Below are 44,963 nucleotides of genomic sequence, written 5' to 3'. Positions count from 1 at the left end.
GGCCAAAACTCCTGTGGCCCAAGGTGGGCGGTGGTCAGCGAGAGAATTCTGGAGCGGGTAGACGGAATCGAACCGACATATTCAGCTTGGAAGGCTGCTGTACTACCATTGTACTATACCCGCGCGGAGACTGCGTCGGGTCACCCCTCCGCAACCGGCCTCCTCGAGGTCCGTTCCCGTCGGTCTCCATCAGCGCGTGGTGGGGGAAGCAGGACTCGAACCTGCGAAGCTTACGCAGCGGATTTACAGTCCGCCCCCTTTGCCGCTCGGGACATTCCCCCGCGCGCGATGTGAAGACCGATCCGGAACGCCCGAAAGCGGTCAAAAGACCGTTTTCGAACAAAAGCCTTCGAAGTCCGGCAAACCCTGGTTTAGAGGAAGCGCCTGACCCGGAATGCCCTTGGGCCCCAAATCGGAGGGCGTCTTATAGTGTCGTCGACCAGAGAACGCAACGACCGGAAAACCGGTAAAAAGCAAGGCTTCCGGGGCCCTCCCGAAGGCCCGAAAAACCGGGGTTGGACCCCCAATCCGCCGGCCCGCGCGGCGGGTGATTCCGGGCCGCGCGAGCGCAAGCCCAAGGTCGACGCCGACAACTGGCTGTGGGGCCGCCACCCGGTGCTCGCGGCCTTGGCCAACCCCGCCCGCAAGGGCATGGGCCGGCTGCTCGCCACCGAGGACCGCGCCGCCGAGATCGAGCGCGAGCGGCTGGCCCCGCACGGGCACAAGGTCGAGATCGTCGACGGTCCGGCGCTGGCCCGCATGCTGCCCGCCGGCGCCGTGCACCAGGGCCTGGCCTTCAAGGTCCAGCCCCTGGAAGGCGTGGCGCTCGAGGACATCGCCGATCCCGCCTCGGGCGTCATCGTCATGCTCGACCAGCTGACCGATCCGCAGAACGTCGGGGCCATCTTCCGCTCGGCCCTGGCCTTCGGGGCGCGCGGCATCGTGGTGCAGGACCGCCACTCCCCGGCGCTGGCGGGCGCGCTGGCCAAGGCCTCCGCCGGAGCGACCGAGCGGCTGCCGTGCGCGCGGGTCACCAATCTGAGCCGGGCGCTCGAGACCCTGGCCGACCTCGGCTGGCGCGCCGTCGGTCTGGACGGGGCGGCGGAACAGACGCTGGAGCAGGCGCTCGACGGCCGCCCGACCGTGCTGGTCATGGGGTCGGAGGGCGACGGTCTCCGCCGCCTCGTGGCCGAGCACTGCGACGTCATGGCCCGGATCCCCATGCCCGGCGGGTTCGAGAGCCTGAACGTCTCCAACGCCGCCGCCGTCGCCCTTTACGAGGCGGGGCGCGCGCAAGGCCGAACCTGAAAGACGCCACGCGGCTTGCCGAACGGCCCTCCCCTGCCCTAGAGCGCGACCATGGAATTTCTGAGCTCTCCCGAACTCACCTCCCAGCTGGCCGCCCTCGGCCAGGTGCTGATGATCGACCTGGTGCTGGCCGGCGACAACGCCGTCGCCGTCGGCCTCGCCGCCGCCGCCCTGCCGACCGAACTGCGCCGCAAGGCCATCCTGATCGGTCTGGCCGCCGCCGTGGTGCTGCGCATCGGCTTCGCCCTGATCACCGTCCAGCTGCTGGCCATCATCGGCCTGCTTCTCGCCGGCGGCATCCTGCTGCTGTGGGTGTGCTGGAAGATGTGGCGTGAACTGCGCGAACAGGCCACCCACGACCAAGCCGAGGCCGAGCACGAGCTGGAGCTGGCCCTCGCCATCGAACACGGCAAGGGCCCGTCGCCCGAGGAACTGGGGCTGAAGCGCAAGAGCTTCGGCGCCGCCCTGCTGCAGATCATGATCGCCGACGTCACCATGTCGCTGGACAATGTGCTGGCCGTGGCCGGCGCGGCCCACGACCACCCGATGATCATGGTCTTCGGCCTGGTGCTGTCGATCGCCCTGATGGGGATCGCCGCCACCTTCATCGCCCGCCTGCTCAACAAGCACCGCTGGATCGGCTACGTCGGCCTGGTCATCGTGCTGTACGTCGCCCTGCACATGATCTGGGACGGCGCGCGCTCGGTGGTGGTGCGGACCGGAAACACCGAGACCTTCAACGCCTCGGCCCCGGCCTTCCTCGAGATCTCGGCGGAAGAGGTCGAGGAATTCCAGCGCGGCACGCCGGACGAACAGAAGGCGGAACCGCCCGCGGTCCCGCCGGGCGGCGCCGCGACGGCCCCGGCGCCGGTCCCCTGAGCGGGCGGAGCGCTACCCCTCGGCCCCGCCGAACCGCTCCGACCATTCCGCCACCTGGGCGTCCTCGATCTTGGTGAACAGCACGCCGGCCGCCGCCACGGCCTGACCGCGCGGCAGCGTGTCGAGCAGCGCCTCGCCCGTCGACGGCCACGACAGGTCCGTCGCCCCCACCGCCGCCGCGATCTTCGCCGCCGAGAACGGCATCACCGGCGCCGCCAGCCGCGCGAACAGGGCGACCAGGTTCAGCCCGGTGCGCACCCCGACCGCCGCCCGGTCCACGTCGGTCTTGAAGGCGGTCCACGGCGCCGCCTCCTGCAGATATTCGTTGCCCAGCACCCAGACCGCGCGCAGGGCCTGGCAGGCCTTGCGGAACTCCATCGCCTCGAAGGCCGCCGTCGCCTCGGCGATCCCGGCGGCCAGGTCGGCCTCCAGCTTCGCCTCCAGCGGCGCCGGCTCGCCCGCATCCGGCACGACGCCGTCGAACTTCGACTCCGCGAACTTGACGATGCGGTTGACGAAATTGCCCAGCACGTCGGCCAGGTCCTTGTTGGTCGAGGCCTGGAAGTCCTCCCAGGTGAAGGCCGAGTCCGAATGCTCCGGCCCATAGGCCGTCAGCCGCCAGCGCCAGTAGTCGGCCGGCAGCAGCTCCAGCGCCTGGTCCATGAACACGCCGCGCTTCTGGCTGGTCGAGAACTTCCCGCCGTACCAGTTCAGCCAGTTGAAGGCCTTGAGGGTGTCGACCGTCTTCCACGGCTCGCCGGAGCCCAGGATCGTCGCGGGGAAGCTGACGGTGTGGAAGGCGACGTTGTCCTTGCCCATGAACTGGACATAGCGGACGTCGTCGGCGCCCTCGTCGGTGCGCCACCAGTCGCGCCAGGTCCGCCCCGTCGCGTCGGCCCACTCTTCCGTCGCGCCGATGTATTCGATCGGGGCGTCGAACCAGACGTAGAAGACCTTGCCCTCCATGCCGGGCCGCGGCCCGCCGTCGGGCCCCACCACCGGCACGCCCCATTTCAGGTCGCGGGTGATGCCGCGGTCGATCAGCCCCTCGTCGAGATGCTTCAGCGCGATCGACTTCGCCAGCGTCTGCCAGTCGGTCTTCGACTCGATCCAGCTGCGGATGCGGTCGGCCAGCCTGGTCTGCAGCAGATAGAGGTGGCGGGTATCGCGCGCCTCGAGGTTCCTCGACCCCGACACCGCCGAATAGGGATCGATCAGGTCGGTCGGGTCGAGCAGCCGCCCGCAGTTGTCGCACTGGTCCCCGCGCGCGCCGACGTAGCCGCAGTGCGGACACGTCCCCTCCACGTAGCGGTCGGGCAGGAAGCGCGCGTCGTCGACCGAATAGATCATCCGGTCGACCCGCTCCTCGATCAGGCCGTTCTTCTCGAGGACGTCGGCGAAATGCTGGGTCAGGCGGTGGTTGGGCGCGTTCGACGAACGGCCGAACCAGTCGTAACTCAGGCCGAACCGCTCGCCGGCCGCCTTCTGGATCTCGTGCTGTTCGTCGCAGTAGGCGCGCACGTCCTGACCGGCGGCGGCGGCGGCCAGTTCGGCGGGTGTGCCGTGCTCGTCGGTGGCGCAGATATAGAGCACCTCATGCCCCTGCGCCCGCCTGAACCGCGCATAGACGTCGGCCGGCAGCATCGAGCCCGCGAGGTTCCCCAGATGCTTGATGCCGTTGATGTACGGCAGGGCCGAGGTGATCAGGATGCGGGCCATGGGAATCCGGAAAGCTTGGGGAGGCCACGGATATAGAGTCCGATTGGGGACACGTCACCTTGTGACGCCTATACTGGCGTGCATGGCGATCATTCCCACCGTCAAATGCAGCGCCATCGCCCACTCGGTGGAATTCTACACCGGGGTGCTCGATTTCGAGGTGCGGCGGGAATGGTCGGAACTGACCGATCCGGGGTTCGCCTGGCTGACGCGGGGCGGCGACGTGCTGCACCTCTCCAGCCACAGGGGCGACGGCGTCTTCGGTCAGGCGATCGTCATCGATGTCCCGGAGGTCGACACCCTGTTCGCGACGTTCCGCGCCCGGGGGCTCGATCCGTCGCGCCGCGCGGAATCGCCGGTGCATCAAGGGCCGCTGGACCAGACCTGGGGCACGCGGGAGTTCTACGTCGACGATCCCGACGGCAATACGCTGCGCTTCACGCGGCGCCCGGCGAACACGCCGCCACCCTGACTTCGCGCCTCGGTCAGGATTGGAGGGCTCGCCCGGCGTCCAGGATCGTGCACACTGGTCAAGAGGAGGGACCATGCGCCATCACATCCTGTCCGCCGCCCTGACCGCGTTCGGCGTTCTCGCGGCGAGTTCCGCCGCCGCCCAGTCGGCCGGGCCATCCCTGTCTGAAGAGTGCGCGCCGTTCCGCTACCATCCGGTCGCGGTGTGGATCGACGCCGAGGTGGTCCGCCAGGGCGACACCGTGCCGATCAAGGCCGGGTCCATCCTCGGACGAGCCTCCGGAGACCTCACGCCGGACCCCATGCCGACGGGATGCCTGTCGGACTGGCGGATCACGCCCGCCGGAGCCGCCTCGGTTTCGGCCGACGGCTCCAGCCTGACGGTCGCACCCGACGCGCCCGCCGGAGCGACCCTGACCCTCGAAGCGCAGACCCCCGGCCAACCCGCCCGCTACGAAACCCGCATCGTCGGTCGGGACGAGGTCGTGCTGACCGGCCGGTACAGCCAGGCGGAGGTCGACTGCGGCGAGGCCGAAGAGCCCGCCCGGCCGATCAGGGAATTGGTCTTCGGGCCGACCGGCCGCTTCTCGGTGACCTGGCAGCCGTTCGAGACCTACACCGACTACTGGGGCGACTTCACCTGGGACGCGGCGGCGGGACATCTGGCGCTGGAGATCACCGGCGGCAATCGCCATCCCGGCGCGAACGCCCGGCTTGAGGGCGCGGTCGAGGTCCAGGCCGGCGGGAGCCGGCTGGTGCTCCAGGGTTTCAACCTGGGCGACGTCCTGAACGGCGGCGCGCCGTGCCGCTACGTGTTCGGAAAGTTCTGACGCGTCAGCCCGGCAGCCGCCGCGCCACCCGCACGAACCGTCCGGTCAGCAGCACCGAGGACACCAGGCTGGCGATGATCACCGCCCAGACGAGGCCGTCGACGCCGATCTCGTGCGCCAGCCACCAGCCCAGCGGCATCATCACCAGGGTGTAGGCTCCGAAATGCAGGATCGTCGGCCACCAGACGTCGCCCGCCGCGCGGTTGGCCGAGGCCGAGACCACCTGGATGCCGTCGGCGACGAAGAACAGGGTCGCCAGCACCAGCGCCGGTATCACCACCGCCAGCAGGGCCGGGTCGCGGTTGTAGGCGCTGGCCACCAGCGGGGCCGTCGGCCACAGCACCAGCGCGACGAGCAGCGTCAAGGCGCTGACCACCGCGATGCCGACCAGCCCGGCGCGCAGCACCCCGCGTCCGTCCCCGGCGCCGTAGGCCCGCCCGACCAGCACCGCCGTCGCCGCCGACAACCCCATCGGGACCATGAAGACGATGGCCGAGACGTTGAGCACGATGGTCCAGGCCGCCGTCTCGATCGCTCCCAGCTGGCCGGCGATGAAGGTCATGGCCGCGAAGGCGCCGACCTCGATGAAATAGCTCGACCCGGCCCCGTAGCCGATCTTGCGCTGCTCGCGCTCGGCGGCGCGGTCGCGCGTCGGGCGGTCGAACACGCCCAGCCCCCGCGCCTCGGGCAGGCGCACGATGTAGACGATCAGGAACACCGCCAGCGAGGTCCGCGCGAAGAAGGTCGCCCAGGCCGAGGCCACGGCCCCGTCCAGACCGATCCCCAGCAGGTCGGGCACCAGCAGCAGGTTCAGCGCCAGGTTGATGCCGTTGGCCACCCACATGGCCCACATGCCGGCGCGCGGCCGGTGCATGGCCTCGAGGAAGAACTGGGCCGCGACGCTGACCAGATAGCCGGGCATCGACAGGGCGAAGACCACCAGAACCGGCGACGCCCCCTCGCCCAGCCCGTCGGCCAGCCCCATGTGGCGCAGCGCCCACGGCCCGATCAGGATCATCGCGATCATCGAGGCGATCCCGAGCTGCAGCGAATAGCTCACGCCGCGACGCAGCACCGCCCCGACCTCGGCCCGCCGCCCCTCGCCGAGGAAGCGGGCGGTCATCACCTGCACCCCCATCATCAGCCCGACCGCCGTGGTCACCACGATCGCCGTCGGCGCCAGCGCCAGCGAACTGTAGGCCAGCTCCAGGCCCGAGTAGTTGCCGACCACGATCACGTCGGTCAGCCCCATGGTCATGATGCCGATGCGCGCCAGCACCACCGGCCACGCGAGGTGCAGCAGGTCTTTCAGGGTGGCGCGGGTCTGGGGGCTGAGAGCGAACATGGGCCGCGCGACAGGCCACGGGGATTGGCCGCGGTCAAGCGCGGTTTGGAACGGGTGGCATAAGCCCAGCTTCTCATTGCTTTCGTCATCCTCCGGCGAGCGTAGCGAGACCGGGGGACCCAGCGGCGCCGAAGGCGATCTGTTCAGGCAGGATGTTGTGAACAGCAGCGGTCCCGGCAGGGTCGCGCTCGCGCGCGCCGCTGGGTCCCCCGGTCTGCGCCGCAAGGGCGGCTTGCCGGAGGATGACGAAAGCAAAGGGTATGGAACGCGGCTCGCAACCACCCTAAACCCACTCCATGCCCAAGCTGACGTCCGCCATCGATCCCAACAGCCCGGCCTTCAAGGCGCTGGACACCCACAACCGCGCCCTGCGCGACGAGCTGCGCGCCCGCGTCGCCCAGGCCGCGCTCGGCGGGCCCGAGAAATCCCGCGAACGCCACGTCGCCCGCGGCAAGCTCCTCCCCCGGGACCGCGTCGAACGCCTGCTCGACCCCGGCTCGCCCTTCCTCGAGATCGGCCAGCTGGCGGCCGGCGACATGTATAAGGGGGAGGCGCCCGGCGCGGGCATGATCTGCGGCGTCGGCCGGGTCTCGGGCCGCGAGGTGATGATCGTCGCCAACGACCCGACGGTGAAGGGCGGCGCCTATTTCCCGATGACGGTGAAGAAGCACCTGCGGGCCCAGGAAATCGCCGAACAGAACAACCTGCCCTGCGTCTACCTGGTCGATTCCGGCGGCGCCAACCTGCCCCACCAGGCCGAGGTCTTCCCCGACCGCGACCATTTCGGCCGCATCTTCTTCAACCAGGCGCGCATGTCGGCCAAGTCGATCCCCCAGATCGCCTGCGTCATGGGTTCCTGCACCGCCGGCGGCGCCTACGTCCCGGCCATGTCGGACGAGACCGTGATCGTCCGCGAACAGGGCACCATCTTCCTCGCCGGCCCCCCGCTGGTGAAGGCCGCCACCGGCGAGGTCATCTCGGCCGAGGAGCTGGGCGGGGCCGAGACCCACGGCCGCAAGTCCGGCGTGGTCGACTACGTCGCCGAGAACGACGAGCACGCGCTGGAGATCGTCCGCACCATCGTCGACAGCCTGAACACGGTGAAGCGCGTCGATCTCGACGTGCGTGAGCCCAAGGCCCCGGCCTTCGACGCCGAGGAGCTGTACGGCCTCATCCCCGACGACGTCCGCGCCCCCTATGACGTGCGCGAGGTCATCGCCCGCCTCGTCGACGGCTCGGAGTTCGACGAGTTCAAGGCGCTGTACGGCACGACCCTGGTCTGCGGCTTCGCCCGCCTCTGGGGCTATCCGGTCGCCATCCTCGCCAACAACGGCGTGTTGTTCTCGGAGAGCGCGCTCAAGGGCGCCCACTTCATCGAACTGGCCTGCAAGCGGAAGATCCCGCTGGTCTTCCTGCAGAACATCTCGGGCTTCATGGTCGGCGGCAAGTACGAGGCCGAGGGCATCGCCAAGAACGGCGCCAAACTGGTCACCGCCGTCGCCTCGGCCGAGGTCCCCAAATTCACCGTCCTGATCGGCGGCAGCTTCGGCGCCGGCAACTACGGCATGTGCGGCCGCGCCTTCAGCCCCCGCTTCCTGTTCACCTGGCCCAACAGCCGGATCAGCGTCATGGGCGGAGAACAGGCCGCCGCCGTCCTCGCCACCGTCCACCGCGACGCCGACACCTGGACGCCCGAGGAGGCCGAAGCCTTCAAGGCCCCCGTGCGCCAGAAATACGAGGACGAGGGCAATCCGTACCACGCCACCGCCCGCCTCTGGGACGACGGCGTCATCGACCCGGTGCAGACGCGGGACGTACTGGGGCTGGCGATCAGCGCGTCGCTGAATGCGCCGATCCCCGAGACGACCTTCGGCGTGTTCCGGATGTGATACGCTTCCTTCTCCCCTCGGGGGAGAAGGTGCCCCGGAGGGGCGGATGAGGGGGACGCCGGCCTCATGCACCAGACCGGAGACAGGACCCGCCGCGCCCGTCGCCTCCGCGCTGAAACCACCGGCGCTGAAGACCAGCTCTGGACGCTTCTGCGGAGCCGCCGCTTCGAAGGCCTCAAGTTCCGACGGCAGGCGCCCGTCGCCGGAAAGATCGTCGATTTCCTCTACCCGGAGCTTAGGCTGGTCATCGAACTGGACGGCGGCGTCCACGATCTCAGGATCGTCGAGGACGCAGAGCGGGAACGGCTGATCACGGAAGCAGGGTTTTTCGTACTGCGGTCGGACAACGAAGCCTTCCTGCGCAATCCGAACATCCTTCTCGACGCGATCCGCCTTCGGGTTTCAGAGATGCGGCGCCGGCCCCCTCATCCGAGCGGCTCCGCCGCCCACCTTCTCCCCCGAGGGGAGAAGGACTAGCCCGCCGCCCGCAGCACCTTCTCCATCGCCTTCCCCTTGCTCACCTCGTCCACCAGCTTGTCGAGATACCGCAGCTCCCGCATGAACGGGTCCTCGATCTCCTCGACCCGATAGCCGCAGATCATCCCCGTGATCAGCGTCCGGTTCGGGTTCATCGCCGGCGCCCCGGCGAAGAAGGTCTCGAAGTCGGTCTTCGCCGCCAGCAGCGCCTCCAGCTGCGCCTGCGAATAGCCGGTCAGCCAGCGGATCACTTCGTCCACCTCGGCCCGCCCCCGACCCTTCTTCTCCGCCTTGGCGACGTAGTGGACGTGGACGCTGGCCACGCTCGTCCGGCGGATGCGGTCGGTCGCGCTGGTCGCCATGGCGTCGGCTCCATGTTCCGTTCGGGCTCGAACGCGTTATATCGCTGCAGCACCCGGAGACCACCATGACCGACCGCAAGCCGACCGAAGCCGACCTCAACGCCCTCGACGTCACCGACGCCGAGGCGGCCGGCATCAACGCCATCGCCCACCCCCTGCTGGCCGATCCGGCGCCGGACGCCAATGACGACCTGGTGCAGATCGATTCCACCACCGACGGCGTGGTCTTCGTCACCATCAACCGGCCGGCCAAGAAGAACGCCTTCGACGCCGCCACCGTCGCCGCCCTCTACGAGGCCTTCGAAACCCTGCAGGGCGCCGACCGGGTTCGCGTGGTCTTCATCCGCGGCGCCGGCGGCACCTTCAGCGCCGGGGCCGATCTCGGCTGGATGCGCGACGCCGCCGACTGGTCCGAGGGCGACAACCGGTCCGACGCCATGGGTCTGGCGAAGATGCTCAAGGCCCTGCACGACATCCCGGCCCTGACGGTGGCCGTCGTCGAGGGCGCGGCCATGGGCGGCGGGGCCGGAATCGTCGCCGCCTGCGACATGGCGGTCGCCGTCGAGGGCACCCGCTTCGCCTTCTCCGAGGTCAAGCTGGGCCTGATCCCGGCGACCATCGCCCCCTATGTGGTCGAGGCCGTCGGCGCTCGCCGCGGCCGCCAGTTGTTCCTGACCGCCAACATTTTCGACGCCGACTACGCCGCCCACGCGGGCCTGATCGACATGGTCCTGCCCGAGGGCTCAGTCGAGGAGTTCATCTCCATGCTGACCGACAGCCTGACCGCCAACGCCCCCGGCGCCATGGGCGACGCCAAGCGTCTGGTCAACGACGTCGCCGGCCAGAAGATCGACCACGGCCTGATGGAGGACACCGCCCGCCGCATCGCCCACGCCCGCGTCTCCGAAGAAGGCCAGGAAGGCGTCCGCGCCTACCTCGACAAGCGCAAGCCGCGCTGGGCGGAGTAGGCGGCGCCGAAAAGTCCCGCTAGGAACGGACCATGTTCAAATCCGTCCTGGTCGCCAATCGCGGCGAGATCGCCTGCCGCGTGTTCCGCACCGCCCGCCGCATGGGCCTGCGCACCATCGCCGTCTATTCCGAGGCCGACGCGCAGGCCCCGCACGTCCGCGAAGCCGACGAGGCGGTGCTGATCGGCCCCGCCCCGGCCCGCGAGTCCTACCTCGACGCCGCCAAGGTGCTCGCCGCTGCGAAGCAGACCGGCGCCGAGGCCATTCACCCGGGCTACGGCTTCCTCAGCGAGAACGCCGACTTCGCCGAGGCGGTCGCCGCCGCCGGCATCGTCTGGATCGGCCCCAAGCCCGCCTCCATCCGGGCCATGGGCCTCAAGGACGCCGCCAAGAAGCTGATGATCGAGGCCGGCGTGCCGGTCACGCCCGGCTATCAGGGCGAGGACCAGTCCGACGAAACCCTGACCGCCGAGGCCGCCCGCATCGGCTACCCTGTCCTGATCAAGGCTGTCGCCGGCGGCGGCGGCAAGGGCATGAAGCGCGTCGACCGGCCGGAGGACTTCGCCGACGGCCTCGCCAGCGCCCGCCGCGAGGGCCAGTCCTCCTTCGGCGACCCCCGCGTCCTGATCGAGAGCTACATCACCCGCCCCCGCCACATCGAGGTGCAGGTGTTCGGCGACCAGCACGGAACCGTCGTCCACCTCCACGAACGCGACTGCTCCCTGCAGCGCCGCCACCAGAAGGTCATCGAGGAGGCCCCCGCTCCCGGCATGGACGCCGCCACGCGCAAGGCCGTCACCGACGCCGCCGTCCGCGCCGCCCGCGCCGTGAACTACGAGGGCGCCGGCACCATCGAATTCATCGCCGACGCCTCCGACGGCCTCAAGGCCGACCGCATCTGGTTCATGGAGATGAACACCCGGCTGCAGGTCGAACACCCGGTCACCGAGGCCGTCACCGGCGTCGACCTGGTCGAATGGCAGTTCCGCGTCGCGGCCGGCGAACCGATCCCGCTCAAACAGGCCGACATCCCCCTCAACGGCTGGGCCATGGAGGCCCGCCTCTACGCCGAGGACCCGGCCAACGGCTTCCTGCCGAGCATCGGCAAGCTCGATCATTTCCGGATGCCCGAAGACGCCCGCATCGACACCGGCGTCGAACAGGGCGGCGAGGTCAGCCAGTTCTACGACCCGATGATCGCCAAGCTGATCGTTCACGAAGACACGCGGGAGGCCGCCGCTGAAGCCCTTGCCGACGCCTGCGCCTCCGTCGAGGTCTGGCCGGTGAGGACCAACGCCGGCTTCCTCGTCCGCTGCCTGGAGCACCCGCGGTTCGTTGAAGGCGATGTCGATACGGGGTTCATCGCCGCGGAAGAAACCGAACTCGCGGATCGGCCTGACGAGGAACGCGATATCGCGGCTGTCACGCTCTTCGCCCAGCATCACTACGAACCCGGCCACCTGATCGGCAACGATTTCGGCCCTTGGGACGCCACCACCGGGGCTTCGGGATTCAGGCTGAACGGCGAGCCCCGGTCCCGTTGGGTGGTCTCCGTTGACGGGCGAAGCGTGGAGAAGAATGCGATCTCCGCTCAGACGAACAATTCCACATGGCTGGTTGGCGAAGGTGAATCCATCCGGGCCGCCCAGTACCTCTACGGCGAATGGGGCCACGGATCCGTCTTCGTCGGCGAACGCGAATTCGGGCAGAACCGGATCGGAGAAGACCTGGTGCTCTTCGATGCAGGCACGGCGGTCCTCGTTACCCGACCCCGCTACGGCGCCTCCGCCTCCGGCCCCGCCTCCGACGGCTCCCTCCGCGCGCCCATGCCCGGCAAGATCGTCGCCACGCCGGCCAAGCCGGGCGACACCGTCACGAAAGGTCAGCCCATCGTCGTGCTGGAAGCGATGAAGATGGAGCACGCCCTCGTCGCGCCGTTCGACGGCATGGTGGGTGAAATCACGGTCGCGGTGGGCGACCAGGTCATCGACGGCGCTGTGCTGGCGACCGTCAAACCGGAGGGGAAAGAATGAAGCGCATCCTGATCGCCGGCCTCGCGCTGGCCCTGACCGCCGGCGGGGCTCTGGCCCGAACGCCGCAGAGCCCGCCGCTCGACCAAGCCTACAGGGACGATGTGACCTGCGCCGTCGCCTACATCGCCGTCGCGGCGCAGGGCGAGGACGCCAACGCGGCCGCGCTCGGCTTCTACTATTTCATCGGCCGTCTGGAGGGGCGGCGTCCCGATGTCGACTGGCGCACCCATGTCGTGACCGCCGCCAACAACTCCGGCCGTGATGTCCTGATCGATCACGGCGAGCGCTGCGGGCAGGCTCTCATCGACGAGGGGCGTTCCATGGGTCCGATCGACGAGGTGGTCCAACGGTGGAGCGGCGGCGAAGCGCCGGCGTCGGAGCCGACCTCGGGCTGGTGAACGGCGGCTTCATGACCACCCTCCACATGATCAAGCTCTGCGTCGGCGTCGCCAAGGTCGAGACGCTGGAGCGCCGCGCCGCCAAGGGCGAGTGGCTGACCGTCCATACGCGAATGACGCCCAAGCGCGCCGCCGAGCTCGAGGACGGGGGGTCCCTCTACTGGGTGATGAAGGGGTCGGTGGTCTGCCGCCTGCCGATCCTCGACATCTCCACCAAGGGCGAGGGCAAGGCCAGCATGTGCCACATCAAGCTGTCGCCCGAGGTCATCCGCACCGCTCCCCAGGCCCGCCGCCCCTTCCAGGGCTGGCGCTATCTGGAGCCGAAGGACGCGCCCATGGACCTGTCCTCGCTCGACGCCGGCGAGGTTCCGGAGGATCTGGCCAAGCGGCTGCGGGAGATGGGGGCGTGGTGACGACCCGCCCCTCGCCACCCGCCTCCGACTCCGCCTAACCTCCCGCCATGCCCCCCGCCCGCTCCGATCGGCTGGAAGACGCCCTGCACCGCATCTTCGAGGGCGGCAAGAACACCCGCGCCAGCTGGTTCGCCCTGACCGGCGGCGAGACCCTGTTCGCCGAAGGCGATGTCGCCGACACCCTCTACCTGCTGCGCTCGGGCCGCCTCGGCGTGTTCCGCCGCGATGGCGACGAGGACCGGCCGCCGCAGTTCGTCGGCGTGATCCGCCCCGGCGAGCCCGCCGGCGAGATGGCGATGCTGGCCGGCACCGAGCACACGGCCGACCTCGTCGCCCTGCGCGACTCCGAGGTGCTGGCCCTGCCCCGCGACGCCTTCTTCGAGGCCGCCCGCACCGAGCCCGACCTGATGGTCGAGCTGTCCCGCCTGATGATCCAGCGCGCCCGCGATCGTCGCTCGGGCGGCGGCGAGCCCAGCGTGTTCGGCTTCCTCTCGGCCCGGTCGCGCCCCATCCGCGCCTTCGTCGAGCGCATCGCCGCCGCCATCGAGGCCGACGGCTTCACCTGCCAGGTCATCGACCAGTCCGCCCTGACCTCGGCCTCCGAATGGTTCAGCCGGGTCGAGGACGCCCACGATTTCGTCCTCTACGTCGCCGAGATGGACGAGCCGGCCTGGGCCGCCCTGTGCGCCCGCCAGGTCGACCGCGTCTTCGTCGTCGGGGCCGGCCTGATGGCCCCGCCCAACCGGCCCCTGCCCCACGCCGGCGTGCTGGACGCCCAGCGCCGCACAGACCTGATCCTGCTGCGCGACCCGCGTATGGCCCGTCCCGCCAACACCGCCGTCTGGCTCGACGCCGTCAACCCCGGACGCTGGTTCCAGGCCGTCGAGGGCGACCAGGCCGACGCCGAGTGGATGGGCCGGGTCATCACCGGCTCGGCCGTGGGCGTGGTCATGTCGGGCGGCGGCGCCCGGGCCTATTCCCACATCGGCGCGCTGAAGGCCCTGCGCGAGGCGGGCGTGCCGATCGACTTCGTCGGCGGTTCGTCGATGGGCGCCGTGATCGCCGCCGGCCCGGCCCTGGACTGGTCGCAGGAAGAACTGGAGGCGCGGATCCGCAAGGCCTTCGTCCAGAGCGACCCCCTGTCCGACCTCGCCTTCCCCATGCTGGCCATGACCCGCGCGAAGAAGGTCGACCGCCTGCTCGAGGAGGCCTACGGCGACGTCGACCTGGCCGACCTGCACCGCCCCTTCTTCGCCGTCTCGACCAACCTGACCAGCGGCCGCATCGAGGTGCACCGACGCGGCCTGATGCGTCGGGCCATGCGCGCCTCGATCTCCATCCCCGGCATCCTGCCGCCGGTGGTCATCGACGGCCAGGTGCTGGTCGACGGCGCGGTGCTGAAGAACCTGCCGGCCGAGGTGATGCGCCAGATGAACACCGGCCCGATCATCGGTGTCGACATGTCCCAGACCCGGGGGGTCGATGCCGAGACGATCGAGCATCCGCCGTCGATCTGGCGGCTGATCGCCACCGGCGCGTGGCGCCGGGGCCCGCCGATCGTCTCGATCCTGATGCGCTCGGCCACCCTGACCACGGACGCCGACCTCGAGAGCTCGCGCGCCGCCACCGACCTGCTGATCCAGCCGACCCCCGACGGCATCGATATCCGCGACTGGAAGGGGTTCGATCCCGGGGTGGAGGCCGGCTATCGCGCCACGCGCGCCGCCCTGGACGGGCTCGACAGGCCCGTCACCCACCTGCGCCGCCCCGCGCCGCTCAGCGCTTCCGCGCCACCAGAAACAGACGCGGAAACGGCATCAGCGTCACCCCGTCCGGCCGTCGGGGAAACGCCCCGGAAAGCCGCGCGCCGAGCGCGTCGAGAAAAGCCGTCCGCATGACCGCGTCCGGCAGGGCGGCGAGGAACGGCCGCAACGCCGTGCCCTTCATCCACTCCAGCACCGCGCCCGGCCCGGTCAGCGCCTGCAGATAGGTGGTCGACCAGACATCGATGTCGCCGCCGGCCTCGGCCAGCACGGAATAATACGCCTCCGGCTCCAGCAGCGGCGCCACCGTCGCCACGCCCGCCAGGGCCGCCGCCCATGGCCCCTCGCCGGCGACCTGGCGCATCAGCCGATGGTGCCGGGTTTCATGAGCCATCGGCATCTGCACGGCGAGGACGCCGCCCGCCGACAGATGGGCCGTCAGCCGACGCAGCAGGGTCTGATGGTCGGGCAGCCAGTGCAGCGAGGCGTTGGCCCAGATCAGATCCACGGGCCGATCCGGACTCCAGCCGGCGATGTCGCCCGTCCGCCAGTCGATATCCGCGTCCCGCGCCCGCGCTTCGGCCAGCATGGCCTCGCTGGAATCCAGCCCGTGCACCCGCGCGTCCGGATAGCGGCTTTTCAGCCAGGCCGCGTGCTGCCCCGCGCCGCAGCCGAGGTCCCAGATCTCGGCCGGCGTCACGCCCTCGGGCAGACGCGCCATCAAGTCCAACGCGGCGCGGTCGCGCTGACCTTCGAAGCGGAGATACTGATCGGGGTCCCAGGCCGGCGGCGTGTCGGTCATGCCGTGACGCGCTCCAACTCCGGGAGGATGGTACCGCCTCTCAGGCTTGAACTGAGGACCTCCGGTTCCACAAACCGGCGCTCTAACCAACTGAGCTAAGGCGGCGCAGGCCCGCACTAAGGGGCGACGCGAGGGCGGTGTCTAGCCGTGTCTCGCCCGCTGATCAAGCGGGTAGGGATTAGGGAGCAGGGATTAGGGATTAGGTCCTCACCCGACCTGTTTTCTTTTCTGCGATCCTTGGGTCACGACCGGGGATCACGGTGGTGGGGGCAGGCCCAATCCCTATTCCCCAATCCCTAATCCCTACTCCGCCGCGCGCCTGCGATCAGCTCCACCCCTGGCTCTCGATATACTGCTCCAGCGCCGCGATCCGGCTGGCGTCCGACGGATGGGTCGAGGCGAACTCGGGGGTCGAGCCCTGCCGCTGTCCGGCCATCAGACGCCACAGGGCGAGGGCCTCGGACGGCCGGAAGCCGGCGCGCTGCATGTAGTCGACGCCGAGGCGGTCGGCCTCCAGCTCGTGCCGCCGCGAGAACGGCAGCAGCACGCCCAGCTGGGCGCCGAGCCCCCCGATCGCGCCCGCCGCCTGGGCGTAGTCGCCGGCGGCGCTCTGGACGCCGCTCAGGACCAGGCTGGTCGCGGCCGTGGAGGAATAACGCTCGGCGGCGTGGCGGGCCACGACGTGCCCGACCTCATGGCCCAGCACGGCGGCCAGTTGATCGTCGTTGCGGACCAGGGACAGCAGGCCGGTGGTCACCCCGATCTTGCCCGAGGGCAGGACGAAGGCGTTCGGCCTCTCGCTGACGAAGACCGCGTAATCCCAGCTTCGATCGGTCAGGCCGGCCGCCTCGACGATACGCCCCCCCACGCGGCGGACCCGGGCGTTGGCGGTCGCGTCGCTGGACGTCGGCTGGGTGCGCAGCGCCTGCGCCCAGGCCGCGTCGGACTGCTGTGTCAGGGCGGCGTCGTCGACGATGAGGAACTGGCTTCGGCCAAGGGTCTCGTTATAGGCGCAGGCCGCCGTCGACAGGGCGGCGGTCGCGGCGAGGGCGAGGATGAGGGGGCGGTTCATGGGGCGGGCTCCGTGTTCAGCTTCGCCGGACAACGCCTGAGAACGCTGTAATGCTCCGCCGCTTCCGTCAAAAATGGGGAAGTCCCGCAGCAGGCCCCGGGGCTTGACCCTCGATCTGCGCCCGCCCGACCGATCCGGAGCCCGGCCCAAACGAAAACGCCCCGGCCGATGGGCCGGGGCGTTCGTCGTATGGGTCCCGAGGGACTGTCTTACTGCGGCGCCTGGAACCGGGTGGTGAAGGTCACCCGGGCGCCGGTCGCCGCGCCGTCGACGGTGCGGGGCGAAAGCCGCGCGCGACGGGTGCCGGCCATGGCCGCCTGTCCGAAGCCCATGCCGGAAGGTTCTTCCGACACGATCCGGCAGTCCGACATGGAGCCGCTCGGAGCGACGAGGCAGTTCAGCTCCACCCTCGCGCTTTCCACGCCGCGGGACAGGGCCCGTTCCGGGAACTCGCCTTGCGGCTGACGCGCCCAGCTCGGGTTGGTGATCACCGACGGCTTCGGCGGCGGAGGCGGCAGCGGGATCGTCACCGGTCCGTCGATGCGGCCCGGCGGGATCGTCGAGGCGATCCGGTCTTCCTTCGGCGTCGGCGGCACCGGAAGCGGCGGCACCGGCAGAGTCACCGGAAGAGGAGCCGGGACCCGCACCTGCAGCTTGGGCGGCGGCGCCGTTTCGGGCGGCGGCGGCGGCGGCGGCGGGGGCGGAGGCGGCGGCGGGATCGGTTCGATCAGCTCGACGTCGACCGCGTCGTCCGAATAGCTGATCTCACGCAGCTTGAACTGGGCGTTGACGAAATAGAAGGCCAGCAACCCGAACAACAGGCACACCACCACGACGCTGGCGATGAACACATGCGGAGGGACGCCAAAGAGGCCCTTCGCTTTCGGCGGGTCGTAGCGACTGCGATGATATTCGACGTCTGTCATGTTCTCACCGCTCCTACTTCGTCGTCTGCTCTTCGCCGACCAGGGCGACGCTGTAGAAACCACTGTCCTGAAGCGAATTCATGACCTGCATGAAATCACCGTACCGGGTCGTCTGATCCGAGCGGATGAAGATCCGCTCGTCTGAGGGCGTCTTGTTGCCGATCAGACCGAGCAGTTCCCCACCGACGGCGTCGGGGCCGCCCAGGATCTCGTTGTCGCCGATGTAGACCCGGGAGTCCGCCTGGATCGACACAAAGAAGGGCTTGGGCGGGTTCTCTTGCGGCTCGGCGACCGCGACCGGCAGTTTCACCACCACCGACACGGTGGCCAGCGGAGCCGCCACCATGAAGATGATGAGCAGGACAAGCATGATGTCCACGAACGGCGTGACGTTAATCTCGCTGTTCTGCTCGATGGCGTACTTGCCGCCGCCGCCACCGGAGAGTTTGGCGGCCATCCGGGTTACGCCCCCTTATCGAGGTTACGCGACACGGCGTTCATCAGCTCGGCGTTGAAGCCGTCCGAACGGGTGCCGTAGGCCGCGATGCGGGTGTTGAAGTAGTTGTAGAAGATAACCGCCGGGATGGCCGCGAACAGGCCGATACCCGTGGCCAGCAGCGCTTCCGAGATACCCGGGGCGACCGAGGCCAGGTTGGTCGTGTTGGTGTTCGCGATGCCGATGAACGAGTTCATGACGCCGTAAACGGTGCCGAACAGACCGATGAACGGAGCGGTCGAGCCGACGGAGGCCATGAACTGCTGGCCGCCCGAGAGGCGCTTGGCCATGCCCGACTGAACGGCCGAAACGGCGGCCTGGGCGCGGTTGATCGCGGAGTCGCGGTGATCGCCGGTGACCGAAAGGCCGGCCTGACGCGACAGCTCGACTTCGTCGGTCGCGGCGGCGGCCATGTCGGCCAGCGGGTTGCCTTCGAACTCTTCCGAAGTGGCCACGCGACGCATGTCGGCGATCGTGCGGGTCTGACGGAAGGATTCCAGGAAGCGGTCGGTGGTGCGGTTCAGGGCGCCGAACTCGAACAGCTTGATGAGCAGGATCACCCAGGTGAACACCGAGGCGAGCAGCAGGCCGATCATGACGACCTTAACGACGATGTCCGCGTCCATGAACATCTTGGCCGGGGTGAGCTTGCCGTGGCTTTCGGCCGGTTCGGCGTCAGCGGCGGCCGGGGCGGCTTCAGCGGCCGGAGCCGCGTCCGCGGGGGCCACGACCGCGTCGGTGGCGGTCGGAGCTTCGGCGGTCGCCGGAGCGGCCGGGGCGGGGGCATCCTGCGCGAGGACCGGCGTACCGGCCATCAGCACGGCGGCGCCGGCCATGGCCAGGAGGATGTTGGTCTTCTTGATATCGAGCATAGTTCGCCAGTTCCTGCTTTTTTGGTCTGACTCGTGGAACCCTGAGGAACGGCCGCAGACGACGACCGTCCCCCCATGAAAATCTCGTCTGCAGCGCGGGGTTTTATCGAACCCCGGTCTGCGGAACGCCTCCTGACGCTTCCGGTTGCCTGTCGGCCTCCGGGGCGATGTCGACGGCGGTGGGACCCGTTTGAATCCCGCTTCCGCCGACCGCTCGCCAAGGAAAGCGGTCCCGCTCCCTTTGGCGAACGCTTATCAGAGCGTCAAGTGCGCAGCCGCGCTTTTCCCCTTGCGAGGGAGGAAGCGCGTCCAACACCGAGGATTGGGGCTGAAAGCGACAATTTCATGATGGGTGGACGCCGATTTCCGGCGAGGCCGAAAAGCGATGGTGCCTGGGGGCGGATTCGAACCACCGACACGCGGATTTTCAATCCGCTGCTCTACCAACTGAGCTACCCAGGCGAGGCGTCCATTCGCGAGAGCGGCGTCTATAGGCGAGCCGTTTTCAGGTGTCCAGCGGTCTTGTCAGCCTTCGGCGTCCTCGTCGGGCGGGGTCTCGTCCGACGCCCCGGGGATCGCATAGGAGCCGGCGAACCAGCGCTGCAGATCCACGTCGGCGCAGCGTTTGGAGCAGAACGGCTTGTATTTCTCGTCCGCCGGCGCGCGCCGGCAAATGGGACAGGTCGCCATCGATTCAGCCTTCGTCGATTTCCACGCCGCCCGGCAGCGCCGGATCGGCCTTCACCCTCGCCCGCGGGCCGAGCCGCGCCGCCAGCGACTCCGCCATGGCGGCGATCGCCGGCGGACAGCGCAGCGTCAGATAGGGCGCCGCCATGTCGGCCGCCAGCGCCAACGCCAGCCGCCGCACCGCCTCGATCGCCCGCGTCTCCACCGTCGGCCGGCCGTCCGGCCCGTTCAGCCGCTCCTCGAGCGGCGTGGTCCGCCACGGCAGGGACAGCATCAGCACCCCGAAGCGGTTGACCGGCCCATAGGCGATCTCCGGGTCGTCCCCGAACGCCGCCTTCGCCGCCGCCAGCATCGCCGCGCCGTCGTGACCGGTCCCGACCAGGTCGATGACCGCCAGCCCGCCCCAGCCCTTCAGCCGGATCATCCGCGCCGCCTGCATCAGCCCGTCTCGATTCGCCCGTCCCTTGTCGCGCCGCCCGTCGCGCCCCGGCGCGGCGGCGTGGTCGATGTCCACCGCCACCAGCGCCCGCGTCCGCTCCACCGACAGGCGGACGCCCAGATGCGCGAATAGCGCCCCCGGCGCCAGCGCCTCCTCCTCCGCCTCGAGGCTCGCGCGCATCGCCGCCGCCCCGGTCTGGACCCCGGCCCCGGGCGCCAGCCGCGCCAGCGTCTCCGCCACAGCGGGCGCCGCGCGCAGCAGGCGTGGCTCGCCCTCCCCCGCCCCGATCAGGCGCAGGGCCGGGCCCTTCTGTTCGCGCGGCTCGGCCGAGACCTCGACCTCGACCTTCTGGCCGACCGCGACCCGGTCGCTCTTGCGCAACGGCAGGAAACCGAACGGCTCCGGTGCGCCGAGGTCGACGAACGCCCCTTTCAGCCCCGGATCGACGGCGGCGACCCGGCCGATCGAGCCGGCCCCGAGCCGGTGCTGCGGCAGGTCGCTCTCTCTCTGTATTAGGAGGCGCTCGAAACGGCCGTTCCGGACGACCATGCCCCGGACCTCGCCGGGCGTGTCGTCCAGAAAGACTTCGAGCTCGCTCACCCGGCCCGCCAGCCGGCTCCGGCCAGCAGGTTGACCGTCTCGTGCAGCGGCAGGCCGACGATGGCGGGATAGCTGCCCACGATTCGGGTCACGAAGGCCCCTGCCCGGCCCTGGATGCCGTAGCCCCCGGCCTTGCCGCGCCATTCGCCCGAGCGGACATAGGCGGCGATCTCTGCGTCGGACAGCGCCTTGAACGACACCCGCGCCTCGACCACCCGGTGCCGGATCGTCCCCCCGGCCGCGACGGCGACGCCGGTGAAGACCCGGTGGTTGCGTCCGGAGATCAGCTTCAGGAAGCGCACCGCCTCCGCCTCGTCGGCCGCCTTCTCCAGCAGCCGGCGGCCCACCGCCACCACCGTGTCGGCCGCCAGAACCACGGCGTCCGGCGCGCGGGCGGCGACCACCTCGGCCTTTCCGCGCGCGAGGCGGGCGGCGAGGCGCGGCGGCGTCTCGTCCTTCAGCGGCGTTTCGTCGATGTCGGCGGGTTCGATGCGGTCGGGCGTGATGCCGACCAGCGCCAGCAATTCCACGCGGCGCGGACTGGCCGACGCCAGCACCAGTTCGGGACGCGACAACGCGCGTCCCCTTACTTGAAGCGGTAGGTGATGCGGCCCTTGGTCAGGTCGTAGGGCGTCATCTCGACCAGGACCTTGTCGCCGGCCAGCACGCGGATGCGGTTCTTGCGCATCTTGCCCGCGGTGTGGGCGATGATCTCGTGGTCATTCTCGAGCGTCACGCGAAACGTGGCGTTCGGCAGCAGTTCGCTGACGGTGCCGGGAAACTCGAGCAGTTCTTCCTTAGCCATGCGGCCTCTCGCGCCCAATGAATATGCGTCCGGGCGCGCGCCGGGCGGGAGCGCGCGTCGTCAAGGTGCGGCGTAATGCCTGAAAAAGGCGTGATAGTCGAGACGCCGCCTGCGACGCCCCGGGATTAGGGATTGGGGATTGGGTTTCGGCGACGGACGCACGGCTCGTTCACCGAACCGGCCGTCCCGACCCCTGCTCCCTACTCCTAACCGCGCCGGTACAGCGCGGTCACCAGGGTGAACAGCCGCCGCGCCGTTTCGTGGTCGACGGCGATCTTGCCGTCGAGGCGGGCCCTGAGCAGTTCGGCGCCTTCGTTGTGCAGGCCGCGCCGGCCCATGTCGACCGCCTCGATCTGGCCCGGCGAGGTGCCGCGCAGCGCTTCGTAATAGCTGTCGCAGATGCCGATATAGTCCTTCACCACCTTGTTCAGCGGGTTCAACGACAGACCGTGCGCCTTGCTGAAATCCGGTCCGGCGATGTCGAACACCAGCCGCCCGTCCAGCAGCGACAGCTTCAGCCTGTAGGGCCCGCCGTTCGCCCCGGCCGGCTCGAAGCTGTTCTTCTCGACCAGATCGAAGATGGCCACCCGGCGCTCGTGTTCTATCTCGGCCGTCGCGGCGGGCAGGGTCGCCGGGTCCAGTTCGACCGATGAAAGCCGGTGCTCGCTCACGCGGGCTCCGACCCTTCGGCCAGATGGGTCGGAGCGACCTTGGCCGGCCAGCGCTCGGACAGGTCGGTCAGCACCGCGTCGAGGCATTCGACGTCGATGCGCAGGTCCCCGCCGCCCGCGAACATCATGATGACGCGCCCCCCCGGCGCCTCGCCCGGCTCGAAATCCATGGCCAGCAGCTCCAGCGCGTGCTCCGGCCCGCGCGGCAGGCGCCGGCTCTTGACCGAAAGCACGTCGCCGAACTGCATCGCCGACATCACCCGCGTGCCGCCGCACTCCCAGCAGAACCGGCTCAGCGCCAGCGTCACCCGCCGGGCCTGCGGCTCCCAGGCGATGTCGACGGGCCGCAGGATGGCGTCCTGCAGCGCGGCGGAGATTATGTGCAGGTCGTCGGCGTCCTCGGCCAGCAGGCGCAGCGGCTCGACGGCCGATCCGGTCGGCGGGGTGTCGTCGGCGGTGGGCGCCTCAGTGTTCATGGTCCTCGCCCTTGATCCGGCGGATTTGCGCGCCGCAGGCTCCGAGCTTCTCCTCCAGCCGCTCGAACCCGCGGTCCAGATGATACACGCGTCCGACGGTGGTTTCGCCCTCCGCGACGAGTCCGGCGATCACCAGGCTGACCGAGGCCCGCAGATCGGTGGCCATGACCTGGGCTCCGTGCAGCACCTCGACGCCCCGGACCACCGCCTCGCCGGCGTGGACCGAGATGTCGGCCCCAAGCCGCGCCAGCTCGGGCGCGTGCATGAAACGGTTCTCGAAGATGTTCTCGTGAATGACGCTGTCGCCCTCGGCCGTGGTCATCAGCGCCATGAACTGGGCCTGCAGGTCGGTGGCGAAGCCCGGATAGACTTCGGTGGCGACATTGACGGCCTTCAGCCGCTGCGCCGGATCACGCTTGACGATCACCCCGTCGGCGGTCGGCGTCACCTCGACCCCGGCCTCGACCATCTTCTCCGTCAGCGCCTGCATCAGTTCGGGCCGCGCCCGGGTCAGGCGCACCTCTCCCCCCGCCATCGCCGCCGCCACGGCGTAGGAGCCCATCTCGATCCGGTCGGCGATCACCGGCCATTCGGTCCCGCCCAGCGAGGCCACGCCGGTGATGACCAGTTCGTCGGTGTCGATGCCCTCGACCTTCGCGCCCATGGCCACGAGGCAGCGGGCCAGGTCGCCGATCTCCGGCTCGCGCGCGGCCTTCTTCAGCACCGTCACGCCGTCGGCCAGCACCGCCGCCAGCAAGGCGTGCTCGGTGGCGCCGACCGAGACGAACGGGAACTCGATCTCGGCCCCCTTCAGGCCCTTCGGCGCGCGGGCGATGACATAGCCCTCGTCCAGCTCGATCTCGACGCCCATGGCGGTCAGGGCCTGCAGGTGCAGATCGACCGGCCGCGCCCCGATGGTGCAGCCGCCCGGCAGCGACACCTTGGCCTCGCCGGTCCGGGCCAGCAGGGGGCCCAGCACATTGAATGAGGCCCGCATCTGCCGGACCAGATCATACGGGGCGAACGTCGATTCGATCCGGGCGGCGTGGAACAGCGTCTCCTGCTCCTCTCCGTGGCCGTTTTCCGTCACCTCCACCCCGAGCTCGCGCAGCAGGCGGCCGAGGAACTTCGTGTCGGCCAGGCGCGGCATGTTGGTCAGGCGAAGCGGCTGATCGGTCAGGATCGAGGCGGCCATCAGCTTGAGGGCGGAATTCTTGGCGCCGCTGACCGGAATGGTTCCGTTCAGGCGAGCGCCGCCTTGGATGGCGATGCTGTCCATGTCGTCTCTACAGGCCGGCCCAAAACGATCTGCCTGGGGCGCCGGGGGTCGGCTATCTAGCCCGGACGACCGGGGTTGCGAAAGGCCGTCCGATGCGTACGGCCGATGACTTTCAGTTGCTCGGTTTTGCGGGTTTGATCGCGCGCGCCGCCGCCTTGCGCCGCTTCAGATTGGCCCTGAGCGCCGTGGCCAGCCGCTGGGCCCGCGCCGTGGCGGGGGTCTTCGGCGGCGCCAGCGGATCCGGCAGGCTGGGCGGCAGGTCCGGAAGCGGGGTCGGGATTTTCGATTCATCCATGGGATGATGAGACCTGTTGCGGAACTTTTCCGCAAGCGAGAGCAATCGGGGCTTCCCCCATTGTCCCCGGTTGGCTATAGGGCCGCTTCCTCAGTTTCCGCCGCCGTAGCTCAGTGGTAGAGCGCATCCTTGGTAAGGCTGAGGTCGTGGGTTCGATTCCCCCCGGCGGCACCACCTGTTTCCCCGGCCTCGAAGGCCGGGGACACCCCTCCCCTCTCGCAGGCTGAAGGCGTCGGATGATCGATTCGACCAGCCGGGAAATCCGCGTTCCCGACGCGCGATCTTGACCACACGCTAAACGGGGATCACAGTCAAAAAACAACCATGAAAGGATCGTTCCTATGAAACGTGCGTTGTTTGCCGCCACCTTCGCGGCGCTGGCCATGACAGCCACTGCTGTCGCTTCCGCCACGGTGCAGAATTGCCCCTCACAAGTGGACCGGACCTACTATTCCGACGCGACGCTCAGCGAGGACGTCGGGTCAATCTACATCGACTGCGACCGCCAGATTTACCGGACCGGCCAGATCACGCCCTACTTCACCGAGAATTACCTTCCCTGTAACTGCGGCCCAATTGAGTGGTGACGGCGTAGGATCGCGCTCGATCGGTGCGGAATGCAAAAGGCCCGATCCGCGGATCGGGCCTTTTTTCTATTCCGCCGGCTGCAGCGGACGGCTGGAGGGCCAGCGATCCGCCGGCGCTTCTCCACGAGAGAGGCGACGATCGTAGTCGAGCGCGGCCCCGCCGGGGAAGACGTAGCCGCCGTCGTCGAAATACGGGTCATAGCCATAGCCCCGGTCATAGCCGTAGCCGTAGGGGCCGTAACCGTACGGATAGCCGTTCTCGACCTGGCGGACGCTGATATCCAGCCGGCCGCTCTCGCCGAGCGGCAGCGACATCGCGGCCCCGTAGTCGCGATACCCCCCCGTGCCGAATCCGACGCTGACCTCGCCGTGCGGCTGGCGATCGTCGCGCCACATCGGCGAATCGCCGCCGTCGGACGATGGAGCGGGCGCGCGGGCCGCCAGCCACTGCGCGATCTGCTGATCGGTGCTCAGGCCGTGCGGGTCTGTGATCTGTCCTTCGCCATTGACCGGCGGCGCGACGGGCGCGGCGGTCGCGTCCAGGGCCACGGGGGTGGCCGGCGCGGTGGCGACCACGCCGTCGGGATCGCCCACGGGCTCCGGCGCCGGGGCGCCCGTCAGGGCCGCCGTCACAAGCAGCGCGGTGATCAGCATGGGTTCGACTCCTGCGGCATGACCACCCTAGCTCCAAATGCGGCCAAGGTCAGGCCGCGCCGTCGCCGCGATTCAGCGGGTCCGGAAGCCGCTCGCCCTCGGGGACGAAGGCGAGAGCCACGGAGTTGATGCAGTAGCGCAGGCCCGTCGGCGGCGGGCCGTCCGGAAAGACGTGGCCCTGATGGCTGTCGCAGCGGGCGCAGCGGGTCTCGGTCCGGGTCATGCCGTGCGACCGGTCGGTGACCGTCCTCACATGGGTCGCATCGACCGGCTCCGTGAAGCTGGGCCAGCCCGTGCCGCTCTCGAACTTGGTTCCGGTCCGGAACAGCGGCAGGCCGCATTCCCGGCAGCAGAACACGCCCGCGCGCTTCTCGCCCAGCAGCGTGCCGCAGAACGGCGCCTCCGTGCCGTGGGCCAGCAGGACCCGCTTCTCCTCCGGCGACAGATCGGCCTCGAGCCTCTCGCGCTCGGCCTCGGCCGGCGGGGTCAGGTCGAAGCCCGAAGGCGAGCGCAGGGTCGGGGCGATGTCGGTCATGGCTCCGAAATAGGAAGGGCCGGACGAGGGTTCCACCCCGCCCGGCCCTGAATCCCGCGCTCAAGTCGCGCGAAGCGCGGTAACGCCTACTGGAAAAGCGAACCCACCCAGGCGCGAACCGCGGCCTCGTCGACCTGGTTGCCCGTGTAGGTCAGGCCCGGCTCCGGAATGAACGGCTGGTTGTTGCCGCGCTGGCGCGAGGTCCAGGCCTTGTGGCCGTAGCTCAGGTCCGCATAGGTCGACGGCAGGCGCTCCACGGTCTGCTCGATGAAGATCGAGTCCGCCGCCGTGGTCGAGCCGGCGATGCGCACGTTCGGCAGTCGGCTGATCAGGTCGAGGGTGTCGAGGCAGCCGCCCGAGCAGCCGGCGTCCACCAGCACGACGACCGGCCCCTGTACGGGATTGACCGCATTGGGATCGACGGCCGTGGCCGCCTGCGGCTGGGTGAAGCTCGGCTGGCCGGCTGCGATGGCGGCGTCGAACGCGGCCAGCACGGCCTCCGTCTGGGCGATGACCTCCGGCGCTTCATAGACGAAGCGGGCGTCCTGCTTCATCCGGCCGATGACCTCGGCGTACCACTGGCGGTTTCCCGGGGTGGCGCGATAGGTGAAGTCGCCGCCGGTCGGCTGGCGGCTCTGGGTGAATTCCGAGGTCCAGATGCGGTTCAGCACGCCGTAGCCGCGCGCCGTCGAACCCAGGTTCGAGGCGCCTCTGCCGCCGCGCAGGTCGAGCACGAAGCCCTGCGGGCCCTGGATCGCGGCCAACTGGCCTTCCAGCTGCGCGTTGAAGGCGTCCCAGCCGGCGTCGTCGGCGAACGAGTGGACGTTGATCCACGGCCGGCCGTTGACCATCTCGATCGACAGCGGCACGGGGCCCGGCGTGTACAGGGTGGCGCGGTACGCGGCCTCGAGGCTGGCCGGATCGACCGGAACGGGACGCAATTCATAGTCGCGCTCGCGACGGTTTCCGACCTTGAACTTGCAGGTCGAGGGCGTGCCGCCGGCGTAGGGGTTGTTCCGGTTCCACAGCAGATACGGCGCGGAGGTGACACGCCCCGCCTCGGTGGTCAGGTCGCCTTCCCACAGGTCCAGCTTGGCGCGCGAATATTCGTCGATCGGGGTCAGGTTGCACTCGGTGACGACGGCTCCGACCGGCGGCAGGCGGCGCACGCCCGGCTGGACGTAGGTGACCACGTACTGGCCGTCGCGCCAGCCGGTGGCGAGGCCGGGCCAGCTGTTCGCCGTGAAGCGGTCGGCCGCGGTCTCGTAGCTCGGGCGGATGACGATGTTCGAATCGCGGAAGCCGGCGGCGTAATAGCCCAGCAGATAGGCGTGGCTGGAGCCGCTATTCGACTGGCCGGCCTTGGACAGGGCGTCCTGCAGGCCGGCGTCGAGCCAGGCGCGGAAGGTGTCGCTGGCTTGTCCGGGCACCACCGGGGCCGGGTGGTTGGCGGCCAGCTCGTCATGCGCGGCCTGCAGGTCCTGACGAGCCAGGGCGCGCCAGTCCTGCGCGAAAGCGGAGCCGGCGCTGAGCGCCACGGTCAGGGCCGCGGTCGCGGCGACGGGGAGGATACGAGACATCAAAGTCGGGCTCCGGAGCCGTGAGAACAGGGAACGGGCAGCGTTAAACCCCATACGGGCAGGGCTTGCCAACCCCGTACCCCCATCCATTGAACGCCCCCGTCGGTTTACTCGCTTGTGATCGCGGCCTAATCGGGGCGGCGCCCTCACCGGCGATCACGTTCGCTTCAGAGCCCACACACGCATGTTCTCAAAGATCCTGATCGCCAACCGGGGCGAGATCGCCGTCCGCATCATCAAGACCTGCCGCCGCCTGGGCATCCGGACGGTGCAGGTCTATTCCGAGGCCGACGCCGGCTCGCTGGCGGTCGAGATGGCCGACGAGGCGGTGCTGATCGGCCCCGCGCCCGCCAACCAATCCTATCTGCTCGCCGACAAGATCGTGGACGCCGTGCGCCAGACCGGCGCGGAGGCTGTTCACCCCGGCTTCGGCTTCCTCAGCGAGAACGCCGGCTTCGCCCGCCGCCTGCGCGACGAGGGCATCGTCTTCATCGGCCCCCACCCGGAGGCCATCGACGCCATGGGCGACAAGATCAGCTCCAAGAAGCTGGCCGCCGAGGCCGGCGTCTCCACCGTCCCCGGCCACATGGGCCTGATCGAGACCCCCGACGAGGCCGTCCGCATCGCCAACGAGATCGGCTATCCGGTGATGATCAAGGCTTCGGCCGGCGGCGGCGGCAAGGGCATCCGCGTCGCCCACTCCGACGCCGACATGGCCGAGGGCTTCGCCGCCGTTAAGGCCGAGGCGCTGGGCGCCTTCGGCGACGACCGGGTGTTCCTCGAGAAATTCATCGTCGACCCGCGCCACATCGAGATCCAGGTGCTCGGTGACAAACACGGCCACGTCGTCCACCTGTTCGAGCGCGAATGCTCGATCCAGCGCCGCAACCAGAAGGTCATCGAGGAGGCCCCCTCCCCGCTGCTGGACGAAGCCACCCGCGCCGCCATGGGCGCCCAGGCCGTCGCCCTCGCCAAGGCGGTGAACTACGACAGCGCCGGCACGGTCGAGTTCGTCGCCGGTCAGGATAAATCCTTCTACTTCCTCGAGATGAACACCCGTCTTCAGGTCGAGCATCCGGTCACCGAACTGATCACCGGCGTCGATCTGGTCGAGCAGATGATCCGCTCGGCCTGGGGCGAAAAGCTCGCCTTCGAACAGAAGGACCTGGCCATCGACGGCTGGGCCATCGAGAGCCGCATCTACGCCGAGGACCCCTACCGCGGCTTCCTCCCCTCCATCGGCCGCCTCGTCCGCTACGACCAGCCGGAGGAAGGTCCCCATCCCGACGGCTACACCGTGCGCAACGACTCCGGCGTCCGCGAGGGCGACGAGATCAGCATGTTCTACGATCCCATGATCGCCAAGCTGTGCGCCTGGGGCCCGACCCGCGACGCCGCCATCGACGGCATGGCCCGCGCGCTGGAGGACACCCACCTGCAGGGCGTCGGCCACAATGTGCCCTTCCTCGCCGCCGTCATGGACCAGCCGCGCTTCCGCTCGGGCCACATCTCGACCAGCTACATCAAGGACGAGTTCCCAGACGGCTTCCACGGCCTCGCCCCCGACCGGCGCCAGACCGACATCCTCATCGCCGCCGCCGCCGCGATGAACGAGATCCTGACCGAGCTGTCCGGCGATCCCTCCGGCCGCACCGACTGGATCGTCCTGATCGGCCAGGACGCCCACGGCGTCACCCTGTCCTACGACGACGACGAGGCCTTGACCCTCGACCTCGCCGGCGAGGACCGCGCCCTGCAGCTCGCCGACATCGACTGGCGCCCCGGCCTGGCCCAGTTCCGCGCCACCCTCGACGGCGAGCCCTTCACCGCCGAGGTCGCCCGCGTCGCCGACGGCTTCGTCATCCGCCACCGCGCCGCCCGCGCCCGCGTCCGCGTCCTCACCCCCGCCGTCGCCGCCCTCTACGCCCGCCTGCCGGAAAAGCAGGCCGCTGACACCTCGAAACTGATCCAGTCCCCTATGCCCGGCCTCGTCGTCGCCATCCCGGTCGCCGCTGGCCAGGAGGTCAAGACCGGCGAAACCGTCGCCATCATCGAGGCCATGAAGATGCAGAACATCCTCAAGGCCGAGCGCGACGGGGTGGTGAAGGCGGTCAGCGCCAAGGCCGGCGACCCGGTGGCGGCGGACGATGTGCTGGTGGAGTTCGAGTAGCAGGCTGGTCGGAGGCGAGGGCCGATCCTGTCCCGCGGACCGGCCCCCGCCGCCGCGTCACCAGGCGAAGCCGAAGCTGCCGCCGCCCATGGCGTCGCCGCCCGAGGTCGCCGAGACGCCGATGTTGAAGGCGGTCCGGGGCGAGATGGTGCGGCTGTAGCCCACCGACAGGGCCCCCTCGCCGCCATAGCCGCCGACGCCGACGACCAGCCTGTTCTGGGCGCCCGTACCCTGACCGGCGGTGTTGCCGGCCATGACCGCGAAGGCCGCGCTCATCGCGCCCAGCCGCCGCATGTCGTCGTCGACGCGGCCGAAGCGGTCGTCGAGGGCTAGGTCGAGGGCGCTGATGCGCGTGTCCGTGTAGCTGTTGGCCGCCGACAGGGCCGCCGCGCCGGTCGCGTCGGCATAAGCGTTGGCCGACGACAGGGTGGAGGCGCTGGCGGCCGCCAGCTGTCCGACGTTGGCCGCATCGGTCGCCCCGACGCCGTCGGCGACGTTGACGATCCGGCGTTCGGCGCCGACCGCGCCGATGGAGACCGTATTGTCCTGGTCGGCGACGGAGGCGTTTCCGAGGGCGACGCTATTGGCGCCCGACGCCACGCTGGCGACCCCGACCGCCGTGGTCCCTTCTCCGTTGGCGACGCTGAAGGTTCCGTAGGCCGACGAGCCTTCACCGGTGGCGTGGCTCTGCACGCCGTAGGCTACGGCGCCCGGGCCGCTTGCGTCGCTGGCGTAGCCGGTCGCGGTGCTGGAGACGCCGGACGCGATGCTGTTGAACCCGATGGCCGTCGAACTGGCGCCCGAGGCGACGCTGGCGACGCCATTGGCGGTGGAGCCGAAGCCGGTCGCCTGGCTGAAATAGCCGGTCGCCGTGCTGGAGACGCCGGAGGCGACGCTGCCGACCCCGCTGGCGGTCGAGTTGTCGCCGGTGGCGGCGCTGCCGACGCCGGTGGCCGTGGCGGCGAAGCCGGTGGCCTGGCTGTAGGCGCCGAGGGCGGTGGTCGAGACGCCCGACGCCGTGCTGCCGACGCCGAAGGCGCCGCTGGAGTCGCCGAACGCTGAGCTGCCCAGCCCGAACGCGCTGGAGGCGGACCCCGAAGCGACGCTGCCCGCGCCCATCGCCGTCGAGTCGCTCCCGGTCGCCTGGGCGCCGTTCCCGATCGCCGTGCTGAGCGTCCCGGTCGCGTCGCTGAACCCGCCTATCGAGATGGACCCCAGTCCCGACGCCTCGGACCCGACGCCGAGGGCGACGCTGGAGTCGCCGGATGCGCTGGTGTTCTGGCCCACGGCGACCGCCCCGCCCCCGGACGCGGAGCTGTCGGCGCCCACGGCGGTCGCGCCGACGCCGCCGGCGAAGCTGATGGCGCCCAGCGCCGTCGAGGAGTTTCCGGCGGCGTTGCTGAGGTAGCCGTCGGCCGTGGCGTTGATGCCGAAGCCGTTGCTGTTGAGGCCGGTGGCGGTCGATTGGAAGCCGCTGGCGTTGCTGTTGGCGCCGGTCGCCGTCGATCCGTCGCCGGTCGCCAGCGCGCCCGAACCCGCGGCCGTGCTGTTCTCGCCCGAGGCCGTCGCGGTGGGTCCGCAAGCCAGCGAATTGACCCCCGTAGCCGTCGCCCCCGCCCCGCCGGGCGGGATCGTCTCGCAGACCACCTGGGCCCGCGCGGACGACGCGCCGACGGTCATCGACAGCATCAACGTTCCCGCGCCCAGGGCGCTCGACACCAGCAGAGATTTCAACAAGGCCATCAGTCTATCCTCGAACAGGCGGGGTGCTCCCGCGATTGGAGGGCAGGCTTTTCGGGATCAGAGCGCCGTGCGGTGAGGTGCATCGGCGGACTCCACGGCGCCGTCCCAAAATGCAACGGGTTGCACGTCATTCCGGAATGGGTCACTTTCGGGCATGAGCGACGCCGCCTTCTCGTCGAAGCTGCAACTGGCCCTGAAGGCGATGTCCGTCAGCAGGGGTCGGCTCGCCGCCGAGATCGGCGTCGACAAGTCGCTGGCCGGGCGTTGGTGTTCGGGCGCGGTCAGGCCCGGCTCTCACAACCTGGAGCGCCTGACGCGGTTCGTGGCCGCCCACCGGCCCGGCTTCACCCTGCTGGACTGGGATCGCGACCTCGAAGACCTGGCCGCCCTGTTCGGCGTGGCCTGGCCGCCCCAGCCCGAGGTCGCGCCGGAAACCTACGGCATTCCCCTGCCCGGGCTCGAGACCGCGCGGCTGATCACGGCGCACCGCGGCGATGTCTATGAGGGCTTCTGGCGCTCGACCCGGCCCGCGGTGGTCGCGCCCGGGCGCTTCTGCCACGACCATGGCCGGTTCCGGCGCGGGCCCAGCGGCCTGCTGGAGTTCGTGCTCGGTAATCCAGACCTCCGCTTCGTCGGCTGGGCCATGCCGTTCGAGGGGCAGTTGTTCGTGATCACCTCCGATCCGACCGGGATCATGCCGAGCTTCGTGATCGTGAACGGCGTGCCGATGCCGAAGGCGACCCTGCTGGACGGCATCATCCTGACCGCCTTCAACGCCCTGCGGGTGCCGGCGGCCTATCCCATCATCCTGGAGCGGATCGGCGATCTGTCGGACGATCCGGAGGCGGACGACGCGAAGCTCGCCCGGCTGATGGCGGACAATGAGCAATTCGCTCCGGAGGGCTCGGTGCCCGCCCACATCGTCGAACACCTTCTGCGCGACATCGGCCCCCTTGCGGCGGCCCAGGGCGGAGACCTGCTCCTGACGGCGTCACGTACATCCCGGCTTTCGTCGCACGCCGCCGGGGATGCCTAGGACGGTCGGGCCGATCCTGTCTCGCGGATCAGCCGTCCCGTCGCCGTGTCACCAGGCGAAGCCGAAGCTGCCGCCGCCCATGGCCGCGCCGTCCGAGGTCGCGGAGACGCCGATGTTGAAGGCGGTCTGGGGCGTGATCGTGCGGCTGTAGCCGACCGACAGGGCCCCCTCGCCGCTGTAGCCGCCGACGCCGACGACCAGTCGGTTGGACGCGCCCGTGCCCTGGCCGGCGGTGTTGCCGGCCATGACCGCGAACGCCGCGCTCATCGCGCCCATGCGCCGCATCTCGTCATCCATACGGCCGAAGCGGTCGTCGAGGGCCAGGCCGAAGGCGCTCAGCCGCGTGTCGGTATAGCCGTTGGCGGCGGACAGGGCCGCCGCGCTGCTGGCGTCCGTATAGGCGTTGGCCGACGACAGGGTCGTGGCGCTGCTGGCGTCGGTATAGGCGTTGGCCGACGACAGGGTGCCGGCGCTCACGGCCGTCAACTGCCCGACGTTGACCGCATCGGTCGCCCCGACGCCGTCGGCGACGTTGACGATCCGGCGTTCGCCGCCGGCCGACCCGATGGAGACCGTATTGTCCTGGTCGGCGAAGGAGGCGGCGCCCAGGGCGACGCTGTTGGCGCCTGAAGCCACGCTGGCCACCCCGATCGCCGTGGCTCCCTCTCCCGTCGCGGAGCTGAGGGTCCCGTAGGCCGCCGACGCTTCGCCGGTGGCCTGGCTCTGCGCGCCGTACGCCGCCGAAACCAGCCCGCTCGCCTCGCTGGCGTAGCCGGTCGCGGTGCTCAAGGCGCCGGACGCGACGCCGCCGGACCCGATGGCCGTCGAACCGTCGCCCGACGCGGTGGCGTCGACGCCGGTGGCGGTGGCGGCGAAACCGGTCGCCTGGCTGAAATAACCGGTCGCCGTGCTGTTCGGACCCGAGGCCGTCGCGGCCGGTCCGCAGGCCAGCGAGTTGGGGCCGGTCGCGCTGGCGCCTCCGCCGCCGGCGGGGATGGTTTCGCAGACCGCCTGGGCCCGCGCGGGCGACGCCCCGGCGACCGCGCCCAGCAACAGCGCCGCGACGCCGACGGCGCCCGACATCGTCAGGATTCTCTTCATGGCTATTGCCCCCTTTTCGCAACCTGCTGGCGATTCCGTGATCAGGTCCAGCCTTGGGGACGGAACGCCATTCAGCTGGGCGATCCTGATCGGCGCCGGCGGCGGCGCGCCTCGCGGCGTCGCACAGGGGGGGCGGACCCGCGGGGCGGGGCGGGCCGGACCAGGAATCAGGCGCCTGAAGAGGGGTTCCGCGCCGCCGCAAGCCGCTTCAGGTCTTCGGCGTCGATGGCCGCCAGCGACGCCCCCTTGCTCTCGCGCATCACCAGCGCCGCCCCCAGGCTGACCGCCCCGGCCACAAAGATGTACCAGGCGATCGGAACCCATGAGTCGTACTGCCTCAGCAGCGCCGTCCCGATCAGCGGCGCCCACGACCCCGCCACGATGGCGGTGACCTGATAGCCGAGCGAGACGCCGGAGTAGCGCATCCGGGTCGGGAACATCTCGGTCATGATGGCCGGCTGGGCGGCGTACATCAGGCCGTGCACCGCGAGGCCGAGCATGATGGCGCCGAGGATCATCGCCGTGCCGCCGGTGTCGAACATCGGGAAGGCCACGAATGGCCAGACCAGCGTCAGGGCCGCTCCGGCCAGGTAGACCGGCCGGCGCCCGACCCGGTCGGCCATCCATCCGACCACGGGAATGACGGCGACGTGCAGCACGTGGGCGAGAAACAGCAGGGCGAGAATGCGGGTGGTGTCCACCGCCCGGTGGTGCAGGTAGGTGATCGAGAAGGTCACGACCATGTAGTAGAGGATGTTCTCGCCGAACCTCAGGGCCATGGCGGTGAACACCCCGCGCGGGTGGCGGCGGAACACCTCGGTCAGGCCGTAGCCGGCCTCGGCCCGCTTCTCGGTCTCCTCGCGCGCCTTCTCGAAGATCGGCGAGTCGGTCACCTGGGTGCGGATGTAGTAGCCGATGGCGATGATCACGACGGACAGCCAGAAGCCGATCCGCCAGCCCCAGGCGACGAAGGCCTCGTCCGACAGGACTCCCGACAGCGCCAGCAGCACCACCGTGGCCAGCAGGTTGCCGACGGGCACCGCCGCCTGCGGGAAGCTGCCCCAGAAGCCGCGGCTCTTGTTCGGGCTGTGCTCGGTGACTAGCAGGATGGCCCCGCCCCACTCGCCGCCCAGGGCGAAGCCCTGAATGAAGCGCAGGGTCACCAGCAGGGCCGGGGCCCAGTAGCCGATCGAGGCGAAGCTGGGCAGGCAGCCCATCAGGAAGGTCGCCGCCCCGATCAGCAGCAGGCTGAACTGCAGCAGCGACTTGCGCCCGATCCGGTCGCCGATGTGGCCGAAGACGATCCCGCCCAGCGGCCGGGCGATGAAGCCGACGGCGTAGGTGGCGAAGGCGGCGATGATGCCGTCCAGCTCGTTGCCGGTGTCGGGGAAGAACAGCTGGCCGAACACCAGGGTCGCGGCGGTGCCGTACAGGAAGAACTCGTACCACTCGACCACCGTGCCGGCCATCGAGGCCCCGACCACCTTGCGCAGGTATGGCAGGTCGGCGGTCTGTTCGTGCTTCATCGGGGGCCCCTCTGTCCGAGCGGAACCTTGGCTCAAGCGGGGCGGAGGCTCAAGGGCGGCGCAGCGCCCGGCCCAGGCCCAGCCCGGCTGCGGCCAGCCCCAGCAGGGCGCCGCCGGCGACCGGCCAGCGGTGCGTCGACGCCCACAGCAACGGCGACCGGGTCCGCGCGCCGGCGTCGAAGCGGCCGTGGGCGCCATGATCCCCGGGCACGGGCTCGAACAGGTTGTCGGGGCGCTCCGGACTGATCGGCGACTGGTCCTGCTGGCCGTCGACGGCGGTGCGGGCAAGGTGGCGGTCGAGCCAGCCGGAGGCCAGCTTGTCGCCGACGATGGCCTCGAAGGCCGGGGCGCCCACGATCACTTCCTTGCGCCGCGTGCGGGCCGCGAAATGGATCGCGCGGGCCGCGACCTCAGGCTGGTATACCGGGCCGACGGGCTTGGGCTCGCCGAGTTGGCGGGCGCGAATCCAGTCGAACTGGGGCGTGTTGACGGCAGGCAGCTGGACCATGACCAGACGCACACGGCTCCGGGCATGCAGCAGTTCGGCGCGGACGGAGTCCTGGAACCCCTGCAGCGCGTGCTTGGCCGCGCAATAGGGCGCCTGCAGGGGAATGCCGCGATAGGCCAGGGCCGAGCCGACCAGCACGATCGCGCCCCGGTCGCGCGGCAGCATTCGCTTCAGCGCCGCCCGGGTCCCGTGGACCTGGCCCATGTAGGTGACGTCGGTGACCCGCCGGTACTCCTCGGGCGTGATCTCCAGGAAGGGCGAGAACAGGCCGGCGAAGGCGTTGTTGACCCAGACGTCGATGGGGCCGAGTTCGGCCTCCACACGCGCGGCGGCGGCCTCGACCTGGGCCTCGTCGGCGACGTCCGTAGGAAGGACGAGGGCGCGGCCGCCCAGGACCTCGACCTCGCGCCGGGCGGCCTCCAGCCCTTCCACGCCGCGCGCCAGCAGGCCGATCGCGGCCCCTTCCCGCGCGAACTCGCGCACGGTGGCGCGGCCGACGCCGGCCGAGGCGCCGGTGACCACCACCACCCGGGGTCTGGCCCGGCCTGTTTTCCGCATCGGGAACCCTCTTCGCGTTCCAGCATCAAACGGACGTCAGGGCCGGCGGTTGCCGTTGGGAACCAAGCGGGGCCTTGCGGTCTATCAGCGCTATCCCAAGGAGGATCCCGAGATGTCAGAGATCAACCCTCACAGCACGGCCAGGGTGGCCGGCCATCCCCTCCATCCGATGATCATCCCGTTCCCGATCGTCTTTCTCGTCACGGCCTTCGTGACGGACCTGGTCTTCCTCAACACCGGACGTCCGGGTTGGGCGACGGCCTCGATCTGGCTGCTCGGGGCGGGCGTGACGATGGCCCTGGTGGCGGCCGTATTCGGTTTCACCGACTTCTTCGGCGACCGCCAGATCCGCGCCCTGCGCACCGCCTGGTGGCACATGGGCGGCAATCTGCTCGCCGTCGTCATCGCCGCCGTGAATTGGTGGCTTCGCTTCAGCGGCGGGGCGCAGGAGGGCGTGGCCGGGACGGGCGTCATCCTGTCCGGTGTGGTGGTCGCGCTGCTGCTGTTCAACGGCTGGATGGGCTGGGAACTGGTTTATCGGCATCATGTCGGCATCGCCAACCGGTGAGCGACCGCCGGTCGGGGGGGCCGTCCGGTCGCTGATCCGCCTGCGCCCCCGCGCCGGGACCACCTACGTCAGCAGTGACCGCACGGTGCTGGCCACCCGGGACGACGGCGTCCTTGTTCCCGAACTGGACCGCGGCCTGTTCGTCGACGAGACCCGGCTGCTGTCGCGCTGGCGCTGGCTGATCGAGGGCGCCCCGCCGCAGTCGGTCTCGGCCTCCAATGTCGCCCAGCACTCGTGGCTCGGCTATTTCATCGCCCCCGCCCCCGGCGGCCATGCCGAACGGGAGCGCGACCCGATCTCGGGCGCGGCCCAGGAGGCGGTCGAGCTGCGCCTGTCCCGCTATGTCGGCGGCGGCATGCACGAGGACGTCGACCTGACCAATTTCGCGCGCTGGCCGATCCGCCTGACCCTCGCGCTCGAGCTTGAATCCGACTTCGCCGACCAGGCCGAGACCGGCGGTGATCGCCGTCAGAAGGGCCGCAAGACCTCGGTCTGGAGCGAGGGCGAGGGCGCTTGGGACCTCACCACCACCTACGAAGCGACGCACCGTTACGACCATCAGGGCGAGACCGGGACCGCCCGCATCCGCCGTGGCCTGACGGTCCGCTTCGCCCACGCGACCACCCCGCCCCGGCGCCGGCGCAACCGGATCTCGTTCGACGTATCGCTCGCCCCCGGCGAGGCCTGGCACTGTTGCGTGGACCTGATCCCCGAGATCGAGTCCCGGCGGCTGGCGCCCCGCTACGGCTGCCGCTCGTTCGAGGCCCCGGACAATCCCTACGAGCGGCGCACGGCGATCTTCCTCGACGAGGCCACGAGGTTCTCGAGCCGCGAGAGCGGCACCCTGGCCCCGGTGGTGATCGGCGCTCTCGAACAGGGCAAGCACGACCTCGCCGCCCTGCGCCTGTTCGACCTCGACGTCGGCGAGCGGGCCTGGACCCCGGCCGCCGGCCTGCCCCTCTATGTCGCCCTGTTCGGCCGCGACACCCTGACCGCCGCCTGGGAGGCCGCGCCCGTCTCCACCGACCTGATGCGCGGGACCCTGCCGGTGCTGGCCGACTGGCAGGGCAAGGAGGTCAACGACTGGCGCGACGAGCAGCCCGGCCGCATGCTGCACGAGGCCCACGACGGCCCCCTCGCGGCGCTGAATTTCAACCCGCAGGGCCGCAGCTACGGGTCGCTGACCACCTCCGGCTTCTATCCGTTCGTGGTCGCCCAGCTGTGGCACTGGACCGCCGACAAGGCGCTGGTCCAGCCCTTCATCGACCCGGCGGTGAAGGCCATCCAGTGGCTCCGGGCGTGCAGCGACCGCGACCACGACGGTTTCTTCGACTACCGCACCCGCTCGGCCATGGGCACCGAGAACCAGGGCTGGAAGGATTCCGGCGACGCCCTTGTGCACGCCGACGGCTCGTCGGCCCGGACGCCGATCGCCACCTGCGAGGAACAGGGCATCGCCTTCGCCGCCATGCTCAACATGGCCGAGGTGCTGCTGTGGTTCGGCCGCCGCGACGAGGCCAAACACCTCTACGACGACGCCGTCGAGCTCAAGAAGCGCTTCAACGCCGCCTTCTGGATGGAGGACGAGGGCACGTTCGCCATGGCGCTGGACCGGGACCGGCGGCAGGTCCGCTCGGTCGGCTCCAACGCCCTGCATTGCGTGGCCACCGGCATCGCCGACAAGGCGCTGGTCCCCCGCACGCTGGACCGCCTGATGGCCCCCGACATGTTCAGCGGCTGGGGCGTGCGGACGCTGTCCTCGGAGCATCCGTCCTACAACCCGTATTCCTACCACCGCGGCACGGTCTGGCCGGTCGAGCACGGGCCGTTCGCGGTCGGCGCCTATCGCTACGGCTGCCACGAGCGGGTCGAGCAGATCTGCCGCGCCCAGTTCGAGACGGCCGCCCTGTTCGACCACTTCCGCCTGCCGGAGTGCATCGCCGGCCATCCGCGCGACGGGGACCACCCCTTCCCGGCGGTCTATCCGGCCGCCAACTCGCCCCAGGCCTGGTCGGCCACCACGGTCTACACCCTGCTCCAGGCCATGCTGGGGCTGCAGCCGTTCGCGCCGACGCGGATGCTGTTCATCGATCCCTTCCTGCCGCCCTGGCTGCCGGAGGTCACCCTGACCGGCCTGCGCGTCGCCGACGCCACGGTCAGCCTGCGCTTCTTCCGCAAGCCGAACGGCCACAGCGACTATGAGGTGCTGGACAAACAGGGCTCGCTGCACGTGATCCGCCAGCCCAGTCCGTGGTCGCTGACGGCGAACTTCGGCGAGCGGGCGAAGGACCTCCTGGCGGGCGCGCTCCACTGACGCGGACGCGCCTCACCCCGCCCGCACCCTCGGTCCCCGCTCCCCGTCCGGCGCGTCGATCAGCAGGTCGGTGATCGCCCACACCAGCGCGTCCGCCCGGTCCAGCGAGCCCGCCGCCTCCATCTCGCCGCCGAAGGCCATCAGCTCCTCCTCCAGCGCGTCGAAGGCCCCCGCGTGGTGGATGCGGCCCTGTTCGTAGAGGGCGGCGACGGGCTCGGCGCGGACGTATTTGCCCCGCGTGGCGTGGACCTCGCGCACCTTCAGCCGGCAGCCGGCGGTCTTCAGCACCGCCTTGACCATGTCGCCGCCCTGGTTGACCTCGGCCACCAGCGCCGTGGCCTTGACCTCTCCGGCCAGCGCCACCGCCCGCCGCGCCCAGGCGTCCGGCCCGAGCCCCGCGATCGAGCGGTCGGCCAGGACCACGACGCAGCCCACCCCGTCGGCGCGCCGGAAGCGGGCCGCCGCGATCAGCCCGCAGGCGGCCCCGCCGGCGGTGGCGGTGGGGTCGATGGCGACGACGATGCGGTCATAGGGGGACGTGGCCGGGTCCGGACGTCCTTGTCCTCCCGGGGGAGAAGGCAGCGGTGGGCTGGAAAACGCCATCCGCGCCCGCGCCATCATCGCCGCCGTCAACAGCGCCCCGTCCAGTTCGACGATCTTGCCCTCCAGCTCCTGCGCCGCCCGCCGGGTCCCGCCGTACAGCGCCTGCAGCCCGTCGAGGAACCCCGGCGACAGGTGCGCCGCATTCGCCGCCGTCGGGGCGTGGGTCAGCGCGCAGGTCGCCTCGTCGCGCAGCCGCACCAGCGCCCGGGTCGGCCTCGGCGTCGTGGTCACCACCAGCCGCGGCCCCTGCCCGTCCGCCCCCGCCAGCCTCAGCCCCATCCGCAGCAGGGCCAGCGTCTCCGCCGCCCCTCGCGGTCCCGAGCCGCGCCAGGCGCAGAACTCGTCGGCCCAGGCGGCGCTGAACTGCGGCCCGCGCAGGCTGTCCGGATCCTCGGCCGAAAAGGCGTAGGCGACGCAGCCGTTGTCGAACATCAGCCGCCGCCGCGAAGCCTGGAATTTCGGCCGCGTGGCCCGCGTCCAGCGCGGCAGCGATCGAACGCCGCTGACGCCCTCGATCATCACCTCGCGCACATCGTGCAGGGTCGGCCCGATCAGGGCCAGCCGCCCGCCGGCCCCCAGCGCCTCCGCCTGGTCGGCCAGCCAGCTGGCCCCCGCCAGCGTCTTCCCCGCCCCGCGCCCGCCCAGGAACAGCCAGGTCGACCACGGCCCGCCGTCGGGCAACGCCCCGGGCGCGATCTGGGAATCGCGCAGGATCAGGGGCGGAGCGGGCGGGTCGTCGTCCGGCGGCCGCGCCTCGGCGCCGGGCGGGCCGATGCGTTCTGGCGGCAGGCCGCAGGCCCGGCGCACGGCGTTGCGGGCGCGCAGATAGCCCAGGCACGCCTCGCGCTCGCCCGCCGCCGCCGCCTGCTCCGCCAGGCTCCAGAGCTCGTCCAGGGTGGCTTGCGGGTCGTCCCGGCTCAGGGTGAAAGCGTGCGTCCCGCGGCTGACGCGGATGCGGTCGTCGGGCAGGCTCTCGAGGCGGACGGGCTTCGGCCCGCTGGGGCGGTAGACGGCGCCGGGGACATCCTTCTTCTGACGGCGGTTGTTGTAGGCGTAGGAGGTCAGGGAGCTGGCGGTGCAGCCCACGTCCGCGGCGACCGAGGCGGCCGGCTCGCCCGCCAGGTAGCGGTCGAGGGCGACGCCCCATTTGCGCGGGGTCATGCTGCCGGCCCTGCTCTGCGGAAAGACGCGGTCCAGCGGCCAGCCGTCCGGCGGAACGCAGCGATGGTCGGGGGCGCCGCTCTGGCGTTTCAGCAGTCCCCGGGCCGAGGCCTGGCGGCAGATGGTGCTGCCATGCACGCCCCATTTCACGGACAGCTGGCGGCGGGTCATGCCGCGCCGCTCGTCGGCGAACAGCGCCCGCCATTCGGTTTCGCTGAGGATGCGCTTCTTCTTCATCTCCCCATTATCCGCCCGCCCCTTCCTATGGCGGGTTCAGGACGCTGAGCGGGACACGAAGTGTCGGGATTTCAGTCGCATGGCGAAAATTATCATGGAGGTTCGCGGCGGACTGTCAGCGCAGCGTCAGGCCCCGCCGCGGGCCGCTGCATGGGGCTGCGGACCTTGGATCAGGCCAGACATCCGGCCCGGGGGCCCAAGGCTTTGGCGGCTACGGGGTCTTCATTGGCTTGGCGGGGCCGGATTTGCGGTCGGGGGCATTGCTGAACTCGCTGGTAGCCGGGGTTGATCCCAACGTCGGCTCCCGACCCGTTGCGGACATTGCCGGGTGCGGAAACATTCGCGAATGAGGATTGTTGAATATCCACGTCGGACGCGCACCGATGCTAAAAGGTCGACGCCACATCGATGACCGAAGTCAAAAACCTCTGCAAGGAGAGTCTGCAATGGCGTCCATCCGATACATTGTGACCGACGTTGATGTCTCGCTCGAATTCTATCGAGATAGACTCGGATTTAAAGTTGACATGCATAATCCGGGTAAGTTCGCGTCACTCATTCGTGATGACCTTACGCTTTACTTAAGTGCTCCGGGTGCGGGAAGTGGAGGCGCCGCTGGTGGTCATCCGGAGCCGGGCGGATGGAATCGGTTCATGCTGGTTACGGATGACATCAACGCTCTCATTGGCCGACTGACCGAGGCTGGAGCTGAATTCAAAGGGGAAATCAGCGAGGCTGGAGCCGGTCGCGCCAGGCTTCTGGAGGATCCCTCGGGAAACCTCATCGAACTGTTTGAATTCAAGAAAAAATGATCTTTGCCGGCGGCGGGGCGGCGGGAACATCCGCCTCCCATCCGTTGCGGACCCTCAGCCGGCCGTCGGTAGTTCAGCGATGAACGCGTCGGAGAAGGCGTGGGGCTCATATTTCGGATGCATTCGCGTCAGGGGGTCACCATGCGCACAGTCAACGTCTTACTGATCGCCCTACTCATGGCTGCCTTGTGGTCAGCCAGCAACCCTGTGAAGGCGCAGGCGATGCGCTCCGGGTCCGAACTGCTGGCTGCGTCTGAGACGAGCTTTTCAGCCATCCCGTTCGGAGCATCGGAGCCAGCCCCCGGCTTGACCCGCACCGCACGCGAAAGCTGCGAAGTCTGGGGGGAGTGCAGCTACTACGATGCTGAGCGTGTCGAGCATTACTTCTGGGACGGCGAACTAGTCGTCAAAAGCGTTCACGTGGCCGACGTCGGTGTTCGGCACATCGATGCACTCGGCATTGGAACCGCGCGTTCGCTGGACGAAGTTGTAGAGCGGGTGAGGACTTTTTTGCCTGAAACCGAGATTGACTGCGAGGGCTTCGCTGACGGCGCCGTCACTTGCGGCGCGACCCTTGGCGAAGGCTGGATTTCGATCAGCTTCGATAACACACGCCGTCTGACGGAAGTTAGAATCGACGCGCGCCACTTCACCTAGACCGAGGCGGCGTTTCGGAATGTCCGCTCACGACCCTTAGGCGACAGTCCGGTCCCGACCCATTGCGGACATCCTCGAACGGGGCATAGTCGGTAGAAACTCGGGACGGCTCACGCGCGTCTCAGATTTCAGGTTGTTCCAGCGTCCGCAAAGTTGGGTTTCGCTCTCCCTCTTAGTGTTGGCAGGATTTGCGCGAGTTGGCTCCCCATATCGCGAAGACTAACCATAAGGATCAGACATGATCATTACCGTGGCTTTTGACGTTAAAAATCACGTCGAAGTGCTGGAGAGCTGGCCGATAATCAAAGGAGACGTGACGTTTTTCCTAGAACGTTCGGAGAATGTTCTAAAGAAAGTCTGTATCGCCTTCAGCAACGTCAGCCTTGAATTTGCGCCAACATTTAGTCCGTCAGAGCCTGACGGAAAGCTTGCAAACATCGAGGTGGGCGGGAGTGGATACTCAGGTTCCGCTAGAAGACTTTTGATGAACTGGCAGACGATTATAAGTGGCTTGCAAGTTATCGAGGTGGATTACGATAGTTATGAACTGAGGTTTAATCCGGAGAGTTTTGCTGAGGAAAGCAAAATTCCCATCAAATCATTCCAACCACATTCCGACAAGTCACTTAACCGAGTGACCGACTTCGAGCAAATTGGCCGGGCATTTTGCGCGGGTATTGTATCTGAAGACAGAATAGAATCCACTTCGCATTACCGTGAAGGACGGCTTGCTTTTGCAGCGGGGCGCTACGTTGATTCATACAACAACATGTTTCTATTCCTTGAATCTCGATTCTGCGATGGAAAGACAAACGCAAATCATCAGGCTGACCTACTATTAAAGCACTCCGCATTTGTGGAGAGCTTAGAAAAAGCGCTCGTCGAACTTCCTGAGATAAATGGTCAAACTTGGTCGGAGAAGTTTGACCTGTTTCAGTCGAGCCCTACTATTAGGGATAAAATCAAGAAGCTGATCCATCTGAGGGGCAATCTTCGACACCACTCCCTAAAAAGTCCACTTCGATGGGACCCCAACGAGCAAGATGAATACCGGGAAGCCGCTATATTCATCGGGGCTATCGTTGGAGATATTGTCATAGCTGAGTCTTTAGCGGAAATTTATAGTCCGGATGCGCTCAAAGAATTTCGATCTATCTCGATAAGCACAGGATTCGAGACTAAGTTGACACTTTCAACGCATCGGCTCGAAAAAGCACCGACCCTTGAACTCGCGATGAGTTATCCAACAACGGTCATATCGAGCAATCTGTGTTTAAACGCCGTTCGAAGTGGTATCGAAGCGTGCGAAAAAGAAGGACAACTAGCTGATACCGTCAGGTTTGGCGCGATCCAAGCGTCCAATAATCTGGAGTTATTCTCGCTGGATTTCGACATTTGGGCCTACACGAGTGCCAGAGCGATTGAGATGGAAGAGGAGATCGGAAATATCCGTTGCAGCTTCGAACACTTGGGCGCCGGTTTTATGCAGAGGCATTCGTTCACTATCCCGGTTCGATCCAAGAGGCTTACGATCAAGCGGGCCTGGCAAGTTTTCAAGGCAAGCGTAGACCATATCGAACGAAAAGACCCGACCACGCGCGTCATGAGCCTGAAGCTCTATCTGAGAGACAGCGAGAAAGTCATCCTGTCCTATCGCGTGGGCGCATCGGTGAAACACTAACTCTGCTCGGACTGCGCTGATCGGACAGTCGCTACCCGCGCTGAGCAGCCACGCCAGTTCCTAGCCCGAGCAGGAAAGCCGCTCCGCGATCTGGGCGATCCGGCTGACGATACCACGCCGAAAGCGGGCTCTCTGAATTGCTGCTTCCCACCCATGGCTGACGTTCGCCGGGTCCGCTTGGGGGGCGGAAGGCCCGGCTGAAGTCGAGGGGCTCCGGTCAGCGCCCCCCGAGCAGCTGTGACCAGCGCCAGGTCCCCGTTCCGAACACCACCCGCTGGCCGCCGGCGAAGCGGATCAGCACCAGCCCGCGCATCGGCTGGCGTCGGCAGGCCTCGGGCGCGAAGGCCACTTCCAGGGCGATGGCCTGGCGGACTCCCGCGAGGCCCTTGCCCGCCTGACCGGGCGTCTGGATCCAGTCGCCGTTCCAGACCAGCAGGGCGCGGCCGGAGCCGGACGTGCGGTGCGCCTCGGCCACGGCGGCGCGGACCTCGGGATCGGCGCGCAGGGCGTCCTGCAGTCGGCCGATCATGTCGCAGCCGGCCCCGGCGCCGTCCGGCCCCGCGCCGACGCCGGCGCCCTGGCCCGTCCCCTGCCCGGCGCCGACGCCCTGACCCGAGCCGGACCCGGCCGTGGCCGCTCCGGCCAGCTGGGCGTCGC

42 protein-coding genes, 5 tRNA genes and 2 pseudogenes are annotated in these 44,963 nt (G+C 69.2%); 20 read left to right on the top strand and 29 right to left on the bottom strand.

All coding sequences use genetic code 11. The features are described 5' to 3' along the window. Positions 1 to 49: 49 nt before the first annotated feature. Together ACSQ1L_RS13580 and ACSQ1L_RS13575 are read right to left on the bottom strand one after the other, a co-directional pair. Positions 50 to 123 (bottom strand) — tRNA-Gly (locus ACSQ1L_RS13580). A gap of 74 nt (positions 124 to 197) precedes the next feature. Continuing rightward, positions 198 to 281, bottom strand: a tRNA-Tyr gene (locus ACSQ1L_RS13575). Positions 282 to 429: 148 nt separating this feature from the next. Here ACSQ1L_RS13575 and rlmB point away from each other — a divergent pair. Both rlmB and ACSQ1L_RS13565 read left to right on the top strand, forming a co-directional pair. Beyond that, positions 430 to 1,308, top strand: coding sequence for a 23S rRNA (guanosine(2251)-2'-O)-methyltransferase RlmB (gene rlmB / locus ACSQ1L_RS13570; RefSeq protein ID WP_435995483.1), 879 nt, complete (start codon positions 430 to 432; stop codon positions 1,306 to 1,308). Between the two features lie 51 nt (positions 1,309 to 1,359). After that, positions 1,360 to 2,187 carry a TerC family protein gene (locus ACSQ1L_RS13565; protein WP_435995481.1) on the top strand — a complete coding sequence of 276 codons (828 nt, stop codon included), beginning with the start codon at positions 1,360 to 1,362 and terminating at the stop codon, positions 2,185 to 2,187. Positions 2,188 to 2,199: 12 nt separating this feature from the next. Here the strand turns inward: ACSQ1L_RS13565 and metG are convergent, their stop codons facing one another. Then, entirely contained in the window at positions 2,200 to 3,906 is a 1,707-nt protein-coding gene (gene metG, locus ACSQ1L_RS13560) for a methionine--tRNA ligase (RefSeq protein ID WP_435995480.1), read from the bottom strand. An 82-nt stretch (positions 3,907 to 3,988) separates the two neighbouring features. On the opposite strand from metG, the gene ACSQ1L_RS13555 reads away from it, so the two are divergent. Next, positions 3,989 to 4,378 carry a glyoxalase superfamily protein gene (locus tag ACSQ1L_RS13555; protein ID WP_435995478.1) on the top strand — a complete coding sequence of 130 codons (390 nt, stop codon included), beginning with the start codon at positions 3,989 to 3,991 and terminating at the stop codon, positions 4,376 to 4,378. 73 nt (positions 4,379 to 4,451) lie between these two features. Continuing rightward, positions 4,452 to 5,207, top strand: coding sequence for a hypothetical protein (locus ACSQ1L_RS13550; protein WP_435995476.1), 756 nt, complete (start codon positions 4,452 to 4,454; stop codon positions 5,205 to 5,207). A 4-nt stretch (positions 5,208 to 5,211) separates the two neighbouring features. Here the strand turns inward: ACSQ1L_RS13550 and ACSQ1L_RS13545 are convergent, their stop codons facing one another. Continuing rightward, positions 5,212 to 6,552: an MATE family efflux transporter gene (locus ACSQ1L_RS13545; RefSeq protein WP_435995474.1), complete on the bottom strand. Its 1,341-nt coding sequence runs from the start codon at positions 6,550 to 6,552 to the stop codon at positions 5,212 to 5,214. Between the two features lie 296 nt (positions 6,553 to 6,848). On the opposite strand from ACSQ1L_RS13545, the gene ACSQ1L_RS13540 reads away from it, so the two are divergent. Further along, positions 6,849 to 8,441, top strand: coding sequence for a carboxyl transferase domain-containing protein (locus ACSQ1L_RS13540; protein ID WP_435995472.1), 1,593 nt, complete (start codon positions 6,849 to 6,851; stop codon positions 8,439 to 8,441). 66 nt (positions 8,442 to 8,507) lie between these two features. Continuing rightward, positions 8,508 to 8,918, top strand: coding sequence for an endonuclease domain-containing protein (locus ACSQ1L_RS13535; protein WP_435995460.1), 411 nt, complete (start codon positions 8,508 to 8,510; stop codon positions 8,916 to 8,918). Here ACSQ1L_RS13535 and ACSQ1L_RS13530 read toward each other — a convergent pair. Then, positions 8,915 to 9,280 (bottom strand): DUF2200 domain-containing protein, encoded by a 366-nt coding sequence (locus ACSQ1L_RS13530; protein ID WP_435995458.1) that lies wholly within the window; start codon positions 9,278 to 9,280, stop codon positions 8,915 to 8,917. The two genes, ACSQ1L_RS13535 and ACSQ1L_RS13530, sit on opposite strands and share 4 nt — an antisense overlap. Positions 9,281 to 9,345: 65 nt before the next feature. Here ACSQ1L_RS13530 and ACSQ1L_RS13525 point away from each other — a divergent pair, with 65 nt between their 5' ends. The 5 genes from ACSQ1L_RS13525 to ACSQ1L_RS13505 are packed head-to-tail and all read left to right on the top strand — an operon-like array spanning position 9,346 to position 14,990. Continuing rightward, positions 9,346 to 10,248 (top strand): enoyl-CoA hydratase-related protein, encoded by a 903-nt coding sequence (locus ACSQ1L_RS13525; protein WP_435995456.1) that lies wholly within the window; start codon positions 9,346 to 9,348, stop codon positions 10,246 to 10,248. A 32-nt stretch (positions 10,249 to 10,280) separates the two neighbouring features. Beyond that, entirely contained in the window at positions 10,281 to 12,281 is a 2,001-nt protein-coding gene (locus tag ACSQ1L_RS13520) for a biotin carboxylase N-terminal domain-containing protein (RefSeq protein WP_435995454.1), read from the top strand. Further along, positions 12,278 to 12,679: a hypothetical protein gene (locus ACSQ1L_RS13515; RefSeq protein ID WP_435995452.1), complete on the top strand. Its 402-nt coding sequence runs from the start codon at positions 12,278 to 12,280 to the stop codon at positions 12,677 to 12,679. Before ACSQ1L_RS13520 ends, ACSQ1L_RS13515 begins: the two co-directional genes overlap by 4 nt. An 11-nt stretch (positions 12,680 to 12,690) precedes the next feature. After that, positions 12,691 to 13,092, top strand: a complete 402-nt coding sequence (locus ACSQ1L_RS13510) for a DUF1489 family protein (protein WP_435995450.1) — start codon at positions 12,691 to 12,693, stop codon at positions 13,090 to 13,092. 47 nt (positions 13,093 to 13,139) lie between these two features. After that, on the top strand, positions 13,140 to 14,990 hold the full coding sequence (locus tag ACSQ1L_RS13505) for a patatin-like phospholipase family protein (protein ID WP_435995448.1): 1,851 nt from the start codon (positions 13,140 to 13,142) through the stop codon (positions 14,988 to 14,990). Between the two features lie 229 nt (positions 14,991 to 15,219). Here ACSQ1L_RS13505 and ACSQ1L_RS13500 read toward each other — a convergent pair. The 15 genes and pseudogenes from ACSQ1L_RS13500 to ACSQ1L_RS13430 form a co-directional block, all read right to left on the bottom strand. After that, positions 15,220 to 15,657 (bottom strand): annotated as a pseudogene (locus ACSQ1L_RS13500) (methyltransferase domain-containing protein); the annotation flags it as partial. Between the two features lie 28 nt (positions 15,658 to 15,685). Further along, positions 15,686 to 15,762 (bottom strand) — tRNA-His (locus tag ACSQ1L_RS13495). 220 nt (positions 15,763 to 15,982) lie between these two features. Beyond that, complete coding sequence (locus ACSQ1L_RS13490) at positions 15,983 to 16,729, bottom strand: M48 family metallopeptidase (protein WP_435995446.1); 747 nt, start codon at positions 16,727 to 16,729, stop codon at positions 15,983 to 15,985. 209 nt (positions 16,730 to 16,938) lie between these two features. Continuing rightward, positions 16,939 to 17,655 carry a TonB family protein gene (locus tag ACSQ1L_RS13485; protein WP_435995444.1) on the bottom strand — a complete coding sequence of 239 codons (717 nt, stop codon included), beginning with the start codon at positions 17,653 to 17,655 and terminating at the stop codon, positions 16,939 to 16,941. Positions 17,656 to 17,668: 13 nt separating this feature from the next. Then, the gene (locus ACSQ1L_RS13480) at positions 17,669 to 18,112 is read right to left on the bottom strand and encodes a biopolymer transporter ExbD (protein ID WP_435995442.1); all 444 of its coding nucleotides are present in this window, start codon (positions 18,110 to 18,112) and stop codon (positions 17,669 to 17,671) included. A gap of 5 nt (positions 18,113 to 18,117) precedes the next feature. Continuing rightward, positions 18,118 to 19,023 (bottom strand): tonB-system energizer ExbB, encoded by a 906-nt coding sequence (gene exbB / locus ACSQ1L_RS13475; protein ID WP_435995440.1) that lies wholly within the window; start codon positions 19,021 to 19,023, stop codon positions 18,118 to 18,120. 386 nt (positions 19,024 to 19,409) lie between these two features. After that, positions 19,410 to 19,485 (bottom strand) — tRNA-Phe (locus tag ACSQ1L_RS13470). Positions 19,486 to 19,548: 63 nt separating this feature from the next. After that, positions 19,549 to 19,713, bottom strand: coding sequence for a DNA gyrase inhibitor YacG (locus ACSQ1L_RS13465; RefSeq protein ID WP_435995438.1), 165 nt, complete (start codon positions 19,711 to 19,713; stop codon positions 19,549 to 19,551). A 4-nt stretch (positions 19,714 to 19,717) separates the two neighbouring features. Next, the gene (locus ACSQ1L_RS13460) at positions 19,718 to 20,749 is read right to left on the bottom strand and encodes a hypothetical protein (protein WP_435995436.1); all 1,032 of its coding nucleotides are present in this window, start codon (positions 20,747 to 20,749) and stop codon (positions 19,718 to 19,720) included. Beyond that, positions 20,746 to 21,324: a Maf family protein gene (locus ACSQ1L_RS13455; RefSeq protein WP_435995434.1), complete on the bottom strand. Its 579-nt coding sequence runs from the start codon at positions 21,322 to 21,324 to the stop codon at positions 20,746 to 20,748. The genes ACSQ1L_RS13460 and ACSQ1L_RS13455 overlap by 4 nt, the downstream gene beginning before the upstream one ends. A gap of 11 nt (positions 21,325 to 21,335) precedes the next feature. Next, a complete protein-coding gene (infA, locus tag ACSQ1L_RS13450; protein ID WP_008261544.1) occupies positions 21,336 to 21,554 on the bottom strand; it encodes a translation initiation factor IF-1 in 219 nt (72 codons plus the stop codon). 206 nt (positions 21,555 to 21,760) lie between these two features. After that, complete coding sequence (locus tag ACSQ1L_RS13445) at positions 21,761 to 22,225, bottom strand: UPF0262 family protein (protein ID WP_435995432.1); 465 nt, start codon at positions 22,223 to 22,225, stop codon at positions 21,761 to 21,763. After that, a complete protein-coding gene (locus ACSQ1L_RS13440; protein WP_435995430.1) occupies positions 22,222 to 22,701 on the bottom strand; it encodes a DUF2948 family protein in 480 nt (159 codons plus the stop codon). The genes ACSQ1L_RS13445 and ACSQ1L_RS13440 overlap by 4 nt, the downstream gene beginning before the upstream one ends. Further along, on the bottom strand, positions 22,691 to 23,980 hold the full coding sequence (gene murA, locus ACSQ1L_RS13435) for a UDP-N-acetylglucosamine 1-carboxyvinyltransferase (RefSeq protein ID WP_435995428.1): 1,290 nt from the start codon (positions 23,978 to 23,980) through the stop codon (positions 22,691 to 22,693). The genes ACSQ1L_RS13440 and murA overlap by 11 nt, the downstream gene beginning before the upstream one ends. Before the next feature lie 112 nt (positions 23,981 to 24,092). Further along, complete coding sequence (locus ACSQ1L_RS13430) at positions 24,093 to 24,275, bottom strand: hypothetical protein (RefSeq protein WP_435995426.1); 183 nt, start codon at positions 24,273 to 24,275, stop codon at positions 24,093 to 24,095. A 99-nt stretch (positions 24,276 to 24,374) separates the two neighbouring features. Here ACSQ1L_RS13430 and ACSQ1L_RS13425 point away from each other — a divergent pair. Beyond that, positions 24,375 to 24,449: transfer RNA gene (locus ACSQ1L_RS13425), tRNA-Thr, on the top strand. 209 nt (positions 24,450 to 24,658) lie between these two features. Continuing rightward, positions 24,659 to 24,862, top strand: coding sequence for a DUF6289 family protein (locus ACSQ1L_RS13420; RefSeq protein WP_435995424.1), 204 nt, complete (start codon positions 24,659 to 24,661; stop codon positions 24,860 to 24,862). A 66-nt stretch (positions 24,863 to 24,928) separates the two neighbouring features. Here ACSQ1L_RS13420 and ACSQ1L_RS13415 read toward each other — a convergent pair whose 3' ends face one another. From ACSQ1L_RS13415 to ACSQ1L_RS13405, 3 genes are all read right to left on the bottom strand, one after another. After that, the gene (locus ACSQ1L_RS13415) at positions 24,929 to 25,516 is read right to left on the bottom strand and encodes a hypothetical protein (protein WP_435995422.1); all 588 of its coding nucleotides are present in this window, start codon (positions 25,514 to 25,516) and stop codon (positions 24,929 to 24,931) included. Between the two features lie 49 nt (positions 25,517 to 25,565). After that, complete coding sequence (gene msrB, locus ACSQ1L_RS13410) at positions 25,566 to 26,051, bottom strand: peptide-methionine (R)-S-oxide reductase MsrB (protein WP_435995420.1); 486 nt, start codon at positions 26,049 to 26,051, stop codon at positions 25,566 to 25,568. Positions 26,052 to 26,137: 86 nt separating this feature from the next. Next, positions 26,138 to 27,631: a hypothetical protein gene (locus ACSQ1L_RS13405; RefSeq protein WP_435995418.1), complete on the bottom strand. Its 1,494-nt coding sequence runs from the start codon at positions 27,629 to 27,631 to the stop codon at positions 26,138 to 26,140. A 184-nt stretch (positions 27,632 to 27,815) separates the two neighbouring features. On the opposite strand from ACSQ1L_RS13405, the gene ACSQ1L_RS13400 reads away from it, so the two are divergent. Continuing rightward, positions 27,816 to 29,801: an acetyl-CoA carboxylase biotin carboxylase subunit gene (locus tag ACSQ1L_RS13400; RefSeq protein ID WP_435995416.1), complete on the top strand. Its 1,986-nt coding sequence runs from the start codon at positions 27,816 to 27,818 to the stop codon at positions 29,799 to 29,801. A 57-nt stretch (positions 29,802 to 29,858) separates the two neighbouring features. Here the strand turns inward: ACSQ1L_RS13400 and ACSQ1L_RS13395 are convergent, their stop codons facing one another. Then, a complete protein-coding gene (locus tag ACSQ1L_RS13395; RefSeq protein WP_435995414.1) occupies positions 29,859 to 31,544 on the bottom strand; it encodes a YadA family autotransporter adhesin in 1,686 nt (561 codons plus the stop codon). 154 nt (positions 31,545 to 31,698) lie between these two features. On the opposite strand from ACSQ1L_RS13395, the gene ACSQ1L_RS13390 reads away from it, so the two are divergent. Beyond that, a complete protein-coding gene (locus tag ACSQ1L_RS13390) occupies positions 31,699 to 32,580 on the top strand; it encodes a hypothetical protein (protein WP_435995412.1) in 882 nt (293 codons plus the stop codon). A gap of 48 nt (positions 32,581 to 32,628) precedes the next feature. Here the strand turns inward: ACSQ1L_RS13390 and ACSQ1L_RS13385 are convergent, their stop codons facing one another. The 3 genes from ACSQ1L_RS13385 to ACSQ1L_RS13375 all read right to left on the bottom strand — a co-directional run bounded on the left by ACSQ1L_RS13385 (position 32,629) and on the right by ACSQ1L_RS13375 (position 36,273). Then, positions 32,629 to 33,681, bottom strand: coding sequence for a YadA-like family protein (locus ACSQ1L_RS13385; RefSeq protein WP_435995410.1), 1,053 nt, complete (start codon positions 33,679 to 33,681; stop codon positions 32,629 to 32,631). A 167-nt stretch (positions 33,682 to 33,848) separates the two neighbouring features. After that, complete coding sequence (locus tag ACSQ1L_RS13380; RefSeq protein ID WP_435995408.1) at positions 33,849 to 35,207, bottom strand: MFS transporter; 1,359 nt, start codon at positions 35,205 to 35,207, stop codon at positions 33,849 to 33,851. Between the two features lie 49 nt (positions 35,208 to 35,256). Beyond that, positions 35,257 to 36,273: an SDR family oxidoreductase gene (locus ACSQ1L_RS13375; RefSeq protein ID WP_435995406.1), complete on the bottom strand. Its 1,017-nt coding sequence runs from the start codon at positions 36,271 to 36,273 to the stop codon at positions 35,257 to 35,259. 112 nt (positions 36,274 to 36,385) lie between these two features. On the opposite strand from ACSQ1L_RS13375, the gene ACSQ1L_RS13370 reads away from it, so the two are divergent. Both ACSQ1L_RS13370 and ACSQ1L_RS13365 read left to right on the top strand, forming a co-directional pair. Then, positions 36,386 to 36,841: a DUF2231 domain-containing protein gene (locus ACSQ1L_RS13370; protein ID WP_435995404.1), complete on the top strand. Its 456-nt coding sequence runs from the start codon at positions 36,386 to 36,388 to the stop codon at positions 36,839 to 36,841. Then, a complete protein-coding gene (locus ACSQ1L_RS13365; RefSeq protein WP_435995402.1) occupies positions 36,819 to 39,155 on the top strand; it encodes an amylo-alpha-1,6-glucosidase in 2,337 nt (778 codons plus the stop codon). The genes ACSQ1L_RS13370 and ACSQ1L_RS13365 overlap by 23 nt, the downstream gene beginning before the upstream one ends. 12 nt (positions 39,156 to 39,167) lie before the next feature. Here ACSQ1L_RS13365 and ACSQ1L_RS13360 read toward each other — a convergent pair whose 3' ends face one another. Next, positions 39,168 to 41,156, bottom strand: a complete 1,989-nt coding sequence (locus ACSQ1L_RS13360; protein ID WP_435995400.1) for a terminase large subunit domain-containing protein — start codon at positions 41,154 to 41,156, stop codon at positions 39,168 to 39,170. Between the two features lie 446 nt (positions 41,157 to 41,602). Between ACSQ1L_RS13360 and ACSQ1L_RS13355 the strand changes: the two genes are divergently transcribed. The 3 genes from ACSQ1L_RS13355 to ACSQ1L_RS13345 all read left to right on the top strand — a co-directional run bounded on the left by ACSQ1L_RS13355 (position 41,603) and on the right by ACSQ1L_RS13345 (position 44,306). After that, positions 41,603 to 41,968 (top strand): VOC family protein, encoded by a 366-nt coding sequence (locus ACSQ1L_RS13355; protein WP_435995398.1) that lies wholly within the window; start codon positions 41,603 to 41,605, stop codon positions 41,966 to 41,968. Positions 41,969 to 42,109: 141 nt separating this feature from the next. Next, entirely contained in the window at positions 42,110 to 42,625 is a 516-nt protein-coding gene (locus tag ACSQ1L_RS13350) for a hypothetical protein (protein WP_435995396.1), read from the top strand. A 238-nt stretch (positions 42,626 to 42,863) separates the two neighbouring features. Beyond that, on the top strand, positions 42,864 to 44,306 hold the full coding sequence (locus tag ACSQ1L_RS13345; RefSeq protein WP_435995394.1) for a hypothetical protein: 1,443 nt from the start codon (positions 42,864 to 42,866) through the stop codon (positions 44,304 to 44,306). A gap of 217 nt (positions 44,307 to 44,523) precedes the next feature. On the opposite strand, the pseudogene ACSQ1L_RS13340 reads toward ACSQ1L_RS13345, so the two are convergent. After that, positions 44,524 to 44,963 (bottom strand): annotated as a pseudogene (locus ACSQ1L_RS13340) (hypothetical protein); the annotation flags it as partial.

The sequence above is a fragment of the Brevundimonas sp. LjRoot202 genome (genome assembly GCF_964253355.1).
Classification (GTDB): domain Bacteria; phylum Pseudomonadota; class Alphaproteobacteria; order Caulobacterales; family Caulobacteraceae; genus Brevundimonas.
The sequence above is the reverse complement of the archived record's forward strand: the minus strand, read 5'-3'. Positions and strand labels throughout refer to the sequence as shown.

Bases quoted from the DNA above. Each gene is read 5' to 3' on its own strand.
- ACSQ1L_RS13565 (WP_435995481.1), top strand. From the start codon at position 1,360: ATGGAATTTCTGAGCTCTCCCGAACTCACCTCCCAGCTGGCCGCCCTC.
- metG (WP_435995480.1), bottom strand. From the start codon at position 3,906: ATGGCCCGCATCCTGATCACCTCGGCCCTGCCGTACATCAACGGCATC.
- ACSQ1L_RS13555 (WP_435995478.1), top strand. From the start codon at position 3,989: ATGGCGATCATTCCCACCGTCAAATGCAGCGCCATCGCCCACTCGGTG.
- ACSQ1L_RS13550 (WP_435995476.1), top strand. From the start codon at position 4,452: ATGCGCCATCACATCCTGTCCGCCGCCCTGACCGCGTTCGGCGTTCTC.
- ACSQ1L_RS13545 (WP_435995474.1), bottom strand. From the start codon at position 6,552: ATGTTCGCTCTCAGCCCCCAGACCCGCGCCACCCTGAAAGACCTGCTG.
- ACSQ1L_RS13540 (WP_435995472.1), top strand. From the start codon at position 6,849: ATGCCCAAGCTGACGTCCGCCATCGATCCCAACAGCCCGGCCTTCAAG.
- ACSQ1L_RS13535 (WP_435995460.1), top strand. From the start codon at position 8,508: ATGCACCAGACCGGAGACAGGACCCGCCGCGCCCGTCGCCTCCGCGCT.
- ACSQ1L_RS13530 (WP_435995458.1), bottom strand. From the start codon at position 9,280: ATGGCGACCAGCGCGACCGACCGCATCCGCCGGACGAGCGTGGCCAGC.
- ACSQ1L_RS13525 (WP_435995456.1), top strand. From the start codon at position 9,346: ATGACCGACCGCAAGCCGACCGAAGCCGACCTCAACGCCCTCGACGTC.
- ACSQ1L_RS13520 (WP_435995454.1), top strand. From the start codon at position 10,281: ATGTTCAAATCCGTCCTGGTCGCCAATCGCGGCGAGATCGCCTGCCGC.
- ACSQ1L_RS13515 (WP_435995452.1), top strand. From the start codon at position 12,278: ATGAAGCGCATCCTGATCGCCGGCCTCGCGCTGGCCCTGACCGCCGGC.
- ACSQ1L_RS13510 (WP_435995450.1), top strand. From the start codon at position 12,691: ATGACCACCCTCCACATGATCAAGCTCTGCGTCGGCGTCGCCAAGGTC.
- ACSQ1L_RS13505 (WP_435995448.1), top strand. From the start codon at position 13,140: ATGCCCCCCGCCCGCTCCGATCGGCTGGAAGACGCCCTGCACCGCATC.
- ACSQ1L_RS13490 (WP_435995446.1), bottom strand. From the start codon at position 16,729: ATGAACCGCCCCCTCATCCTCGCCCTCGCCGCGACCGCCGCCCTGTCG.
- ACSQ1L_RS13485 (WP_435995444.1), bottom strand. From the start codon at position 17,655: ATGACAGACGTCGAATATCATCGCAGTCGCTACGACCCGCCGAAAGCG.
- ACSQ1L_RS13480 (WP_435995442.1), bottom strand. From the start codon at position 18,112: ATGGCCGCCAAACTCTCCGGTGGCGGCGGCGGCAAGTACGCCATCGAG.
- exbB (WP_435995440.1), bottom strand. From the start codon at position 19,023: ATGCTCGATATCAAGAAGACCAACATCCTCCTGGCCATGGCCGGCGCC.
- ACSQ1L_RS13465 (WP_435995438.1), bottom strand. From the start codon at position 19,713: ATGGCGACCTGTCCCATTTGCCGGCGCGCGCCGGCGGACGAGAAATAC.
- infA (WP_008261544.1), bottom strand. From the start codon at position 21,554: ATGGCTAAGGAAGAACTGCTCGAGTTTCCCGGCACCGTCAGCGAACTG.
- ACSQ1L_RS13440 (WP_435995430.1), bottom strand. From the start codon at position 22,701: ATGAACACTGAGGCGCCCACCGCCGACGACACCCCGCCGACCGGATCG.
- murA (WP_435995428.1), bottom strand. From the start codon at position 23,980: ATGGACAGCATCGCCATCCAAGGCGGCGCTCGCCTGAACGGAACCATT.
- ACSQ1L_RS13430 (WP_435995426.1), bottom strand. From the start codon at position 24,275: ATGGATGAATCGAAAATCCCGACCCCGCTTCCGGACCTGCCGCCCAGC.
- ACSQ1L_RS13420 (WP_435995424.1), top strand. From the start codon at position 24,659: ATGACAGCCACTGCTGTCGCTTCCGCCACGGTGCAGAATTGCCCCTCA.
- ACSQ1L_RS13415 (WP_435995422.1), bottom strand. From the start codon at position 25,516: ATGCTGATCACCGCGCTGCTTGTGACGGCGGCCCTGACGGGCGCCCCG.
- msrB (WP_435995420.1), bottom strand. From the start codon at position 26,051: ATGACCGACATCGCCCCGACCCTGCGCTCGCCTTCGGGCTTCGACCTG.
- ACSQ1L_RS13405 (WP_435995418.1), bottom strand. From the start codon at position 27,631: ATGTCTCGTATCCTCCCCGTCGCCGCGACCGCGGCCCTGACCGTGGCG.
- ACSQ1L_RS13400 (WP_435995416.1), top strand. From the start codon at position 27,816: ATGTTCTCAAAGATCCTGATCGCCAACCGGGGCGAGATCGCCGTCCGC.
- ACSQ1L_RS13395 (WP_435995414.1), bottom strand. From the start codon at position 31,544: ATGGCCTTGTTGAAATCTCTGCTGGTGTCGAGCGCCCTGGGCGCGGGA.
- ACSQ1L_RS13390 (WP_435995412.1), top strand. From the start codon at position 31,699: ATGAGCGACGCCGCCTTCTCGTCGAAGCTGCAACTGGCCCTGAAGGCG.
- ACSQ1L_RS13385 (WP_435995410.1), bottom strand. From the start codon at position 33,681: ATGAAGAGAATCCTGACGATGTCGGGCGCCGTCGGCGTCGCGGCGCTG.
- ACSQ1L_RS13380 (WP_435995408.1), bottom strand. From the start codon at position 35,207: ATGAAGCACGAACAGACCGCCGACCTGCCATACCTGCGCAAGGTGGTC.
- ACSQ1L_RS13375 (WP_435995406.1), bottom strand. From the start codon at position 36,273: ATGCGGAAAACAGGCCGGGCCAGACCCCGGGTGGTGGTGGTCACCGGC.
- ACSQ1L_RS13370 (WP_435995404.1), top strand. From the start codon at position 36,386: ATGTCAGAGATCAACCCTCACAGCACGGCCAGGGTGGCCGGCCATCCC.
- ACSQ1L_RS13365 (WP_435995402.1), top strand. From the start codon at position 36,819: ATGTCGGCATCGCCAACCGGTGAGCGACCGCCGGTCGGGGGGGCCGTC.
- ACSQ1L_RS13360 (WP_435995400.1), bottom strand. From the start codon at position 41,156: ATGAAGAAGAAGCGCATCCTCAGCGAAACCGAATGGCGGGCGCTGTTC.
- ACSQ1L_RS13355 (WP_435995398.1), top strand. From the start codon at position 41,603: ATGGCGTCCATCCGATACATTGTGACCGACGTTGATGTCTCGCTCGAA.
- ACSQ1L_RS13350 (WP_435995396.1), top strand. From the start codon at position 42,110: ATGCGCACAGTCAACGTCTTACTGATCGCCCTACTCATGGCTGCCTTG.
- ACSQ1L_RS13345 (WP_435995394.1), top strand. From the start codon at position 42,864: ATGATCATTACCGTGGCTTTTGACGTTAAAAATCACGTCGAAGTGCTG.